Below are 42,292 nucleotides of genomic sequence, written 5' to 3'. Positions count from 1 at the left end.
GGCGCTTCAGGTACTGCGACCGACCTTCAGCACGTGGACGGTGATGGTGGAGTCGTCCGGTCGATACAGAATCCGCCAAGTGCCGACGTGCAGTCGGTAGTAGCCGGATGCGCCAAGCGCGCGGGCTGCTTCGGGACGCGGGTCGTCGGCGAGTGCGCGTACTGCTGCGGTTGTGGCCTTGGCCCCGATGGGGTCGAGGGCTCGAAGCCTTCGGAACTCGCTCATGGCGTGGTGTTCCCACACCAGTGCGTAGGTCACGAAGCGGCCTCCTGGCGATCTTCCGCCTCCAACTGGGCCATGAAATCGTCGTGAGACATGGACGGGCCGGACGGGTTCGCCTCACGTGCCTGCGCTTCGGCGATGTCCGCCTCGTCCCGCAGTCGCTGCAACTCTTCCAGTTCGCTTATCGGGATGAGCGCGGCGGCAGGCTTTCCGTACTCCGAGATCAGGATGTGTTCCTGACCGTGCCTGACCCGGCCGACCAGTTGGCCGAGTTGGTTGCGGGCTTCCACGAGCGGATACATCTCCATGAGAAAACTGTACACACCTGCGAGTGTGTACGGTGAATTCATTTGGCTGCTCTTTCGCGGGCAATGCCTGGAGCGGTCATAGACGTGGCCTTTCTCGTCGGTCGACCATCGCCGCGCGGGCTGCGGCGGCGTGGGCGTGGACTGCGGTGGACGTCAGAGGCATGGAGGGCTGGGGTGGGGCGGTCTCGCCTCGGCACGGGCCGCAAACGCCGCCCGGCAGAGCCTCCGGGCGGCCCGGGGCGCCGCACTTCGCGCACTCCAGTACGCGGAGGGGTGGGCGTGCGGCGGCCGGTGTGGGCTCCGGAGGGAGCTTGTTGGTCAGGCGGTTGCGGACGAGGGCGGCCGGGCTGTGGACCGGGGTCGGGAGACCTGCGGTCAGGGCCTGGAGTACGTGCTCGTCGGTGGCGCCCCTCGCGAGCCACTCGGTGAGGAGCGGGGCGAGGTCCGCGCAGGCCTTGGCCGACAGGGGCAGGGCCGGGGTCGCACGGCCGAGGGCCGCGAGGAGGATGTAGGCGCGGGAGCGGGTGGGGCCCCGCCGGTTCGCTGAAGGTTCCTGCTCCTGAGGTACGTCGCCCCGCGTGAACGCCGCCCACCAGTCGTCGTCCCGTGCCGTTCGCGAGAACCACGTTCGGGTGATCCAGCGCGGGCTTCCCGAGTCGGCCAGATGTTCGCGACCCCGGCGCAAGTGACCTGCCTGTTGGATGTTGTTGAGGGCCGTGCGGAGGGCGCACTGGCCGTACGGGAGCGTCTTGGCCAGCGTCTTTACGGAGATGTCTGCGCCGTTGGGGAGGCGGTCGATGTACGCGGCGATGGCGGCTTCGCGGGGCGGGAGGTGGGCGAAGTCGTGGGCGGTGCGGGGGAGTTGGTCCGGGGCGCTGAGTTTTCCGTAACCCGGATTGGCCATCGGGTGCGGGGACGCGTGCGCGGGCAGGAAGGTAGCACTAAGGTTGGCGTCAGCCATGGGATCGAGTCGCTTTCGATCTCGTAGGTCAGGCCCCCGCAGGTGTTCCAGCACATGGCGGGGGTTGTTCGTTATGCGGGCACGCTAAGCCCATGTGACTGTCCGTGGCAATTCGGTCGCGTCACGTCAACTCGCGGGGAGGGGGGGCGGGTTGAAGCCCGCCTCCCAATCCTCAGAAGCAGGGCTCGGAGCTCGGCGCTTGAGCTTCGGGCAGGCTGCGGGCCGGTGGCTCGATGAACCGGTGGGTGGGGGTGCCTTGGGTCGGGCGGTCGCTGCGGACGGCCCCGGCTCAGCTCTCGCCAGCCCGCACTCGTCTTGATCGCTTCGGAGTTGCACCGGTGTGTCCAGCCGCCCCGCGCCTCAGTACCGATCGCGGGAAAATGTGACACTCGACCCCGGAAGTGTCACATTTCTGCACCCCACCTACCCCGCCCACCGGCTGTCGGCCGCTGAGCCGACCTGTCGTGCGGGCGAGGCGTGACGCGTTCCGTCCACCGGTCGGCCCTCTGCTAGTCGTGCTTGAGGTTTGCGACGAAGGCTGTCCAGGCCTCGGCCCGGAACACGAGCTTCGGGCCGAGGGGATTTTTGGAGTCGCGGACGGGGGCTATGCCGGGGTGGTCGTCGGCGACCTCCAAGCAGTCGCCGCCGCTGCCGCCGCTATAGGTGGACTTTCGCCAGGTGGCGACTTCGAGGCAGTCGCCGCCCTGGCCGCCGCTGTGGCTGGACTTGTGCCAGATGGCCGCGCTCAGGTCGTACTCAGGGGTGTTGTTCTCCATGTTCGTAATCCTGCGCCACTGACTCGATCAAGGCCAGGGACTCCGTCGGGGAGAGGGCTGCAGCCTGAAGGAGGTTGAACATCAGGGTGTGTCGGGTGACGGTCGCCGGGTCGTCCAGCAACATCCCCATGCTGGGCCCCTCAATGAAGGACAGCGGGGGTGCGTCGTCGAACTCCATGAGTTTTAGGGGGCCTTCCATCGAGGCATGCGCCCCCGCACCGAACGGCAGTACCTGCACGATGATTCGGTGCTTGCGCGCGAGATGCGTAACGCGGCGCAGTGCCTCCGCCATCACCGCGTTGCCGCCGACCTCACGCCTGAGGACAGCCTCGTCCAGAATCGCCCACAACAACGGGGTTGTTGGATCGTCGAGGATGTGCGCGCGTTCGAGGCGTGCCGCCACCAGGTCTTCGATCACCTCGTCCGGCGCCGTCGGGTGGTAGGCGCGGAACACCGCTTCTGCGTAGGCCTTGGTCTGCAAGAGGCCCGGGATCAGCTGTGACGCGTACTGCCTGATCGCCGTCGCGATCCGCTCCGCCTCCGCCGCGTCCGCGAAGTGGTCCGGGTGCTTGGACTTGTTGGCGGCCTTGCAGTTGCGCTCGAAGAAGCCCTTCGTGTCGAGTATTTCGTCGAGCTTCCGGGCCATGTCCGGCTGAATCCGGCGCGTACCGGACTCCATTTGCCCGATGAACGAGCCGCTCACGAAGAGGGCCTGCCCGAGGGCGTCCTGGCTGAGGCCGGCCTTCTCGCGGGCGTGGCGGAGTTCGGCGCCGAGGAGGGCGCGGGGAGAGACGGACGGATCAAGGTCCTTCGGTCCTGGCATGGGCAACTCCCGGTCCTACACGAGGTGTTGTTGGGACGCCGGCTCTGTTCAGGCTAGCGAGGGATGGCCACTCTGGGTGGTGGAATCGGATACTCAGAGCGAGAGGTGCCAGGTCATGGCGTTGCAATCGGAGGAGTGGCTGTGGGAGGCCGAAGAGATGGTGGGCCGACTGCGGGAGGAACTCGGAGAGTTGGGCGTCGTGTTGCCGTCCCTCCGCGTGGACCCGGTGACGGCGGCGACCAGGGAGCCGTACCCGCTCGTCGAACTCGGCCGCTGCAACCTGAACACGGCGAAGCGACTGGCCGACGCGTTGCACGAGGCCCGCCAGTGAGCGCGGAGAACAGGAAGTACGCCATCGACGTACGGGACGGGCGGCTCGGCCAGGTGATGGGGCGCGAGGGCGGCTACGTACAGCTGCGGCCGGTGGGTGGCGGGCGGGAGTGGGACTGCCCGCCGGACGCCTTGGGGGAGGCGGATCCGGGGGAGGCGGATCCGGGGGAGGTGCTGCGGGCGCGGGTGCGGCGGATCAACTGGGAAGGGCGGTTGCCGTGAACGGGGCTGCGGGGGCGGGGCGTTGTCAGTGGTGGGTGGGACGGTAGGCGTATGGGACTGAGTATTCGGCGTACGTGGGACGAAGTGACCGGGCTGTGGACCGCGGTTGGTGGTGACGGGACCCGGTCGGTGACCATCACGGCTCAGACGTGTGACGAGGCGACTGCTCTCGTGCAGGAGGCCTTCGGGTTCAAGGCGTATCGGCCGCCTCCGCCGCTCCCGCCGGGGTGGCAGCGGTTCACGCTGATCCATGACCCGGTCGGGGAGTATCCGGGGTTCGACGATCCTCGCTACGACGCGCTCAAGGCCCGGCCGCCCGAGGGCTGCGAGGTGGAGCAGATGGACTCGTACTTCGGGCTGCGGTGTGTGCGGCCGGGGGACAGGCTGCTCGATGCCGTCGCCGAATTGTGTGCGGAGATCCGGGCGGAGCACGGGCTGCTCATGTCCGATCTCGGCATCGAGAAGCTGTACGAGTGGTCCGAGGACGGGACCGACGGGTGGGGTGCGGAGATCGTCGGGCAGTTGCTGCTGATGGCTGCCGTGCGTGGGCCACGGCTCGGGTACAGCGTGGATGATTTGGTGCGGTTCCTGCGGACTGCGGCGGGCGGTGGCTGATGTCGCGTACCACGATCGACCTCGATGACGCGCTGGTCGCGGAAGCTGCCGCGATCCTGGGCACCACCACCAAGCGGGCCACGGTGAACGGTGCCCTGGCGGAGTTCGTGGCGGCGGTGGAGCGGCAGCGGTTCGTGGCGATGCTGGAGGACGGGGTCCTGAGTGACCTCGGTGATCCTGAAGTGATGGCGAAGGCATGGCGGTAGGGCGGTACGGCGCTGACCTGTGACGGCGCCGGAGGTCTTGCCGGAGCGCTAGAGGTTGCCCATCGGTTCGATGTCGATCTTTCGGGGTTCGCCCCAGATGCGTAGGACCTCGTAGTCGGTGAATTCGTGGACCAGGCGGTAGGCCATGCCGGGGTGGGGGCTGCGGCGCTGGGCGGCGAGGAACAGCTCGGCTTCCTGTTTGTCGCGGCGGGGGGTGCCGCAGAGTTGCCAGACCTGGCCGGTCCACATCTCGGGGAGCCAGCGCTGCTGGGGCTGGGGGCGGTCGCCCCGTACGCCGTAACGGGACTTCGTGCGCTCGAGCGTCTCGTCCGGGGCGGTCGGACGGCCCTGGGTGAAGGAGTCGTTGACCTTCGAGCGGCGGGCGATGCGGCGGCGGGTCTCGCAGAGCAGGCACAGGTCGGGGGCGTCCTCGTCGACCGGGCCTGTGGGGTGCTCGGCGCAGCGCGTGGTGGGCTTCGCCGTGGTGACGGTCTCCTCGAGCAGGTCCAGGGCCCGCTTCAGGTCCGCCTTGACCTCGTGCAGCTTCGCGTCGGGTGTGTCCGTGCCCAGGGCCTCGCCGTGCTCGCCGAGAAGCCGCAGGGCGCGGCCCAGGGCGGTCAGCTGTGCGTGGTTCATGGTTGGTCGTCCCCTCCCGGGAGCGGAGTTGCTGCCGACGTCCCCAAGAATCACATGCGGCACTGACAATCAGCGGGGCGCCTGGGCGACAAGGCCCACCAGGCGCTGCTCAGCCGCTCGCGAGCGCCGCCTGAAGAGCCACCCGGAGGTGGCCGTTCGCCTCTGTGAGCAGGCGGGCGGCGGTCGCGGCGTCGATGTCGGCGAGGAGGACGAGGATCGCGTTCTTCGTCTCGCCGTCGGCCGCGCTCAGGGCCGCCTCGATCTGGTCGTCGGGCGCGCCTGTGGCCAGCGCGACGATACGGCGCGAACGGGCCCGGAGCTTGTCGTTCGAGGCGCGTACGTCGACCATCAGGTTCCCGTACGTCTTGCCCAGGCGGATCATCGTGATCGTCGACAGCATGTTGAGGACCAGCTTCTGGGCGGTGCCCGCCTTCAGGCGCGTCGAGCCGGTGAGCAGTTCGGGGCCCACGACGACCTCGATGCCGTGGTCGGCCGCCGCCGCGAGGGCGCTGTCCGCGTTGCAGGACAGGCCGATGGTCAGGGCGCCGAGTGCGCGGGCGTGTTCCACCGCGCCGATCGCGTACGGGGTCCGGCCGGAGGCCGAGACACCGACCACCGTGTCGTCGGCGGTGATGCCCAACGCACCCAGGTCCTCGGCCGCCAGCTCCTTGGAGTCCTCGGCGCCCTCGATGGAGTTGACCGTGGCGCTCGGGCCGCCCGCGATCAGGCCGACGACCTCGGAGGGGTCCGTGTTGAAGGTGGGCGGGCACTCGGACGCGTCGAGGACGCCGAGGCGGCCGGCGGTGCCCGCGCCCGCGTAGACCAGGCGTCCGCCGCGCGCCATACGGTCCGCGACGGCGTCGATCGCGGCGGCGATCCGCGGGAGCTGCGTGGCGACGGCGGTCGGTACGGTCGCGTCCTCGCCGTTCATGATCTTCGCGATCTCGAGGGTGGGCAACTGGTCGATCCGAGCGAGCTCGGGACGGAACGCCTCGGTGGTCAGGGTCTCCAACTCGTCCCGTACATCACGGAAGTCGGGGGTGGAGCTGGGGTGGCGTTCGAAGGAGGCGTCGGCGGGGGAGGTCATGTGGGGCAGCTCTTTCCGGGGGTGGTTCTCTGGTTCTCCGGGTTGGTGTAGCGCCCCTATCAGGGGCGCGGGGAACTGCGCGACCAGCCACGTACGGCCCGCAGAGTACAGACGGCCTGTGGTTCTACCGCGCCCCCCGCGGAGCGTGACGGTGCGCCAGCGCCTCGTAGGACGCGGCCAGCGCCGGCGCCGCCGTCTCGTACGTCCGCTGGGCCACGCCTATGAACAGGCAGTCCACCACCAGCAGTTGGCTCGTACGGGACGACATGGCGGCCGGCCGCAACTCGCTCTCGCGGGCCGTCGACGTGGTGAGCACGTGGTCGGCGTACTGCGAGACCGGGCCGTCCGGGCGGCCGGTGATCGCGACCGTCGTGGCGCCCCGCTCGAAGGCGACCCGTAGCGGCTCGATGACGTCGCCGGTCGAACCGGAGTGGGTGATCGCGATCGCCACGTCCTTGGCGCGCAGCTGCACGGCGTTGGTGACCGCGAGATGGGGGTCGCTGAACGCGTGCGCTATGAGGCCTATGCGCAGGAGCTTCTGGTGGAGGTCCTGGGCGACCAGGCCGGAGGCGCCGACTCCGTAGATGTCGATACGGCCGGCCGCCGCGAGCGCGGAGACGGCCGCGCCGAGCTGGACCGTGTCCAGGCCTGCCGCGGTGTCGGCGAGGGTCTGCTGCTCGTCGTACGCCAGTTTCGCCACGACGTCCGCGATCGGGTCGTCGACCGCTATGTCGGCCGTGACGGCGGGGGCGCGGCCCGACTGCTGGTGGGCGGCGAGGCCGGCGAGGGCCAGGCGCAGGTCGCGGTAGCCGGGGTAGCCGAGGAGGCGGGCGGTGCGGACGACTGTGGCCTCGCTGGTGCCGGTTCGCTCCGCGAGGCCGGTGACCGTGAGGGCCGCGCAGCCCGCGGGGTCGCCGGCCACGGTCTCGGCGACGCGCTGCATGGAGCGGGTCATCGACGGGGCGAGGGTGCGGACCTTGGCGGCGAGGGCCGCGGGGGCCGGCGGCGCTTCGCCCGCGAAAGTTTCCTTCACGTTGGGGGTCACGTGTGAAAGGTATTTTCGGCAGCGGGGAGGGGTCAAGGGGTGGCTCAGAGGGTTTTCAACTGCGGGCCCGGTGGGGGCTGGTCGCGCCCGCGCGGCGGAGCCGCATATCGATACAGCCCCGCGCCCCTTAGGGGCGCAGCCCTGACGGGCGCGCAGCCCACACGGAGCGCCGTCACTTGTGCCGTAGGCGCACAATGGGGCTATGGAACCTCCGCCCTCCCCACACCCCATCAGCCCCCTGGAACAGGCGCTGCACACGGCCCGTGCGCTCGTGATCGCCGATCTCGTCGCGGGCGACGTCGCCGAGGCCGATGTCGTCTCGCTCGTCGAGGCGTCGGTGGTGCAGCGGCGGTGGTGGGTGGAGCAGTGGCCGGAGGGCGTCGAGTACGTGGCGGGGCTGGTCGCCCAGGACGTACAGGACGCGCTGCTCGAGCGGTACGGGCGCTGGCCGCTGTGCCCCGTCTGCGGCGCCGGCGACCCGCACGCCCTCGACGTCGAACCGGAACTCGGGCCCGATCCGCACTGGGTGTGCCACAAGGCAGGCGTGAAGGTCTCGGCGGTGGGCTCGCTCGGCTCGGCGACGGGAGGGCCCGGCGGCGGCTCCGGCGGGACGCCCTCCTCGTGACGGTCTATATCGATCCGCCCGCCTGGCCGGGCCACGGCCGCATGTGGTCCCACCTGATCAGCGACGTCTCGTACGACGAACTGCACGCGTTCGCCGCGGAGTTGGGCGTCCCACCCCGGGCCTTCGAGCGGGACCACTACGACATCCCGTCGCATCGGTACGCGGACGTCGTGCGCGCCGGAGCGGTCGAGGTCAGCAGCCGTGAGGTGGTGCGACTGCTCTACGGGGCGGGGCTGCGCAGGCGCAAGAGCCGTACGCAATCCCTCTGAGCGAGTTGAGCGAGCGGTCTCAGCTTCTGCGGAGCTCGTACACGTACTGCTCCCCGTCCTCCCGCACCCACGTGTAGCCCGCACGCGACACCACGCCCTGGGAAGGGGCGTTGGCGTGGTCGATCTTCGCGCACAGCAGCTTCACGTCGTCGCGGGCCAGTGCCCATGTGGACAGCGCGCGCAGCGCCTCCGTGGCGTAGCCGTTGCCGCGGGCCGGTTCCTCCAGGTCGTAGCCGACCTCGGCGCGGCCCTCGTCGTCGGGTACGCCGTGGAAGCCCATGCCGCCGATGGCCCTGCCGTCCTCCGTGCGCACGAGGACGAACACGCCCCACTCCGGGCGGTGAACTCCGGTCTCGTACGCCTTGATGACTATCCCGGCGGAGAACCGCGTGTTCTCGCAAGGTCCGCCCTCGATCCACTCGAAGCCGCCCGTGCCGCCGGCCTGCAGATCGGCGGCGGCAGCGGGCGTGATCCCTTGCAGGGTGAGCCGCTCGGCGGGGATGACGAGGTTGTTGTTCCAGCGCCACTCGGTGACCGGCGCGCGGCCGGGCAGCTCGCCGCGGCCGGTCGCCCACAGGAGGGTGCGCCAGTGGTCGGGTCCCGGCTGGACGTGCGGGAAGATCCGGGTGAGTACGTCCTCGCAGAGCCGGGCCGAGGGCTCGTACGCGATGCCCAGCCCCTCGGCGATGTCATGCGTGTGCAGGAGCACCTCGGCGATGCCCATCGCGGCGAAGCCCTCGCGGTTCGCGCTGCGGAAGGGGTACGGGTGGAAGGCCCGCGCCTCGCGCGGCGTGGTGCGGACGGCCGCGGCGAGCAGGCTGCCGGTCGCCTCGATGACGTCCAGGACGTCGTCCGGGCTCTCGCACTCGCCGCAGTCGATGCGGAACGGTACGTACCGGTCGGTGGGGCGGCCCGCCAACTGCCCCGCGTACGAGATGAGATCCGACGCGATGTGCTCCGCCGTCCTGCGGCAACTCCACTCGAGACGGCCCGCCTTGACGCTCCAGTCCTGCTCCCCGGCCGCTGCCCGCAGCACCGCCACGGCATCCGCGACGGCTTCCTCTATCTGATCCCCGCCCATGTCTCGCATGGGGGCGACGATAGGTGGTCAGTTCGCGGAACGGGACTGAATAACCGCCTCATCGGTGCCGGCGGATGCGGCCCCGATGACGACTCGGGAAGCCGGACGCCGATGAAGCCGCAGTGAGACGGCGCTCGCCGCCCCCGCCGTGACCGTCATGGCCGCACCGGCCCACGCTGTCGAGGCGTACCCGAACCCCGCGTCGATGACCGCGCCGCCGAGCCAGGGACCGCCGGTGTTGCCGAGGTTGAAGGCGGCCGTGGTGGTGGCACCGGCGAGGGTCGGGGCGGCGCCCGCGACATTGAACATGCGGGCGTTCAGCGCGGGAGCCGTATAGAAGGCCGAGACGCCGAGGAGGAAGGAGAGGGCGACGGCGGCGAGCGCGTACCGGCCGAGGAGGGCCAGGGCGATGAGGAGAACGGTCGAGGCCGCGATGCCGGACAGCAGTACCCCGAAGAGGTGCGCGTCCGCGATCCGGCCGCCGATCGTCGTGCCGACGAGCGCGCCGATCCCGAAGAGTGCGAGGACGGTGGGTACCCAGCCTTCCGCCAGGCCCGCCACGTCCGTCAGCAGCGGGGCGAGATAGCTGAACGTGCAGAAGACGCCGCCCGCGGCGAGGGCGACGATCGAGATGGTGAGCCAGGTCTGGTGGTCCCGGTAGATCCGCAGCTCACGCTTGAGCCGGGGCTTCTCGGCCGGGAGGGGAATGGCCGGGATGAGGGTGACGACCCCGACGAGGGCGATCCCGGACGCGGCGGCGACCGCCCAGAAGGCGGAGCGCCAGCCGAGATGATCACCGAGGAAGGCACCCGCCGGGACGCCGAGAACGTTCGCGATCGACAGACCGCCGATCATCACGGCGAGCGCGCGGGCACGGGCGTTCGCCGGCACCATCGCGACGGCGACCGCGGCACCGACCGCCCAGAACCCGGCACACGCCAGCGCACTGATCACCCGGGACGCGAAGAGCACGGCGTAGTTCGGCGCGAGGGCACCCGCGATCTGGCCCAGGCCGAAGACCGTGATGAGGCTGATCAGGGTCGTGCGGCGGGGGAGGCGGATGGTTGCCACGGCGAGGAGGGGCGCCCCGACGACCATCCCGATCGCGAAGGCCGATATCAGCAGGCCCGCACGTGGAATCGACACGCTCATGTCGTCCGCGATGGCCGGCAGGAGGCCGGACAGCATGAACTCGCTGGTGCCCAGGGCGAAGACGGAGAGCCCGAGGATGTAGACGGCCAGGGGCATGCGGGCGGGAGCGCGGGCGACGGAGGGCATCTTCATGGACAACCAAGGGGGATGGAGCGGCATTCCCGGACGCGGTCACTGACCCGGACGCGGTCACCGAGCGGCGTCGAGCAGCTCCAGCTCGGCGCCGATGTTGTAGCGCGCCGTCGCCTCCCATTCCGCCGCCCCGTGCGGGGTGCGGAACAGGCGTGGCAGGGCGAGGAGTTGGCGCAGGACCGTGGCGCGGCCCTCGCGGAAGGCCTCGGAGGGGACGAAGGCGTACTCCTCGCGGACGGCGGCGGTGTAGAGGGCGTACGTCCTCGGGGGTGCGGCCAGGATCGCCAGGTCGGCGTCGCAGAGGACCTGGCCGTTGGGGTCGTCGGGGGACGGGTCGTGGGTGACCGTGAGGCGGACCAGGCGGGCGACCTCGGCCGTCTTCTCCGGCGGGACGCCGGCTTCGGGAAGGGCGCGTTCGGCCAGGCGGGCCGAGCGTTCCTCGTTCTCGGAGCGGTCGGGGAGGTAGACCGCGTCGTGGAACCACGCGGCGAGGCGAACCAGGTCCGGGTCGTCCGCGTACTTCTCCAGTACGTCGATGTGGTCCAGGACCGCCGTCAGGTGATCGAGCGTGTGGTAGCGGCGCTGGGGTTCCGACCAGCGGGCGAGGAGGTCGTCGGCGTACGGGGCGGGATCGGGGGCGGAGGTGGTGCGGGTCCGTTGCAGGGTGTGGAGCCAGCGGGTGTGCAGGGCTTCGGGGTCGGCCATGGGGTCATTGTTCCCCTTCGCCGCGTACCCTTGAATTGGACTAGACCTGTAGTCGCTCCAAGCCGTCCAAGCCGTCCAAGCCGCCAAGAGGAGAGGTCCTGATGAGCAAGCGTGCAGTCCTGGAGGTGATCGCCCTCGATGCCGAGGACGCGGTCGCCGCCCGGGCCGGGGGCGCGGATCGCCTCGAAGTCGTCTCCGACATGGCGGCCGACGGGCTCACCCCGTCGGTCGGGACCTTCGCCGAGATCCGGGCCGCCGTCGACATCTCGCTGCGCGTGATGCTGCGGCCGGGGGACGGGTTCGCCGCCGGAGACACCGGGGAACTGGTGCGTGTCGCACGGGAGTTGCGGAGTGCGGGGGCCGACGAGTTCGTGCTCGGGTTTCTGGACGAGGCCGGTGGTGTGGACGTGGCCGCGGTGGAGCGGATCGTCGCCGAACTGGACGGCTGCCGCTGGACGTTCCACCGCGCGATCGACCGGGCGGCGGACCGCGACGCCCTGCGCAAGCAGCTCGCGGATCTGCCCGGGCTCGACACCTACCTCTCGGCGGGCTCGGCGGCCGGTGTGGACGACGGCCTCCCCACGCTGCTGGCCGAGGCGGCGCGGCGCGGGGAGCCGGGCTATGAGCAGCGGCTCATGGTGGGCGGCGGGCTCCGTCTCGAGCACGTACCGCGGCTGCGGGCGGCTGGAGTGGACGCGTTCCATATCGGCGGGGCGGCGCGGTGGGGTGGGTGGGCGCAGCCCGTCTCGGCCGCCGCTGTACGCGAGTGGCGGGCGGCGCTTAGCGCTCCGCTGGGTGCGGTTTGAAACTGCGGGGGCCTTTGCTTCAGGGGCGCGGGGCTGTGACATATGCGGCTCCGCCGCGATGGGGGTCCCCCCGCTCGAGCGAATTCGAGAGTGGGGGAGCGACAAGCCACGACGCACCCGCAGTCGCCCACGCACCGAACCCACCCTCCCGGTGGCGCCCTTGGCCCCGCATGCCCCACGGCACCACATACCAAAGTGGCAGCGCCGTAGACCATCGGCTGATGACCGGAGGTCCGTCGCTCGCCACACTGAGGGCTGCGCAGCAAAACACGGGCGGAGGGCGCATGAGCGTGGATATGCAGAAGGAGCCGGACGCACGGGCGGGCCGAGAGGGCCGGCCCGACGAGCCGACCGTGCTCGCCGAGTCGACCTGGGGCGTCCTGGCCCTCTGCGTCGTGGCCGGGGCCGTGGTCGGTGAGCTGGTCAGGCTGCTCGCCGGCTGGCTCGTGACCCTGCGCTGGGCGCCGTTCAAGGGCCCGGCGAAGCTGCTGGACTCGGTCCCCGAGCCGTGGGTGACCATCGGCGCGGTGACCGTCGGCGCACTGCTGGGCCTCTTCGCGGCTCTTGTCCTGCTGCACGAGTCGCTGTCCGTCCGCGTCTCCGACCGCCGCGTGGTGCTCACCATCCGGGACGAGTCCGAGGAGTTCGCGCGGGACAAGATCCGCCTGGCCTTCCCGGACGGCAAACAGCTCGTACTGCTCGGCCACCACAGCGAGGAACTCGCCAGGGAAGACTGCGGCCTGGACAAGCGACGCCTCGCCGACGCCTTCACCGAGCACGGCTACACCTGGGCGGACGCGGACCCGCACCTGGCCGAGTTCCGGCGCTGGGTCCCGGACACCCCGGGCCTGCCCGCGGGTGCGAACGCCCTGCTCAAGGCCCGCGAGAAGGCACTCAAGAAGCAGGACGACGCCGAGGACGCCCGGGAACTGCGCAAGGAGCTGGCGAGACTCGGCGTCGTCGTGCGCGACGAGGACAAACGGCAGTACTGGCGGCTGCCGTCCCAGTGAACCGACCAGTGAACTGAACCGTGAACCGGCCTGCGGATCAGGCAAGTTGGGGCGGCAGCGATGCCGCGTGCGTCACGATCAGGCCCGAGACGGCTCGGGTCAGGGTGACGTACAGGCGGCGCAGGCCGGTCCGTTCGTCCGGTTCGCCGTCGACCACGGCCCGCGGCTCGTCCAGGACCACGTAGTCGTACTCGAGGCCCTTGGCGAGCGAGGCCGGGACCAGGGTCAGGCGGGTCTCGTACGTCGTCTCCTCGCCCGGTCCGATATACGTGATCCCCACCGCCGTCAGTGCCTCGGTCAACGCCGGGATGCGGGCGTCGGCCGCGATCAGGCCGACCGAGCCCTCGTGGCTCAGCAACTCCCGGCAGGCGTCCACCACTTCCGTGTCGCCGACAGTCGTCCGTACCTCGAAGAAACCCGGATTCTCACGGACCGACGCCACCGGAGTGAGCCCGGGCGCGATGTGCGGGAGGAGCCGGGACGCGTACGTGATGACGTCCGTCGGGACGCGGAAACCGGCCGTCAGTTCCTCCACGACGGCGTCACGCTTGCCCAGGTGCGCCAGCGCCTCGTCCCAACTGCGCGTCGCCCAGGGCGTGGTGCCCTGCGCCAGATCGCCGAGCACGGTCGCCGAACCCGTCGTGCAGCGCCGGCCCACCGCCCGGTACTGCATGGGGGAGAGGTCCTGCGCCTCGTCGAGCACCACATGCCCGAGCGAGTGCGTGCGCTGGACGAGATCGGTGGCCTCGTCGATCAACACGGCGTCCGCGGCGGACCACTTGGCGGACTTCGGCGACCGTACGGGCCTGGCCCACAGGATGGTCTTCTGCTCGTCCTCGGTGAGGATCCCGTCCGCGTGTACGGCGAGGAAGCCGGCGTCGGAGAGCAGACGCAGCACCAGCCGGGCGGGGTCGACCGGCGGCCAGATCGCCTTCACCGCCGCTTTCACGGCCGAGTTGCGGGCAACGGCGTCCTGCACGCGGTCGTCCGGGGCCTCGCCGGACCGCTCCATCTGTACGAGCACGGAGTGCGCGATGCGCTGCGGCAGGGCGTCGCGGGCGGCGCCGTAGCGGATGTCGCGGTCGAGCAACTCCTGGACGATCTCCTCCAGTTCGTACGCCGGGACGCGCCAGCGCCGCGAGCCGCGTACGACGACCACCGGCTCGGTCGGCATCGTGACGTGCGAGCGGACGGCGCGGCGCAGGACCTCGGCCATACGGGCGTCGCCCTTGACGATGGCGGCCGGTGCGTCGTCCCTGCCGCGTACCTCGACGTGGGCGACGAGGTCGTCGACCGTCGACTGCTTGACCTCCAACTCGCCCAAGGCGGGCAGGACTTGCTCGATGTAGTGGAGGAAGGAACGGTTCGGGCCGATGACGAGGGTGCCGGTGCGGGCGAGCCGGTCGCGGTGGGCGTAGAGGAGATACGCGACCCGGTGCAGGCCGACCGCCGTCTTTCCGGTGCCCGGACCTCCCTGCACACACAGGGTGCCGCCCAGTCCGCTGCGTACGATCTCGTCCTGCTCGGGCTGGATCGTCGCCACGATGTCGCGCATCGGGCCGACGCGCGGGCGCTCGATCTCCTGCTGGAGCAGCTTGCTGGTGACATCGGCCTCGGTGGGGTCGGTGAGGTGTTCGTCCTCGTACGCGGTGAGGTCGCCGCCCGTGTACCCGAAGCGGCGGCGCAGCGCGATGTCCAGCGGGTCCTTCTTGGACGCCCGGTAGAACGGCTGCGAGACCGGGGCGCGCCAGTCGATGACCATGGGGTCGCCGTCGGCGTCATGGACGTGACGGCGCCCGATATAGAAGCGCTCGCCCTCCGCGCCTTCCGCCTGCTCGACGCCCGGCTCGTGCAGGTAGTCGAGGCGACCGAAGAACAGCGGGGTGTGAGAGAGGTCCGCGAGGGCTTTGATGCGCTCCTCGATCTGGTGGGTGAGGGCTTCCGCGTTGACCCAGTTCGCGGTGACGTCCCGGATGTCGAGGGACTCGACGTCCTCGCGCATGGCACGTAGGGCGGCGCGGGAACGGGTGAGGTGGGCGCGCTCGCGGGAGAGCGGGTCGTGGGAGTCGAGGGGGTCGTCGGCGGGCGGGGTGGACACGGCGGTGCCTCCGGGCGTGGTCATGCAGCGTGGCGTCCTGCTGCCTGGGGTTCTGCTGCGTGGGTGTGCCTCGTCGCCGTACGTGTCGTACGGCGGGGCTGGTGCCGGCCGGTTTCCGTCCGGGCGGCAGCGCTCCACGAGGGGAGGCGGGCAAGAGCGGCGATTTTAGGCTAGGGGCCGATGGCGGGGCCAATGGTTTATTACGCGGCCCTGCTCCTGGTGCCAGACCCTGCTCCTGGCCTACCCCCTGGCGGCTACTCCCCCTAGTGGGTCCCTAGGGGGAGGGCTCAGCCCAGAGGCGTATGCGGAGGTCGCGGAGGTTCGGCCCAAAGGCCGATGTCACCCGAATGGCCGAAACGCATCATGGAAACATGAGTGCAGCGACCTTCACCCCAGCCTCCGGCCCCGCCCGGCACGGTCCGCCGCCCGGCGCGACCGCCTTCGACAACCGTCACCACCGCCACCTCCTCGGCGACGCCGTGCGCGCCGTCAAGGTCTTCGCAACCGCCGCGATCGATGTGATCGTGCTCGGGGAGTACGGCGAGGAGGCGGGCGTTCGCCGCCGGCGGTGAGCCGCCTTCCCCACTCAGCTGTCCGTCAACAACTCATCCGCATCCACGATCCGATACGCATACCCCTGCTCCGCCAGAAACCGCTGCCGATGAGCCGCGAAGTCCTGGTCAAGCGTGTCGCGGGCGACCACCGAGTAGAAGTGCGCCTGGTGACCGTCCGCCTTCGGACGCAGCACGCGGCCGAGGCGCTGTGCCTCCTCCTGGCGGGAGCCGAACGTCCCTGAGACCTGGATCGCGACCGTCGCCTCCGGCAGGTCGATCGAGAAGTTCGCGACCTTCGACACGACGAGCACGCTGATCTCACCCTGCCGGAACGCCTCGAAGAGCTTCTCCCGCTGCGCGTTGCTGGTCTCACCCTTGATGACCGGTGCGTCCAGATGCTCGCCGAGCTCGTCCAGCTGATCGATGTACTGGCCGATGACGAGCGTCTGCTGCCCCGCGAAGCGACGTACCAGCGCCTCCGTGACCTTCCGCTTGGTCTCGGTGGTCGCGCAGAAGCGGTACTTCTCCTCGGTCTCGGCCGTGGCGTACGCCAGCCGCTCGGAGTCCGTCAGATTCACCCGGACCTCGACGCAGTCCGCGGGCGCGATATAGCCCTGCGCCTCGATCTCCTTCCAGGGCGCGTCGAACCGCTTCGGGCCGATGAGCGAGAACACGTCCGACTCACGGCCGTCCTCCCGTACGAGCGTCGCCGTCAGGCCGAGCCGCCGGCGTGCCTGCAGATCCGCCGTGAACTTGAAGACGGGAGCCGGCAGCAGGTGCACCTCGTCGTAGATGATCAGGCCCCAGTCACGGGAGTCGAACAGCTCCAGGTGCGGATAGACGCCCTTCCGCCTCGTCGTCAGCACCTGGTACGTGGCGATGGTGACCGGCCGGATCTCCTTCCGCGTACCGCTGTACTCGCCGATCTCGTCCTCCGTCAGCGACGTACGCCGCACCAGCTCGTGCTTCCACTGCCGGGCGGAGACGGTGTTGGTGACGAGGATGAGGGTGGTGGCCTTGGCCTCGGCCATGGCCCCGGCGCCGACGAGGGTCTTTCCCGCACCGCAGGGGAGGACGACGACCCCGGACCCGCCGTGCCAGAAGTTCTGCACGGCCTGCTTCTGGTACGGCCGCAGTGCCCAGCCGTCCTCGGCCAGCTCGATCGCATGCGCCTCGCCGTCGACGTACCCGGCGAGGTCCTCGGCCGGCCAGCCCAGCTTCAGCAGCGTCTGCTTGATCTGCCCGCGCTCGGAGGGGTGCACGGCCACGGAGTCCGGGTCGATCCGGGTGCCCACGAGCGGCATGATCCGCTTCGAGCGCAGGATCTCCTCGAGTACGGGCCGGTCGGTGGTCGTCAGCACCAGCCCGTGGGCCGGGTGCTTGGACAGGGTCAGCCGTCCGTACCGGTCCATCGTCTCCGCGATGTCGACCAGCAGCGCATGCGGCACCGGATACCGGCTGAACTGCACCAACGCGTCCACGACCTGCTCGGCGTCATGCCCGGCGGCCCGCGCGTTCCACAGCCCCAGCGGCGTCAGCCGATACGTGTGGATGTGCTCGGGCGCCCGCTCCAGCTCCGCGAACGGCGCGATGGCCCGACGGCAGTCGTCCGCCTGCTCGTGATCGACCTCGAGCAGGAGAGTCTTGTCGCTCTGGACAATAAGTGGACCATTCACACGAGGCACCTCTCCGGTCGGCCAAACGTCCAGTGTGCCTGATCGTCGGCGCACCGGACACACGCCGCCCTTCGCTCACCTATCGCTTGAGACGGGCGAGGCGACTGCTGCTGAGCGGCTACTTCATCCTTAGCAGGTCACTCATCCTCGAACCCGTACGGCTCGAACTTCAGGGTCCGGGCGTTCTCCGTCACGACTCGGACCTTGTCCTCGGGATAGCCGTCGGGGCTGTGGGCCTCGACCTCCAGCCGGAGCCGCACCTCGGCACCGGGGACGGACCGCAGATGCGGCAGGATCTCCTCGATGAACTTGGTGAAGTCCTTGCCGATCCGTTCCGCGTCCATCGGATACGAACCGAAGAAGCGGGCATGCCGCGCCGGGGCAGGGCCTTCGGGGGCGAGGGAGGAGAGCGATGCCTGTGGCATCCCAGGACCGGCCGGGCGCGGACCGGCTCCGGTGCTGGGCACCCCCGCACCGGGTTCACTGGTGGTGAAGGCTTCCGTGCCGCTCACCGCTTCGGCGGCGGCACGCGCGGCCTCCTCGCGGGCTCGCGCCGCGGCGCGCTCCTGCTCGCGCTGAGCGATCGCACGCTCTGGAGCGACCAACAGGGTCTGATCGGTCACCTGCCCGAACGTGCCCTCCATGGGCAGTGCCAGACCGGTGTAAGCACCGCGTTCCTCGTCGTAACCCTCAGCGAGAGCGAAGCCCTCTACGTCCCAGGTGATGCCCTCGGTGAGAACACGCAGGACGGCATCCTCCAGCACTGAGCGGTCCCGCAGCCGTGTCAGGTACGGATGCCTGCGGTAGTACCCCCACAGTGCGCCGAAGGTGACGTGACCCCGCTCCCAGACCCGTCGCAGATCGGTGTCGAGGTCACGGCGAAGACTGGCAGTACCGAAGACGGGGGCGAACAACCCCGCGTCGACCAGCTTTTGCGAAGCCCGCACCGCGAGCCCGTCCTCGGATCCGTCGCACCTGATGGCCTTGAGGGTGTACTCCTTGTCGCCCTCCGGCTGATCCGGCACGGTCAGCCAGTTGTACGTCGCTGAGATCCGCAGATCGACCGCCTGGTCGGCGTGAGCCCGGCGGGTCTCCGCGAGCCTGACTTGCTGGGGGTTGAGGTTGAGTTCCTCCTCGCCCCGCTCCTCGTAGATACCCTTCCAGGCCAGGAAGTCCCGGACGGCGTCCTCCAGTTCCAGCAGCCGCTGCTCGTCCGGGGCCAGGAAGACCAGCTGGTTGACGTTGACGCGCTGGGCGGAGCCGCACTGCCGCAAACACTGTGCGGCGAATTCGAGCGCCGGGGACTCGTCCTTGTTCCTGCGGTGTGGATACCGCGGGTGGAGCAGCACAAGGCGGGCCTCTTCCCAGTCCCGTACCTCGCCTGTGCCCTCGGGGGCGGCGTGAACCTTGCGGAACTGGCCCGAGTGGGCCGCCTGGGTGCTGCGCAGCCGATCGGTGATCTCGCGCCAGACCTCCTCGGGCCGGTTTCGCAGTGCCTCCGCGCGATCTTGGACGGTGCGGGTTATGGAGGGCTGGGTGCTGTAGTAGTAGCGGCCAGTCTCCGGATAGAAGTACGTGGTCCGCTGGGCGAGCAGGTCGATCGCGGAGCCGAAGTTGCCGATGGTGTCACCGGGCACGGCCACGCCCAGCCAGACGTACTGCCGCTCGATCCCGCGATGCTCGCTGCGCAGCGTCGGGGCGGAGCCGAAGAACACCGTGCGGGCGAGCCGCCGGGTGATCCGCCGCTGGCCGAAGGTCTTGCGGTCGTTGTCGATGCGCACAGGCACCGAGGCATCCCCGTCGACGTCCGTGGAGATGATCACCTTCCACTCGTCATCGAGGTACTGGTTGAGCTCACTCACGACCTTCGCGTCCTGCAGCGGGATGGAACCGGGCATGATCAGCGGACCGGAGTCGTCGGCCTGCCATAGCGAGTGGACCACGCTGCTCATCATGCGCAGTACGCCACGGGTGCGCTGGAATCGGTCGAGCGTGGACCAGTCCTTGTAGAGCCGGTCGAACAGCTCGGGGTGTATCGGATAGCACGCCTTGATCCGGTCCTCGTACGTGCCCTCGTAGCACTCGCGCGGGAACTCCCCATGCTTAGAGCGGTAGAACTCGACGAAGTGCCGGGCCACCGCCGCGATCTCCGTCTTTGCCTCGGCGTCGGGCTCCTCGAAGAGCCTGCGACGAACGATCTCGAAGGACTCCTGCTGGGACGCGGGTGTCCAGTGCCAGGCGACCCGGCGTACCACGTGCTGCAGCCGCTTGAGGGCCTCCCGGCCGTTGAGTCCGCCGACCTCCAGGCCGACGCCGCTGGTCGCACTCTCACCGGCGTCGATCTCCTTGGACGCCGGGATGGAGACCACCAGCAGGGCGCCGGGCACGGCCTTGACGGCTTCGGTCAGCGTCTGGGCGAAGCTGAACTGGGTGTCGAACGTGCCGGCGGGAAGATCGTCCCGGCCGTACAGCTCACGCGCGTACGCGACCCACTCGTCGATCAGGATCACGCAGGGGCTGTGCGCGGCGATCAGGTCCTTCAGCCGCTGACCGGGATTGGTGCCGGCGTCGTCGTCCGCCGCGATCCGCTCGTACGCGGCCTTGCCGCCGAGCCGCATGGCGAGCTCGCCCCAGAGGGTGTTGACGTGCGTTCCCTCGTGGTCCGCGCCGGAAGTGGCGGAGAGCTTGTTGCCGACGAGAACGGCTGTGTTGACCTTGGCGAGCGAACCCCAGTCCACACCGGACTCGACGATCAGGTCGTGCAGTTCCTGCGGGAACTCGGTGAGGTGACGACCCGAGGCGAGATGGAAGAGCGCCAGCATCGAGTGCGTCTTGCCACCACCGAAGTTGGTCTGCAGATTGATGACCGGGTCGACGTTGCCGTCACCGGACAGCCTCTTGGCCGCCATGGTGACGAGGCCCCGCAGCCCTTCCGTGAGGTAGGTGCGCTCGAAGAAGCGCACCGGGTCGGCGTACTCCTCGCCCGCGTCGCCGTACGCCACCTCGTAGAGGTCGGCGGCGAACTCGGCGGCCACGTACTGGTTCGACCTTACGTCCGGATGCGGGGCCAGGACCTGGGTCCAGGGCTTGAGGGCTTGGCCCTGGATCATCCCCGGTACAGCGGCAGCGGCGCGGGTCGACTCCTTGACCGATTCCCGCGTCTGCCGCTCCTGTGCGAGCTGGAGCAGATTCCGCTTCTCCGTGTGCGCGGCGGCGGCCTGCCGGGGAGCGCCGACGGAGGTGAGCAGCCGCTCGATCAGGTCGAGGACGTACGCGGCGTCCTCTGGGCTGTACCTCTCGGTGTGGGGCCACTTGTTGCGCTCCTCCCGGAGGATGGACGCGATGGCCTGCTCACCGCGGGAGAGCCGGTCCTTGAACTCGGCCCGCTGCTCGTCGGCGATGACGTTCAGCTGCACGGCCAGGTCGGACTTCGAGTACGTCTCGCCGCCGTCCGCAGTGGCCGCCGATATGACCTCGTTGACGAAAGGTTCCAGTCCTTCCGCCAACAGCTCGAAGCCGCGCTGAACCCGGTCCCGGTTGCTGATCGCCATCGTCTGTGCTCGTCCCCTTCGGTGCTCGCGGCTGGCCGGCCCCTGCCAATGAGCCGCGTAGCCCCGCCGGCACGGACAGCCACAAGCCTATGCCCCTCGGGACACGGCTCACTCCTCGTTGAAGGGAAGGGTGTCCTCCACAGTGCTGGGCACGGCGATAGACGGGTTCCGCGAGGCGACGGTCAGGTCGGACCAGGACTGGCCGAGCCCGTTGAAGAGGATCGCGTCCTGCGCGAGACGCCGATTCTCACAGATCGAGAACAGCAGATACGCCAGCTCCTGCGCGGCGTCCATGTCCACCCGGTCCCGCGCGGCCGCCATCAGCCGTGCGGCGGGCTCCACGCCTTCGTCTTCCAGGGTTTTGGCGAGGCGCAGGACGACGGACCAGAGGCTGATCCGGTCCTCGGTCAGCGGATGCCAGTCGTCCGACAGCTCGGAGAAGGGCAACAGCCGTGCCTTGCCCGCGACGGCCCGGAAGACGCCGCCGTGCTGTACGCCGTCCACGGACGTGTTGCGCTGCCGGGCAAGGTTGTCGGCGTCGCCGAAGATTCCCTCGCTCCAGCCGAAGTTCCTGAACCACTGCACGCAGAACCGGGTGTCCGGGTCGAAGTCGCCCTCCTGCTCGGAGAGAACCTCGTCCAGCGTCCGGTTGATCTCCGTGAGTGCGGTGCGCACGGTCATGGCCCGCCCGTCCGGCTCCAGTACGCGCGTGTAGCGGGAGAACACCGCCATGCCGGGGCCGATGGCGGCCTGACCGAGGTCCACGGGCGCGATGGCGCCCTGCTGCAGCTCGTTGAGCTTCGTCGGCATCTCGGCCTTGAGTGCGGACAGGAAGGCGCGGCGGCTGACGGTCTCCGCGTCGTCGGGGCGCGGGCGGCAGGCGAGGACGATGGAGGAGGCCAGGGCGTTGCTGGCGTTGTTGCGGGTCCGGCTGGTGCGCTCCGTACGCATCGGCCATGTGCCTGTGACCGTCCAGCCTTCTCTGAGTAGGCCGGTCAGCAGTGTCTCCCACCCTGTTGACGCTTGCCCGTCCACATCGGTTTCGGATTGCTTGAAGGCATAGAAGATGGTCATCGGGTAGCTCGCGTCCGCATTCTCGCGAATGCGATGGAATACGCGCCTGAAGCCATCCTCGAAGAACCTTTCGGATTCTTCTTTTCCGCCTCGACGGAAAGGATCCGCGACCAGTTCCTCATCCTTCGGAGTCAACATGGTTCCGAGAAGGTCGGGCCAGTTGCCGCGCAGTGAAGAACGCAGCCATACGTAGAAGAAATCCGAGAGGTCTGCGTATGGGACGTTGTCGTAATACGGCGGATCGGTCGCCACGACGAAATTCCCGTACGAGCGAGTGGCGGCGTCCTGCTGCTCGGCGAACCCGGCTGCTGATGCCGGTAGCGTCTCGATAACCCGGGCGATCGCCGCTACTGCCCTATTGATGTCTCCGGTCGCACCCACGAACGGGTTGACCTCGGCGAAATCCCAGACCATGGACAATGCCTGTCGTGCGAAAGTCGAGCGAGTGGCACCTGTGCCGTGTGACGGGCTCCAGGAAACCAAGGAAGTGAGATCGTCTGAAACGGCGCTCACCAGGAATCCGAGATAAGTCTCAACTGCTCGGCGGTACCCATGCGGAGTCGTGCCCATATCTGTGCCGTCCATTGCTTTCCCAATGAGGCGGCAGAATTCGGACATCGCCGTGAGCTGGCGGTTGGTGAAGAGGTCGGCGTGGTGGGTCATGCCGTAGTTGGGCGTCGTAAGATACCGCGGATTGTAAGGGAGCTCCGATTCAGGGACATCGTCCGGACGCGGCACCCGCGCGGCCTGTTCGTGCTCGTCGTTCGGCGGGAGGTAAATCCGCTGCCGCTTTCCTTCCGCCGCGATGGCCAAGAGCTGCTGGCCGATACGCCCCGCCTTGCCTTCGGTCCGGACGTACGACAAGGGGGCCACGTCGTGGCAGCCCACGCATACCGCGCCGGTCCTCCGGACCGTGCCGTCGTCGGCCGCCTTCGGGGCCTGCTTCAAGTCATGCCCGATGGTGAAAACGACGCGGCCGTCCTCCACGCTCGGGACGACATACGCCTCCTTGCCCTTCTTTTTCCCGAGCCACCAGGACTTGACCAGAGGCATGCGGATGCCGCATGCCGGGTTGGGGCACTCCACGGTGCGGGCCCAGATCCAGGCGATGACGTTGAGCTCGCGGACCCTGCCTTCCTCGTCCTCGAACTTGGCCCTCGGGTAGAGGTGGCCGATCCGCCTCTCGGCCTCGTTCCGCATCCACTTGCCGTAACGGCGAACGTCCTCGGCCAGACCCGTGGCCTTGGGCCACCAGCCCTCGGTCGCGCCGTCCGCACCCAGTCCTTCGTCGGCCGCTCCCGGGAAAACCGGCGGCTGCCCGGCCCACTTCGGGGGAATCTCGATCAGTGCTTTGTTGATCAGCACCGGCACCGGATTGAGGTCGGACGCATGAGCTTCCAGGCCCAGCCGCTGCGCTTCCAGGGGGATGGAGCCACCGCCGGCGAAGGGGTCCAGGACCGGCGGAGGGTTGCCATCCGTGGACTTGAGGATCTCCTCATGCGCCTCCCGCAGCAGCGCCTCATCCGAGGTGTTCTCCCACTCCACCAGCTGCTCGATGATGCGGAAGAGCCGCTTTCGCTCCAGCGCGATGGCCTCGTCATCCGGGAATCGGTCCGGGTGGGACGTCGGGTCGTCGACGAGCTGAGCGAACAGCACCGCTCGGCACGCGGCGAGCGGGCGGCGAGCCCACCACAGGTGGAGGGTGGAGGGATGCCCTTGCCGGATCGACTTCTCCCGCGCGGATTCACGGTTGATCACTTCGAGCGGCAGCGCAACCTCGATCAGCTTGCGCTTGGGCGTGGTCGTCATGCGGGCTCTTCTCTCCGGGCAGGGGTGGGACGGTGCCGCCCGGTTTTCCCGACAGGGAGGGCCGACACCCGCCCCAGTATGGCTCGTATGACTGACAGCCCCGTACGAGCCCGTTCCGGGGGCGCGCCCCACGCGACTACTCAAGCCCGTCGTCCTCTTCCTCGCGGCCTGGGTCAGGGAGCCGGGCCCCGCGGCTGTCGGCGATGCGGAGTACGTCACCCAGCGCCCCGGCGGTCCGCCGCAGCGTCACCCGCAGGGTGAGCGGTCCCGCCATAGGGTCGTCCAGAACGGCCTCGGCGTCCGTCAGGGCATCTGTGCCGAGATTCATCTGCGCCTCCTCCACGTCGTCGGCGAGGCGCGAGACCAGACCCCCGCCGTTATCGGCGGGGCGCAGGAAGCAGGGCTTGCCCTCCGGGCTCTCCCACGGCAGCAGCCGAAGGTCGGGCGCGGGGGCGGCGAACAGGCGGCGATCACGGCGGTATGTCACCGGGCCATCTCCTTTCGTGATGAACGGCCTTCAGCCTCCCGTCTCTTCACCTATCGTGAACAGGTAGTAACTGTCGGTTTATTGGGTGCTGGTGTCGGCGTATCAGGGCCCGCTGATCAACGACGGAGAGGTGTTCGGTGCCGCCGCGGAAACCGACCTCAGGACACGGGCAGCAGTCACCGCGTATGGTTCTGGCCGCCGAGTTGGCCCGGCTGCGCAGCGAATTCCGCTGGTCCCTGCGGGAGTTGGCCGACAAGGTCGGATGGGACCGCACGCACCTGCACAACATGGAGCAGGGCAAGAGCCTCGGCGGCCCCGAGCTCATCGAGGCACTGGACACGGTCTACGGAACGACTCCCTTGCTGATGCGGCTATGGGAGCTCGCCAAGCAGGGGGCCGTGTTCCGCGAGAAGTACGTGCGGTACATGGAGCTTGAGGCGGAGGCGGTGGTCATTGAGCACTACGCCGGGGCGTTCTTGCCGGGGGTGTTCCAGACCGAGGCGTACGCCCGTGCTCTGCTGTGGTCCACGCCGCATCGGCCCTGCGATGTCGCGGAGTTGGAGGAGCAGCTCGAGGCCCGCATGGGGAGAAAGGAGATGCTGCATCGGGACTCTGCTCCGTATCTGCGGGCGATCCTGGACGAGCCCGTGCTCAGACGGCCCTTGCGGGATGTTCAGGAGTGGCGAGAGCAGCTTGCGCATCTCGTTGAGCTGGCGGCCCTGCCACACGTGGACGTGCAGGTGCTGCCCTTCTCTGCCGGGTTGCATGATCTTTTGGACGGTGCGTTGACCTTGCTACGGCGTCCTGACGGCTGTACCGCTGCCTGGCTGGAGACCAGCAAGAGTGGTGAACTGTTCGAGGAGACTGAGACCGTCACTCGGTTCAGGTTGTCCTACGATGCACTCCGGGGCTTGGCCCTTTCGCCTCGGGAATCCGTAGCGTTCATTGAGCAAGTGATGGAGGACAGCGCACCATGCGATCCGCCAGCATAGACCTGAGCACCGCGGTGTGGCGCAAGTCCAGTTACAGCGACGGGGGGCAGGGCAACTGCGTCGAAGTAGCCGACAACATCCCCGCCGCCGTCCCCGTCCGCGACAGCAAGACCCCCCACGGCCCGACGCTGCTCTTCCCGGCCAACGGCTGGGCCGAGTTCGTCGCCGCGGTCAAGGGCGGCGTGTTCGAAGGCTGAGCCTATCTCACGTATCCAGGTGATCGACGAAGATCCCGACCAGGATGCGTCCGCCCAGCCGTTGCTCGGGCAGCGTGAAGTGCACGCGGTTCCGTGCCGGGTGCTGTTTCGCGTGCCACTCGCAGCGGTACGTCTCCCCGTCGTGGTCCACGTCCCGCTGCCGCATCACTCTCTCCTTGGCCCGGGTGTTCGGGCTCTCGGGTGACAGGTCGATGCCGAAGCGGCCCAGTTCAGCCTGGATCTGATCGGGCAGTCCGGCGTGCCGCTCCAGCGCGTCGGCGAAGTGATCGTCCAGCACTCCCAGGACCTTCACCACCCAAGAGCGCAGCTCCCGGTAGGTGCCGTCGAACTTGCGGAAGGACAGGGAGCCGGCGAGGACGAGACTTGGGAAGGCGTCCGCGGCCAGGTTGGGGAAGAGGCGTTCCGGGACGTTCTCGCGCTCGTACAGGCCACGCCAGAAGGCGGTGAGTCCAGGGGCGGAACGCAGGAAGTACAGCTCGGACTCGGCGCCGTCCGTCGGCGAGGCGACCGGTTGCCATCCGCCGGCGATGACGCTGTCGGCCGGGAAGACCAGGCACGCCATCGTGTGCCCCTTCAGCGTGCGGCGCAGTGCGTGGCCCAGGGTCCAGGCGAGCTCCCGCGGCTGGCCCGCAACGCTCACCGTGTCCGGGACAGCAGCGTCCTCGTCGATGTCCCAGGTGCGGCAGCGGTCCATCAGGACGGCCGTGCGGCGGCGCACGTCCGGCGAGACCTCGTCTCCCGGCCCGCCCCGGACGTAGAGGAAGTCGGCCAGCTCGCAGCCGTCCAGGCAGCTGTGCTCGAGCCACCACTCCGCCGTGGCCACCGGGCGCTCGCGGAGGACGTCCCCGAGCGCGTCGTTGAAGTCGTCCAGTAAGTGGGTCAGCCGGTCCGGCTCCAGCTCACGGAAGTCAAAGCTGGTCTCGTCGACGACCAGGCGGTACGACGTGTCCCGGCACGGTTCACCGTCGGCGTCGAGCACGTGCCAGCCTCCCCAGGTCGTCCTCGATCTGGTCGAAGAACCCGCTGGGCCAGTTGGTCAGTTCGCCCCGGTCGGTCAGCTCGATCGGGACGGAGCCTTCCCGGCCGAAGTAGTGCACGATCGCCTCGTGCGATGACAGCGGACCTTCTTCCGCGACACCGAGCCGGGCACCGTTGAGCACATGGTCGCTGTGGGTCTCCACGATCACCTGGGCCCCGCTGCCCGCCACCTGTGCCAGAAAGCGGCCCAGACGGGACTGCCCGGCGGGATGGAGATGCGCTTCGGGGTTCTCCACGATCAGGACGTCGCCGGGTTCGGTCATCAGCCCCGCGACGATGATCGGCAGGGCGTAGGAGAAGCCGAAGCCGGTATTGGCCGGGCGGATGACCTCACCGTACGGGCCTGCCTCCTTGAACCGGATGGTGCTGGCGGCGATCCCCGGTGCCCACTGGGCCGTGATCTGGATGGGGCGGATGATGTGCGAGGCCCACGCTTCGGCCTGGTTGCGCAGAAGCGGCACATCGGAGTCCGGATGCCGTAGTGGTTCACGGACCGTCAGTCGGCGCGTGGTCAGCCGTTCCTGGCGCAGGGCCAGGACCTGGGCCGTGTGTTCGCCTCGCACGCCGACCCCGAGGTCATCGGGCGGCTCCCCGGACACGGACAGCAGATCGCGGGGGCCGAGCCGTTCCGCGCAGAGGTAGGTGAAGCCGCTCTCCGGCTGGGTCCAGGCCAGGTGGAACAGAGCCTCCTGGTAGGGCTCCTCCTCGACCGTGAGGTGCAGGGCGCGCTCGCTGGGGACGCCGAAGCGGTAGCTCCAGTCGGTGTCCGAGCTGTCGGATCGGAGCCGTACGCCGATCTCGGGCTGCCGGGCCGCCGGGTGCAGCAGTTCCTGCGCCTCGCCCAGGGCCAGGCCGTACGGGCCGTTGAGCTGGATCATCGAGCTGCCGGGTTGCCGGGCCGCCTGGCGGGCCAGCAGCAGGGCCTGGATGACGGTGCTCTTGCCTGATCCGTTGAGTCCGGTGAGCACGGTGAGCGGGCGCAGATCGAACTCGGCGTCCGAGAAGCATTTGAGGTTCTGGATGCCCAGTGCGGTGATCACGCGCCCGCCTTGGCATCCTCGGCCGCGGCGCGGAAGCGGTAATCGACACGGCGCCGGTCGCTGGTGGAGGAGGTGATGGCGTCGAGATAGTCGATGTCACGGGACATGCGGCGCCGGGCCGCCGCCACGATGGCCGTCCGGCGGCCTTCCAGGTCTGCCGGATCGTAGGGGGCCAGGGCGATCGACCAGGTTTCGAAGAGCGCCCGGTTGATCGGGTTGCGCCAGGTGACGCCTTCCGGCCACTTGCGGAAGGTGTACTCGCCGAAGAGGAGATGGGCGTTGGACATGGCCGCACGGAACGCCTCGTACAGCTCGATCACCCGCTCATCGGGCACTTCCTTCTCGTTGTCCAGCAGCCGCGTCGCGCGCTCCAGGAAGGAGTCCATCGCCGGCCGCTCCATGTAGGCGTCCATGCCGAGCAGCCAGAAGGCGGCGAAGCGGAGCGCCATCTCCCGGTCGTTCATACGGATGTGACCGCCCATGCCGTTGGTCGCCGTGTTGAACTCGACCATAGACGTCATGATCTTGAGAATGTCGCGGCTCCGTTTCCGGCTCATGCAGTGCCGGATCTCCTGCGCGTTCAGCGGGGTGCCGCCGGTGTTGATGCGCTTGAAGATGTCGTACATGACGTCCGGCGGCGTCGTGGGATCGATGACGTTCACGACGAGTTGGGTGTTGAAGATGCGGCGCTGCCACTGGACGGGCAGGTCCGCGAAGCCCTTGTCGTTCTCGCGGAGGTACTCCAGTCCCTTCAGCCGGAATCCCTGCTCGCCTCCCCGTACGAAGGCGTGCAGCGTTGACAGCCGCTGCAACCCGTCGACGACCCGGAACGCCCCGTCACTGTCCTCCGCGAAGTAGAACGCCGGCAACGGGATCTGCAGCAGCACGGACTCGACGAGGCGGGACTTCTGGTCGATCTTCCACACCTGGCCACGCTGGAAGTCGGGGGCCAGCTCCAGCGAGCCCTCGTCGATCATGTCCAAGATGTTCCGGAGCGAGAACTGGTTGGTGGTCACCCGGATCGACGCGGGATCCCATGGCCTCACGATCGCCGCATCCGCCCCGCCGTCACCCTCGACCTCGACACCGGTTGCCAGGCCGTCGAAGACGTCCTCGACCACCCCAGGTGCTTCCTGTTCATGCGCCGTCGTCATGCTTGTGATCCTATCGGCGAGGTATCCCGCGGGTTCCGGGCATGACGGATCAGTGCGGTGGCTCCCCCTGCTGCCACATGCGCTGCCAGTGGAAGACGAACTTCGTCACATTGAAGTCGGCCGTGCTGGTGCCCTGGAAGGGGGTGGTGAGGTAGCGCACCTCGTCGTGGCCGGGGCCTTCGGGCGAGACGGACACCAGAGCGAGGCGGTAGCGGTCGCCGAGATTCTTGGCGTGCAGCACCTCGTTGCGGGTGACGACGAAGTCTTCGGCTCCGGTGATCCGGCCCTTGACCTCCAGGTGCAACAGGCCCTCACCATCGGCGGTCCAGGACCGCAGGTCGAATCCCTTGTTGTTCGGGGGCATCTCCTCAGGGCTCCGGCCGAGTCGCTGCTCGGCGGCCATCACCGCCGCCACAGCTCGGCGCTCGACTTCGGCCGTATGGCGTGGAGCCGCCGCGCGGGTGCTGGTTCCCGCTGCCGTCTGGCGGCCCAGCAGCTGGTCGATCAGCCCCTGAGGGAGGATCAGAGCGCCGCCGGCCATCCGGGGCAGGCGCGGTAGCAGCCGTTCGTCGAGATCCAGCTCACGCCGCCGCTGCTCCAGTCGCTCCTCCAGCTCTCGGGCGCGACGCCGTGCCGTTTCCGGCCGCAGCCGCAGCCTGCGGCCCTGTGCCTCGTCGTCTCGGAGTTCCACATAGCGGCCGTACCAGAAGTTGATCTCCTGGGTGAGACGGTCCTGTACCTGGCCGCGGATACGCCGCACTTCCGGCGCGATCCGGTCCCGCACGGCCCGCAGATGCTCCCCGACCGCGTGCTGTGCGGCCCAGGTGACCGCCGTCTCGTCCATGCCGCTCGCCAGCCACGCCTGGGAGGCGATACGGGCGGCTTCGCCTCGTACCGTGTCCTTCTCGTCGTCCGTCGGCGGGTCGTAGTCGAGATAGGGAGCGGGCCCGGCGGTGACTGCCCGGCCGTCGGGGGTGAGCTCCACGAACTCGAAGCGTTTGCTCACTGTTCTGGCGCGAGGACGGCCGTCGGTGATCTCGTGCGTGAGCGCGGCTAGCAGCCGTGGGGTGGTGCCAGGATCCGCCCGGTCGATCAGGACGCTTCCGGCCGTCATGACGGCCGCGTGCCGCTCGATGACCGCGTCCACCGCCGCGTCCAGCAGCGGATGCCCTGGGGCGAGGAGTGCGGCGTCCGGGCGGCCCGGCACATGGATCAGCTCGCGGCTGAAGGTGACTCGCGCGTAGCGACGCAGGACCGGAGCATCGGTGCCGCCTCGCGAAGTACGGCCCTGCACGGTGGCTGGTACATACGTGATCTCGTACCGTCCTGCCTCGCGCCGGGCGAGGCGGCCACCGAGTTCGGCGAAGGCGGCCTGGAAGAACGCCTCCACATAGTGGGGCTGCAGTCTGCGGGCGCGCGCTTCCTCGAGGCGCACCAGCGTCTCGGTCACGTCGTGCTCCCGGAGCACGTCTCGATACAGGGCCCGCTGGGCGAGAAGCTCGTCGAGTCCTTCCCCGACGGTGTGGTCGATGATCTGGTTGAGCCGGTCACGCGTCTCAGGACGGTCGCCGTAGCGGATGGCCTCCATCAGCAGCTGGTGCAGCGGCTGCTCTTCGAAGGCCTCGCCCAGCACGTCGAAGATCCGGCCCTGGTAGGCGCGCCGCTGATGCCCGATTTTGTCGAGGAGCCGCTGGAACACGGCACCCTCGCGGGTGTCGGCGGCGACGAGGTTCCACAGGTGGCACACCTCGGCCTGCCCGATGCGGTGAACACGGCCGAACCGCTGCTCGATGCGGTTCGGGTTCCACGGCAGGTCGTAATTGATCATCAGGTGGGCGCACTGCAAGTTGAGACCCTCGCCGGCCGCGTCCGTCGCGACGAGGACCCGGACGCCGGGATCCTGGGTGAACAACTCCTGGACGCGACGGCGCTCCGTCCTGCGCACACCCCCGTGGATCATCTGCACGGCCTCCGCGCTCCCGAGCAGCGTCCGGAGGCGTTCCACGAGGTAGTTGAGGGTGTCCCGGTGCTCGGTGAAGATGATGAGCTTGCGCGGCCGACCATCGCGGTCACGGATCTCCTCCCGGTCCTCGAGCAGTCCGCGCAGCTCGGCCCACTTACGGTCGGTTCCGGAGCGCCGGACATGGGTGGCGAGTGAGATCAGATCGCCGAGAAGATCGGTTTCCGCACGGAGTTCGGCGGCGGTACGGGCGGCGGTGGCCGCGTCCACGACCTCTTCCTCCAAGTCCTCCTGTTCGGATCCGTCCAGGTCGTCGAGGAGCTGTGGCCAGTCCTCGCTGTTGCCCAGGGCGGAGATACGGCGGCCGATCTGGGGGTCCTCAGCGGAAACCACCCCTGGTACCGACGCGAGCAGCTCCTGGTGCCGTCGCAGCAGGCGCTCGCGGCGCCGTTCGAGCGAGCGGAGGATCGCCTCGGGGCTGGAGGCCAGGCGGCGTTGCAGCACGGTGAGGGCGAACCCGACGGTGTTGCCGCGTCGTCCTTCGCCAGCGGCCCGCAGCCGGTCCGCTCTGTCCATGCCGTCCCGTACGTACTGCGTGACGGCTTCGTACAGCTCGAGTTCACCATCTGAGAGCCGGTAGGGGACGGTGTAGGCGCGGCGCTCGGGGAACAGCGGCTTGCCCTCGAAGGTGAGCAGCTCCTCCTTGACCATGCGGCGCATCAGCCCGCCGGTGTCGATGGTGTGGACGCCCTCGCGGTACCGTCCCTCGAAGCGGTCCGCGTCCAGCAGGGCGAGGAAGAGCTGGAAGTCCTCCTCCTTTCCTGCATGTGGGGTGGCGGTCATCAGCAGGAGGTGCCGGGCGAGAGGGCCCAAGCGCTGTCCGAGCTGGTAGCGGCGGGTGGTCTTGAGTTCGTTGCCGAACCAGCGGGCGGACATCCGGTGTGCCTCGTCGATGACGACGAGGTCCCAGTCGCTGTCGTCGAGAAGGGCGAGGAGCTCATCCGAACGGGAAAGCTGGTCCATTCTGGCGATCAGCCGCGGGTGCTGCTGGAAGACGCCTCCCCTGTCGGGTGATGAGTCGCCCAGGAACCTGGTGAGGATCTCGAAGTGGAGATCGAACTTTTGGTGCAACTCGTCCTGCCACTGCTCGACCAGAGCCCCGGGAGCCACGATCAGACAACGCTCCAGGTCCCCTCGAAGCAGCAGTTCCTTCACGTAGAGACCAGCCATGACGGTCTTCCCGGCGCCAGGGTCGTCAGCGAGCAGGAAGCGCAGGGGTGTACGGGGCAGAAGCTCGTCGTACACGGCACGGATCTGATGCGGCAACGGTTCGAGGTCCGACGTCGTCACGGCCAGCATGGGATCAAAGAGGCCAGCCATGCGCAGGCGCAGTGCCTCCGCCGCGAGCCGGAAGGCGGCGGGGTCACCGCGGAAGCTGTTCCACTCGGCGTTCTCGTACAGCAGGAGGCCCGCCTCGTGTTCCCGGTAGAGCAGAACGCTGTCGTGGGCTCCCGATGCCGCCCGGTATACGACCTCCATGGCACCGCTGCCGCGCCAGACCGTACGGATCACGGTGGCTATACCGTCGGCGGTCAGACCGCCGACCCGGACACCGGGTGACAGTTCCTCGAGCCGCGTCCCCATCGGGTGGACGCCTGGGGCCGTAGGAACGGTTCGGCCGTCACCGGTCTTGCTCATCCGCCTGCCGCCTCCTCGCCCTGGTCATACGCGGCTACGGTAGTGGGAACGCTGCGCGGCCGGAGTGGGGTGGCAGGCTGAGCTGCGTCAGTCCCGGATCTCCTCGACGGTGCTGCTCTGCACACGGACCAGGTGCCAGCGGTTCCCGATGCGCTCCAGGTCGCCTTGGACCACGACTTCTTGTCCGTCGAGATGAGCTCGTCCCAGCCTGTCGTAATCCGCCGCGGACACTTCGATATACACCCTCATCGCCCGACTGGCGGGCTGGTCGTCAGGGCGTCCGAGCAGGATCACCCTGCCAGGTCCGGTAGTGGTGTCCCGCTCCATTTTGGTGATGATGCCGCGTAGGGAAACCCCTTGACGTCCGAAGTGCTCGCGCAGGTAGTCGGCTCCACGCTGCAGCTGCGTGATCAGCTCGGGCCGGAATTCGAGCAGCCCGGCAGGCCGGTCCAAGGGCAACGCGCTGGCCCACTCGGTCTGCAGCACGAACGGGATCTTGCCGTTGGAGGAGAGTCCGGCGAGCGCTTCGCAGACGTTCGCGGACAGTCCTTCTCCTGCCTGGTCGGCGAAGGCTGACAGATCCCCGTCGTGAACACTCGCGTGCTGAGCCGCAGTGTGCGCCGCCGCGGCACCTTCGTAGAAAGCCTCCGAGACCCGCCGAGCGAGCGGAATCCCGCCGTAGCGACCCTGTGCGTCGATCGATAGCTGTTCGGGGGCCCTCGCATTCAGTGGGATTTCGGCGGTCAGGATGTAACTGCCTGGTCGCGTGAGGCCCAGCAGCACTCGGCGGCTGAGGAAGTCGTACACCTGATTGGACTTGCGTCCTGGCTCCACCGGACGCGGCTGCTGATGTGCCAGCCAGGTGGTGGCCCGGTAGGTGGCGCTGATGAAGAGATCCCGCAGGCTGGCGACGGCGCGGCTGCCCTCGGCGAGCCACACGGTCCCGGATGGGAGGCCTTCGGGCTGCAGACGTACGGAGTGCACATCGGTTTGCGCGGCCCCGATAGCGTGCAGCACGGACGCTGGCTCACGGTCCTCGACGACTGCCACCGTGTCGAAGAGATCACGCAACCGTCGTACAAAGTCGACAAGCCGTGAGTCTTTGGGAAGGAGAACTTCCATCCGGCCGTCGGGCAGGTCTGTCGCCCATACCTCGGCGCGCGGTTGTTCCTGTACCAGAAACCAGCCCTGCGCTGTCAGATAGCGGCGGAGCAGCTCAGGGCGGATTTCGAGCAGGGCCTGCTCCGGCAGTTGTTTCTGGTTCACTGGACCGGCACCCCCTGTCCTTGAAACCGCAGCTCGTCCGCAAGATCAAACATGTCCCGCAGGGCCTCGGCGGTCAACAGGTTCGCACGAGGCACTGACAGCGTGACCTTTGTATCCGGATGGAGATCCTGCCGCTGCCGCTGTCCGTGCAGGCAGGTCCAGTAGGCGGCATCCTTGAGCACCAGTTGGTCGGCCGATACTTCCATCCAGTCATCCGGGTCCTTGGGGACCAGGACGACCACGAGAAACGTGGGACTTGCCCACTCATGGGCAGGTCGTGCGAGCTCGTTGTAGTACTTGCTCTTCAGCTTGTATCTGACGTCGTTCTGCGTCAGCCTTGCGTTCCGGCTGCTCTTCACCTGAACGCCGATCTTGGGATAGCGGAGCCTGCCGAGTGGGCCGGGGTGCCCCACATCGAAGTCCGTGAGATAGAGATCGGCTTCGGCCTGCTTCTGAGCGGTGAACCCCGCCGCAGCCACGGTGGCCTGGAAGAAGGCCTCGCCGTAGAAACCCTGCCGGTTGTCCTGGTTCAGCGACATCCGTCAGTCCGCCCCGCCCACCGTGATCGTCTGTGCCCCAACGTATCCCAGCGATCACATTCGTTCTGACAGTGATCGTGGTCAAGGCGTGCGCTTCAGAAAGTCTGAAACTGCTCGACCTGAGCGGTCACGGAGGCTTGCGAAGCCCCATACACCATGCTCGGGTGCTGGGTTCCTCCGTCCGGCGAGGAGGCTCAGGACAAGATCCGGCGGCGCGTCCTGTTCCCGCGTGAACTGGAGCGCCATGCGTCGGGCGCAGGCTTTGAGGTCATGGACATGCTCAACGAGCCGGAGGTCGTGCACACCGCCCTCATCGCGTGTGCGGTCGTGGACCGGGTGGGAGCCCCTCCCTGACCGCGTCCCGTCCTATTGGATGTCTTTTCATTCCAATGAGTGGCGGCAATTCTGATTTGCGGCTTCGGTTCCGAAGAATGGCGGACCGTGCAGGTAACTCGCAGGCAGCCCTTGAAGCCCACCGCATCCACGCCCACCACGACGCTCGGCTACGCCCTGTTCGCCACGAGATGGCTTCAAGCGCCGTTGTACTTCGGCCTGGTGGCCGCCCAGGCCGTGTACGTCTACAAGTTCTTCAACGAGCTGTGGAGCTTAATCCTCCGGATCGTGAGCGGGCACGCGACCGAGACGTACGTCATGCTCGCCGTGCTCAAGCTCGTCGACGTCGTGATGATCGCCAACCTGCTGATCATGGTGATCGTCGGCGGCTACGAGACCTTCGTCTCGCGTATCGGACTCGAGGGCCACCGCGACCAGCCCGAGTGGCTCTCGCACGTCAACGCCAACGTGCTGAAGGTGAAGCTCGCCACCGCCATCGTGGGCATCTCCTCCGTCCATCTGCTCCAGATGTTCGTGGACGTGCACCACACCCCCCGTCACTCGCTGATGTGGGGAACGGTGATCCACATGGCGTTCATCCTCTCGGCGGCGATCCTCTGGTACATGTCAGGGGCGAGAGCGGCCAGTTCGATGCCGGTGCACTCGGATCACGATGCGCCCAAGGACCCCGCTGCCCAGGACCCCGCTCACCAGGAGCCTGAGCCGAAGCCCTCGCCCGTCTCGATCCCTTCCGTCTCGATCTCGTCCGCCCCGGCTCCGTCCGTCTCGGTTCCGCCCGGGGCGATTCCGGCCCAGTCGGCCGCCCGGTCGGCAGTCCACTCGGCGGTCCCCTCCACCGCCGAGCCCACCGCGCCGTACAAACCCCGTGGAACCGAGGCCCGTATCCGGGACGCGGGCTTCCCCTCCCGGAAGCTGCTCGAGGAGTTCGACGACAGCCACCCGCGGTCCTTCGACCGGGAGACCGTCGCCCGCCTCGGCAAGCTGGACTTCGTTGCCGCCCGCGGGAACGCGGTGTTCGTCGGGCCCCCCGGCACCGGCAAGACGCATCTCGCCGTCGGGCTCGGTGTGCGGGCCTGCCAGGCGGGGCACGGGGTGCTGTTCGCGACCGCCGCCCAGTGGGCGTACCGGCTGACCGAGGCGCGGGACGGCGGCCGACTCTCCGAGGAGCTGGCCTCGCTCGACGCGTACCCGCTGCTGATCATCGACGAGGTCGGCTACGCCCCCTTCGACGCGGCCACCGCGCACCTGCTCTTCCAGCTCGTCGCCCACCGCTATGAGCGGGCCTCACTGATCGTGACCAGCGACCGCCCCCTCGGGCGCTGGGAGGAGATCTTCGGCGGCGCCGCCCCCGCACTGGTCGACCGTCTCGCGCACCACGCGGAGATCGTCCGGCTCGACGGGGACAGCTACCGCATGCGGCGGGCTATTTCGTCATGGGCAGATTGAGGTTGTTGACCAGCGGCCCCTCGATGGTGACGCCCTCCGTGACGAGGGACTCGGCCCCGGCGGGCGGGAGGGGCAGCGGCAGCGCGGGCGCGGCCTGGGCCTGAGAGGCGAGTACGCCGACGAGGGCGACCGCGGCGAACAGGGCGGTGGTGGCGACAGCACGAGAACGCATGACTGTTTTCGGGCCTTTCGGAAACACGGTTGGAAGTTCAGTCGGGTGACCCAGGCGGGGACGGGCCGGACTCGGTGCGCCGAGTCCGGCCCGCGGGGTGTGAGGGGCGGTCAGAGGGTCACGCCGCCGCCCAGATCGATGCCGATCGCCGCGGCCTGGGAGGCGAGTGCGCCAAGCAGCGCGGCGGTTCCGATCAGGACGGTGGCGACACGACGAGTGGTACGCATGGGACAACCTCTTTCTCGCGCTTGCCTGTTGACCAGGCATTGATCAGGACGTCGGGTGGCTGCCCGGCCGCTCGCACCGCGATGCGAGAGGCCGCCGGATGTCCCTCAAGGGAGCGAAGTCCCCGGCGGGCGTGCATGATCCAGTGCGTACGCCCGTACGGGTGACGGGAGATGGCACGCTGAGCGGCCCTGGTGAAGTCCGGTGCGGTACCGCGCCCGCTTGAGGGACCGCAGGCCCCGATAGGGGCGCGGGGCTGTATCGATATGCGGCTCCGCCGCGTGGGCGCGACCAGCCCCCACCGGCCCGCAGGTGGATTACTGCGCTTCCAGCGGAGCGTCTTCGTCGGCCAGCTCCGCGACGCCCGTGATGCGGTGCAGCGGGTACGTGCGGACTTCGTCCGCCGTGTGGTCGTACGCCGTCACGAAGCCGCCCTCGACGCGGATCGGGGCGATGACGCGCTGGCTGGCGGAGCCCTCGGCGTTGACGTAGCCGATCCACAGGGGCTCGCCGGTGAGGACGGCGGCCTGCACGGTGGCGAGGGTCTCGGCGGAGGTGGTGCGGGGGAGGGAGCCGTTCGGGGCCGCGGTGGCGGTGGCCTTGCGGGGAGCCGTGGAAGCCAGGTCGCCGGCGCGGATGGCGCGGATCGCGGCGTTCAGCAGGGTGGCGTCGGGGACCGGCGGGCCTCCGGGTACGGGCTCGGGGGCGGTGCGCGGCGGGGTGCGGTGCGCGTGGGCACGCGCGATCAGTACGTCGCCCTCCGCCGACTCGGCGGCGGGCGCGAAACCCATCGCGCGCAGGCCCTCGAGAAGCGTGGTCGGGTCGGTCTGCGCGGCCAGCACGGTGGGGGCGAGTCGGCGCAGCCGCAGGTCGGCGGAGCGCTTGTCGGCGAGGATCTCGTTCAGCAGGGCGTCGTCGTCGCAGCGGACGTACGCCGACGCGGCGCCGATCCGCAGATGGCCGTGCCTGCGGGCGACGTCGTCGATCAGGTACGTGAGGGGCTGCGGCACCGGCGTACTCGAGTGCGCGGCGAGGAAAGCATGCAGGTCGGAGGCCGAACGGCCCGCGTCAAGGGCCCGCCGTACGGACCCCGGCGTGAACCGGTACACCGTCGCCCCGCCCTTCGACTCCACATCCGCGAGCACCCCGAGCATGTCCGCCAGCGGGCGTTCCAGCGGGCCCGGCGCGACGGCGGTGAGGTCGGCCTGGAGCAGGACGTGGTCGAGGGGTGTGGGCAGGTGGGGGGTGAGGAGGTGGCCGGCGCGGGAGGCGGCCGCGGCGAGTTCGGCTCCCGTGAGGGGTGCGTCGGGCGGCGTCGCGAGCAGGGCCCGGCCGTGTGTGGACAGTGCTCCCCGGCCGGTGATCCCGAGCAACTCCGCCTCGGACAGGGCCCACCGGGCGAGCCGGATGCGTAGATCGTCCGTACGGGTCTGGGTCTGGGCCTGGGACTGGGGGGTGCGCAGGGGGCGTTCCCAGTGGAGGCGGGCGATCAGGGAGTCCGCGGAGGCCGAGGCGCCCTCGGGGAGCGCGGCGAGCAGGGCCAGGACGCGGTGGCGGACCTCGGGCGCGGCGGAGCGGTCGAGGCCCGGGCCCAGCGCCGAGAGCGTACGGTCCTTGGCGTCCCGGCCGCCGACCAGGCCCGGCGTGCGGGTCGCGGTCAGCCAGGCGGTGGCGAGCCGCGTCCAGCGCTCGGCCGCGGGCAGCTCCCGCCACTCGTCGTACGCGGGGGTCGCCGCGTACTGCTCGTCGGCCTCGCCGTCCGAGGCCAACAGGCCCGCCGCGTAGGCGAGTTCGACCCAGAAGGCCGCGATCGGCTCCGGTACGTCCAGGGCCACGGCGGTGCGTTTGAGATCCCGTACGCTCAGGCCGCCCGCGCGCAGCACGGACGGGCCGCCCTCGTCCCAGTCCCCCAGCAGCTCCTCGACGGTCGCGAGCGCGGTGTACGCCTGGCCTGCCGCCGCCGCGTCCACAACCTGTGGACGATGCGTGACGGCGGGTTCGACCTCCGGGGGCAAGGGTTCGACTGCGCGGTGCGCGCGGCCCGCCCTCATGTGCAGGGCGACCTCACGGGGGAGTACGACCGTGCCGGGCGCCGTCGGCAGCAGCAGCCCGCGGTCGATGAGCCAGCGCAGACGGGCGGCCGGGTCGGCCGTGACCTGCCCGTACGGCGGGCCCCAGACCAGCCGCGACAGCACCTCCAGGGAGTCGGCCGGGGCCTCGTCGAGCATGGCCCGCATCCGGGTGCGGTCGGTGAACAGCTCCGTCAGCGACGCCACCGCCGACACCGCGTCATGCGTCGTGGACAGCCCGGCCGTCGCGAGGATCTCCTGGATACGCCCCGGCGACATGCCCGCCGTCGCCTCCGCGACCGTGGGGCCGAGCCCTGTCGGGGACGGGTGCTGCGGCGAGGGCGCGAGCAGTTCGCGGGCCGTACGCACCAGCCGCAGCCGGTCGTCCGCCCCCCACACCAGCGCCTGCTCGCGCAGCGTCGCGAGCGCGTGGGGGAGGGCGCCGGTGACCTCCGGGTCGCCCTCGTCTCCGGCCAGCAGCGCCAGGAGCGTGTCGTACGTCGCCGGGTCCGGGGCCACGGCCAGGGCCTCCGCCGTCTGCAGGGCGAAACGGTCCAGGTGCTCCAGGGCGCGGACCACGGAGGCGCGGGTCCCCGCGCGGGTGGCGAGCTGGGTGAGGTCGGTGGGGACGGGGGTGATGAGGTCGGGGCGGGCCTGGAGGAGAGCGGCGAGGGAGGCGTCGTCGCGGGCGCGTAGTTGCTCCGCGAGCGAGCGGGGCGGTGCCGCTGCCGCGGGGTTCGCGGGTTCCTCGGGGGGCCGGTGGTTGACGCTCATCCTGTCCACGGTAGCGGGTTGCCTCCGGCGGTTGGGCGGCTGCGGGTTGTGTGTGGCTGGTCGCGCCGTTCCCCGCGCCCCTGGGTGGGTGGGGGGTGCGGGGTCGTGGGCCGGTGCGTCAGCCCGTCGCAGGGCGGGCATACGGCCCTTAGCTGGTACAAGGCCCTGGTCCTCCGAGACAGAACCTAAGCGACGGGCATACGACGCACCGGCCCACGCCCCCTCCCGCCGGAGGGCAAGTGACGGGTCCGTCGTGGCTGGGGTACGGGCTTGCTCCGGGCGCGGGGAGCCGCAGGCTTTTCAGGGGCGCGGGGAACTGCGCGACCAGCCACGACGCACCCGCAGTCGAGACACGAACCCCAACCGTCCACCCACCCTGGTCGCTTGACCTGGGGACCGGGGTACGGTCGGTTGTGTCGGGGCCTGAGGACCACGCCAACACTGCCGCCCCCGGAGGGACTTCGTGGGGATTGAGAGCGATCAGCTCGTGTTCGACTACCTGAGCCGGGTCGGTGACCTGGCCCAGAGCCGACAGTTGCCGTCCGGGACGCGTATGCGGCTCGTGACGGAGTTGCGCGGGGAGATCGACCGGCGCCGGGCCAAGGCGAGCGCCGACAGCCCGGCCTCCGTACGCCGGATCCTCGCGCGCCTCGGCAGCCCGGAGGAGGTGGTCGCGGCGGCGGGCTCCGGCGGCGAGGGAAGTGGTGGCGGGGAACAGGAGCCCAGGGCCGCCGCGCCCGTCCAGCCCGCGGAGGCGGCCGAGGAGCGGCCCAAGGGGCTGCGGCGAGTCGTCCCGCGGCCCCGGTCCGCGGAGCCGTCCGCGGCCGGTGACGTACCGATGGTTTCCGGTGACGTGCCCTCTCCGCCGCACCTTGCGAGTACGGAGGAACTCGGGTCCGGGCAGACCGACTGGTGGCGGGTGGACAGCAGTCCGTTCGGGACGACGGACGGCGTGCCGGGGTTTGTGGGAGGAGTGGAGATCCCGGAGCTGCTCAAGCCGCCGCCCTCGGACGCCGACGAAGACGCGCCGAAGAAGCCCGCGCCGCTCGCCGAGCCCAAGAAGCTGGTCAAGGAGCCGGTACCGGTCGAGGCGGCCGAGCCGACGGCGGCCGGTACGGCGCAGAAGCGGCGCCGTTTCCTCCCCTCGGCCCGCCCCCGCCCCGATACCGGAGGAGGCCTCCCCAGCCCCCTCCTTCTGCTCGCCGCCACCCTCCTCGTCGCCGGTGCCGTCATCGGCAACCTCGTCGTCCTCGCCCTCGGCTGGCTCATCGCCTACCTTTCGCGGCGCCTGACTCCCGCCGAGTCGAAGTGGGCGGTCCTGGGGATGCCCGGTCTGGTCGCCGTCGCGGGGATCACCTGGTTGTGGGGGCGGACGGAGGGGCGTTGGGGCGATCCCATCGCCAGGGACCAGATGAGCGACGCGATCGCCGAGACCTGGCCCTGGGTCCTCAAGGGCGCGGCCGTCGCCTCGGCGCTGTACCTGGTGTGGAGGGCTCAGCGTCAACGGCCGTAGGGGCAAGGGCGGTTGGCAGGGCTTTGCCGCTGAGTGCAGGGGGCGGCTATGAGGGCCCAGTGGTCGGGCGCATGGCCCGTACGACCCCCTGGGCACAATGGCCCATATGACTTCTCCGGTGCTGACCGTCGGCTTCGACCTCGACATGACCCTCATCGACTCCCGCCCCGGCATCCACGCCTGCTACCTGGCGCTCTCCGAGCGGACGGGGACGTACATCGACGCCGATCTGGCCATCACGCGGCTCGGTCCGCCGCTGGAGGAGGAGCTGGTCAACTGGTTCCCGGGCGATCAGGTCGCCGCCATGGCCGACGTCTACCGTGAGATGTACCCCACACACGCCATAACCGGGACGCTCGCGATGGCCGGCGCCCGCGAGGCGATCGCGGCCGTGCAGGCGGCGGGCGGGCGCGCGGTCGTCGTCACCGCCAAGTACGAGCCGAATGCCAAGCTGCACCTCAAGCACCTCGGCATCGCCGCCGACGCCGTCATCGGCGGCCTGTGGGCCGAGCGCAAGGCGGAGGCGCTGCGCGAGTACGGGGCGGGTGTCTACGTCGGCGACCACACCGGTGACGTACGCGGTGCGCGTATCGCCGAGGCGCTGTCCGTCGCGGTGTCCACCGGGCCGTGCGACGCGGAGGAACTGCGGGCGGCCGGTGCGGACGTCGTGCTCGCGGACCTGACGGAGTTCCCGGCCTGGCTGGACCGGTACCGGTCCTAGACCCCTTACTGCACGGAGCGCGCCCGGCGGCGCTGTGCCGCCGCCGTTCGCAGGACACCCGCTCCCGCGATCAGGAAGCCCACGCCCATCAGCATGCTCAGTCCGAACATGTACGTCGGGAAGGGCGACTTGTCGAGCAGTAGCGGGGCCACGGTGACCAAAGTGGCCACGGCTCCCACAAAGAAGACGATGCCGCCGGTTCGGACCAGTCGGTCACCGGGTTCGGCGGAATTCGCTTGGGTTTTGTCACGCACTCGACCAGGGTAGTTCCCTGCGCGAAGGAACAGTCCGGGGACGTCTTGTCAGCCGCCACCGGACCATTAGCCTTGGTACCGGCGGGTCGGGCACGACCCGCTGCAGTGCTATCCAGAGCAGTTTTCCCGAATCGTTCATCATTCAGCCAGAGCACCAACCGACGACTACGAGGACGAGGACAGACGTGCCTACCGGCAAGGTCAAGTGGTTCAATTCTGAGAAGGGCTTCGGCTTTCTCTCCCGCGACGACGGCGGCGACGTCTTCGTTCATTCCTCGGTCCTGCCCGCCGGAGTCGATGCTCTCAAGCCGGGGCAGCGAGTGGAGTTCGGCGTGGTCGCCGGACAGCGCGGTGACCAGGCGCTTTCGGTGACGATCCTGGACCCGACCCCCTCCGTCGCGGCAGCCCAGCGCCGTAAGCCGGACGAACTCGCGTCGATCGTCCAGGATCTGACCACTCTGCTCGAGAACATCACGCCCATGCTCGAAAAGGGCCGCTACCCGGACAAGGCCTCCGGCAAGAAGATCGCGGGCCTGCTGCGGGCGGTGGCGGACCAGCTGGACGTGTAGAGACCTCTACGAAAATGCCAGTGCGTCGGC

Annotated in this window: 41 protein-coding genes; 16 read left to right on the top strand and 25 right to left on the bottom strand. The window is 69.3% G+C overall.

The features are described from left to right. Positions 1–6 precede the first annotated feature (6 nt). The 5 genes from IEZ21_RS18905 to IEZ21_RS18885 all read right to left on the bottom strand — a co-directional run bounded on the left by IEZ21_RS18905 (position 7) and on the right by IEZ21_RS18885 (position 3,090). Positions 7–258, bottom strand: coding sequence for a type II toxin-antitoxin system RelE family toxin (locus IEZ21_RS18905; RefSeq protein WP_189323085.1), 252 nt, complete (start codon positions 256–258; stop codon positions 7–9). After that, the gene (locus IEZ21_RS18900; protein ID WP_189323084.1) at positions 255–530 is read right to left on the bottom strand and encodes a type II toxin-antitoxin system prevent-host-death family antitoxin; all 276 of its coding nucleotides are present in this window, start codon (positions 528–530) and stop codon (positions 255–257) included. Before IEZ21_RS18900 ends, IEZ21_RS18905 begins: the two co-directional genes overlap by 4 nt. Positions 531–606: 76 nt before the next feature. Beyond that, positions 607–1,491: a hypothetical protein gene (locus IEZ21_RS18895; RefSeq protein ID WP_373302243.1), complete on the bottom strand. Its 885-nt coding sequence runs from the start codon at positions 1,489–1,491 to the stop codon at positions 607–609. A gap of 509 nt (positions 1,492–2,000) precedes the next feature. Beyond that, positions 2,001–2,267 carry a DUF397 domain-containing protein gene (locus tag IEZ21_RS18890; protein ID WP_189323083.1) on the bottom strand — a complete coding sequence of 89 codons (267 nt, stop codon included), beginning with the start codon at positions 2,265–2,267 and terminating at the stop codon, positions 2,001–2,003. Continuing rightward, positions 2,248–3,090, bottom strand: a complete 843-nt coding sequence (locus tag IEZ21_RS18885) for a helix-turn-helix domain-containing protein (RefSeq protein WP_189323082.1) — start codon at positions 3,088–3,090, stop codon at positions 2,248–2,250. Before IEZ21_RS18885 ends, IEZ21_RS18890 begins: the two co-directional genes overlap by 20 nt. Before the next feature lie 115 nt (positions 3,091–3,205). Here IEZ21_RS18885 and IEZ21_RS18880 point away from each other — a divergent pair, with 115 nt between their 5' ends. Genes IEZ21_RS18880 through IEZ21_RS18865 form a run of 4 tightly spaced genes read left to right on the top strand, consistent with a single transcriptional unit; the run spans position 3,206 to position 4,463 of the window. Further along, positions 3,206–3,421, top strand: coding sequence for a hypothetical protein (locus IEZ21_RS18880; protein ID WP_189323081.1), 216 nt, complete (start codon positions 3,206–3,208; stop codon positions 3,419–3,421). After that, positions 3,418–3,642: a hypothetical protein gene (locus IEZ21_RS18875; protein ID WP_189323080.1), complete on the top strand. Its 225-nt coding sequence runs from the start codon at positions 3,418–3,420 to the stop codon at positions 3,640–3,642. Before IEZ21_RS18880 ends, IEZ21_RS18875 begins: the two co-directional genes overlap by 4 nt. Before the next feature lie 51 nt (positions 3,643–3,693). Further along, complete coding sequence (locus IEZ21_RS18870) at positions 3,694–4,257, top strand: hypothetical protein (RefSeq protein WP_246567880.1); 564 nt, start codon at positions 3,694–3,696, stop codon at positions 4,255–4,257. Beyond that, on the top strand, positions 4,257–4,463 hold the full coding sequence (locus tag IEZ21_RS18865; RefSeq protein ID WP_189323079.1) for a type II toxin-antitoxin system VapB family antitoxin: 207 nt from the start codon (positions 4,257–4,259) through the stop codon (positions 4,461–4,463). Before IEZ21_RS18870 ends, IEZ21_RS18865 begins: the two co-directional genes overlap by 1 nt. 48 nt (positions 4,464–4,511) lie before the next feature. Here IEZ21_RS18865 and IEZ21_RS18860 read toward each other — a convergent pair whose 3' ends face one another. The 3 genes from IEZ21_RS18860 to IEZ21_RS18850 form a co-directional block, all read right to left on the bottom strand. After that, on the bottom strand, positions 4,512–5,099 hold the full coding sequence (locus IEZ21_RS18860) for a hypothetical protein (RefSeq protein WP_189323078.1): 588 nt from the start codon (positions 5,097–5,099) through the stop codon (positions 4,512–4,514). A gap of 109 nt (positions 5,100–5,208) precedes the next feature. Next, on the bottom strand, positions 5,209–6,186 hold the full coding sequence (murQ, locus tag IEZ21_RS18855) for an N-acetylmuramic acid 6-phosphate etherase (protein WP_189323077.1): 978 nt from the start codon (positions 6,184–6,186) through the stop codon (positions 5,209–5,211). 124 nt (positions 6,187–6,310) lie between these two features. After that, on the bottom strand, positions 6,311–7,231 hold the full coding sequence (locus tag IEZ21_RS18850; protein WP_189323076.1) for a MurR/RpiR family transcriptional regulator: 921 nt from the start codon (positions 7,229–7,231) through the stop codon (positions 6,311–6,313). 202 nt (positions 7,232–7,433) lie between these two features. On the opposite strand from IEZ21_RS18850, the gene IEZ21_RS18845 reads away from it, so the two are divergent. Then, positions 7,434–7,856: a DUF8819 family protein gene (locus IEZ21_RS18845; RefSeq protein WP_189323075.1), complete on the top strand. Its 423-nt coding sequence runs from the start codon at positions 7,434–7,436 to the stop codon at positions 7,854–7,856. Continuing rightward, positions 7,853–8,125, top strand: coding sequence for a DUF4031 domain-containing protein (locus tag IEZ21_RS18840; RefSeq protein WP_189323074.1), 273 nt, complete (start codon positions 7,853–7,855; stop codon positions 8,123–8,125). The genes IEZ21_RS18845 and IEZ21_RS18840 overlap by 4 nt, the downstream gene beginning before the upstream one ends. Before the next feature lie 19 nt (positions 8,126–8,144). Here the strand turns inward: IEZ21_RS18840 and IEZ21_RS18835 are convergent, their stop codons facing one another. The 3 genes from IEZ21_RS18835 to IEZ21_RS18825 form a co-directional block, all read right to left on the bottom strand. Next, positions 8,145–9,215, bottom strand: coding sequence for a GNAT family N-acetyltransferase (locus IEZ21_RS18835; protein ID WP_189323073.1), 1,071 nt, complete (start codon positions 9,213–9,215; stop codon positions 8,145–8,147). Positions 9,216–9,233: 18 nt separating this feature from the next. After that, the gene (locus tag IEZ21_RS18830; protein WP_189323199.1) at positions 9,234–10,454 is read right to left on the bottom strand and encodes a Cmx/CmrA family chloramphenicol efflux MFS transporter; all 1,221 of its coding nucleotides are present in this window, start codon (positions 10,452–10,454) and stop codon (positions 9,234–9,236) included. Positions 10,455–10,547: 93 nt separating this feature from the next. Beyond that, positions 10,548–11,195, bottom strand: coding sequence for an HD domain-containing protein (locus IEZ21_RS18825; RefSeq protein ID WP_189323072.1), 648 nt, complete (start codon positions 11,193–11,195; stop codon positions 10,548–10,550). A gap of 101 nt (positions 11,196–11,296) precedes the next feature. Between IEZ21_RS18825 and IEZ21_RS18820 the strand changes: the two genes are divergently transcribed. After that, positions 11,297–12,001, top strand: coding sequence for a copper homeostasis protein CutC (locus tag IEZ21_RS18820; protein ID WP_189323071.1), 705 nt, complete (start codon positions 11,297–11,299; stop codon positions 11,999–12,001). Positions 12,002–12,285: 284 nt separating this feature from the next. Continuing rightward, the gene (locus tag IEZ21_RS18815; RefSeq protein WP_246567878.1) at positions 12,286–13,011 is read left to right on the top strand and encodes a YqeB family protein; all 726 of its coding nucleotides are present in this window, start codon (positions 12,286–12,288) and stop codon (positions 13,009–13,011) included. Between the two features lie 37 nt (positions 13,012–13,048). Here the strand turns inward: IEZ21_RS18815 and IEZ21_RS18810 are convergent, their stop codons facing one another. Next, positions 13,049–15,133 (bottom strand): HelD family protein, encoded by a 2,085-nt coding sequence (locus tag IEZ21_RS18810; protein ID WP_189323070.1) that lies wholly within the window; start codon positions 15,131–15,133, stop codon positions 13,049–13,051. Positions 15,134–15,480: 347 nt separating this feature from the next. Between IEZ21_RS18810 and IEZ21_RS18805 the strand changes: the two genes are divergently transcribed. Further along, entirely contained in the window at positions 15,481–15,681 is a 201-nt protein-coding gene (locus IEZ21_RS18805; protein WP_189323069.1) for a hypothetical protein, read from the top strand. 14 nt (positions 15,682–15,695) lie between these two features. Here the strand turns inward: IEZ21_RS18805 and IEZ21_RS18800 are convergent, their stop codons facing one another. The 4 genes from IEZ21_RS18800 to IEZ21_RS18785 all read right to left on the bottom strand — a co-directional run bounded on the left by IEZ21_RS18800 (position 15,696) and on the right by IEZ21_RS18785 (position 24,260). Continuing rightward, positions 15,696–17,339: a DNA repair helicase XPB gene (locus tag IEZ21_RS18800; RefSeq protein ID WP_189323068.1), complete on the bottom strand. Its 1,644-nt coding sequence runs from the start codon at positions 17,337–17,339 to the stop codon at positions 15,696–15,698. 137 nt (positions 17,340–17,476) lie between these two features. After that, positions 17,477–20,890: a DUF499 family protein gene (locus tag IEZ21_RS18795; RefSeq protein WP_189323067.1), complete on the bottom strand. Its 3,414-nt coding sequence runs from the start codon at positions 20,888–20,890 to the stop codon at positions 17,477–17,479. 108 nt (positions 20,891–20,998) lie between these two features. Continuing rightward, a complete protein-coding gene (locus IEZ21_RS18790; RefSeq protein WP_189323066.1) occupies positions 20,999–23,773 on the bottom strand; it encodes a DUF1156 domain-containing protein in 2,775 nt (924 codons plus the stop codon). Positions 23,774–23,909: 136 nt separating this feature from the next. Continuing rightward, positions 23,910–24,260 (bottom strand): hypothetical protein, encoded by a 351-nt coding sequence (locus tag IEZ21_RS18785; protein WP_246567876.1) that lies wholly within the window; start codon positions 24,258–24,260, stop codon positions 23,910–23,912. Between the two features lie 185 nt (positions 24,261–24,445). Between IEZ21_RS18785 and IEZ21_RS18780 the strand changes: the two genes are divergently transcribed. Next, on the top strand, positions 24,446–25,252 hold the full coding sequence (locus tag IEZ21_RS18780) for a helix-turn-helix domain-containing protein (RefSeq protein ID WP_189323065.1): 807 nt from the start codon (positions 24,446–24,448) through the stop codon (positions 25,250–25,252). Further along, complete coding sequence (locus IEZ21_RS18775) at positions 25,234–25,449, top strand: DUF397 domain-containing protein (RefSeq protein ID WP_189323064.1); 216 nt, start codon at positions 25,234–25,236, stop codon at positions 25,447–25,449. The genes IEZ21_RS18780 and IEZ21_RS18775 overlap by 19 nt, the downstream gene beginning before the upstream one ends. 7 nt (positions 25,450–25,456) lie before the next feature. Here the strand turns inward: IEZ21_RS18775 and IEZ21_RS18770 are convergent, their stop codons facing one another. The 6 genes from IEZ21_RS18770 to IEZ21_RS18745 all read right to left on the bottom strand — a co-directional run bounded on the left by IEZ21_RS18770 (position 25,457) and on the right by IEZ21_RS18745 (position 34,165). Further along, complete coding sequence (locus IEZ21_RS18770) at positions 25,457–26,449, bottom strand: hypothetical protein (RefSeq protein ID WP_189323063.1); 993 nt, start codon at positions 26,447–26,449, stop codon at positions 25,457–25,459. Then, entirely contained in the window at positions 26,430–27,548 is a 1,119-nt protein-coding gene (locus IEZ21_RS18765) for an AAA family ATPase (RefSeq protein WP_189323062.1), read from the bottom strand. Before IEZ21_RS18765 ends, IEZ21_RS18770 begins: the two co-directional genes overlap by 20 nt. Next, entirely contained in the window at positions 27,545–28,702 is a 1,158-nt protein-coding gene (locus tag IEZ21_RS18760) for a DUF262 domain-containing protein (RefSeq protein ID WP_189323061.1), read from the bottom strand. Before IEZ21_RS18760 ends, IEZ21_RS18765 begins: the two co-directional genes overlap by 4 nt. Positions 28,703–28,751: 49 nt before the next feature. Continuing rightward, complete coding sequence (locus tag IEZ21_RS18755) at positions 28,752–32,360, bottom strand: helicase-related protein (RefSeq protein ID WP_246567874.1); 3,609 nt, start codon at positions 32,358–32,360, stop codon at positions 28,752–28,754. 87 nt (positions 32,361–32,447) lie between these two features. Beyond that, positions 32,448–33,626 (bottom strand): hypothetical protein, encoded by a 1,179-nt coding sequence (locus IEZ21_RS18750; RefSeq protein ID WP_189323060.1) that lies wholly within the window; start codon positions 33,624–33,626, stop codon positions 32,448–32,450. Next, positions 33,623–34,165, bottom strand: coding sequence for a DUF4365 domain-containing protein (locus tag IEZ21_RS18745; protein WP_189323059.1), 543 nt, complete (start codon positions 34,163–34,165; stop codon positions 33,623–33,625). Before IEZ21_RS18745 ends, IEZ21_RS18750 begins: the two co-directional genes overlap by 4 nt. Before the next feature lie 156 nt (positions 34,166–34,321). Between IEZ21_RS18745 and IEZ21_RS47665 the strand changes: the two genes are divergently transcribed. After that, positions 34,322–34,519, top strand: a complete 198-nt coding sequence (locus IEZ21_RS47665; protein WP_246567872.1) for a hypothetical protein — start codon at positions 34,322–34,324, stop codon at positions 34,517–34,519. A gap of 111 nt (positions 34,520–34,630) precedes the next feature. Continuing rightward, positions 34,631–35,965 carry an IS21-like element helper ATPase IstB gene (gene istB, locus IEZ21_RS48440; RefSeq protein ID WP_189323058.1) on the top strand — a complete coding sequence of 445 codons (1,335 nt, stop codon included), beginning with the start codon at positions 34,631–34,633 and terminating at the stop codon, positions 35,963–35,965. Here istB and IEZ21_RS18730 read toward each other — a convergent pair. Beyond that, positions 35,943–36,137, bottom strand: a complete 195-nt coding sequence (locus IEZ21_RS18730; RefSeq protein ID WP_189323057.1) for a hypothetical protein — start codon at positions 36,135–36,137, stop codon at positions 35,943–35,945. The two genes, istB and IEZ21_RS18730, sit on opposite strands and share 23 nt — an antisense overlap. A 542-nt stretch (positions 36,138–36,679) precedes the next feature. After that, the gene (locus IEZ21_RS18725) at positions 36,680–39,205 is read right to left on the bottom strand and encodes a helicase C-terminal domain-containing protein (RefSeq protein ID WP_189323056.1); all 2,526 of its coding nucleotides are present in this window, start codon (positions 39,203–39,205) and stop codon (positions 36,680–36,682) included. Positions 39,206–39,668: 463 nt separating this feature from the next. Here IEZ21_RS18725 and IEZ21_RS18720 point away from each other — a divergent pair, with 463 nt between their 5' ends. After that, positions 39,669–40,718 (top strand): HAAS signaling domain-containing protein, encoded by a 1,050-nt coding sequence (locus tag IEZ21_RS18720; RefSeq protein ID WP_189323055.1) that lies wholly within the window; start codon positions 39,669–39,671, stop codon positions 40,716–40,718. A 97-nt stretch (positions 40,719–40,815) separates the two neighbouring features. Further along, on the top strand, positions 40,816–41,439 hold the full coding sequence (locus tag IEZ21_RS18715) for an HAD family hydrolase (protein ID WP_189323054.1): 624 nt from the start codon (positions 40,816–40,818) through the stop codon (positions 41,437–41,439). A 5-nt stretch (positions 41,440–41,444) separates the two neighbouring features. Here IEZ21_RS18715 and IEZ21_RS18710 read toward each other — a convergent pair whose 3' ends face one another. Next, a complete protein-coding gene (locus IEZ21_RS18710) occupies positions 41,445–41,693 on the bottom strand; it encodes a hypothetical protein (RefSeq protein ID WP_033329495.1) in 249 nt (82 codons plus the stop codon). A gap of 185 nt (positions 41,694–41,878) precedes the next feature. Here IEZ21_RS18710 and IEZ21_RS48435 point away from each other — a divergent pair, with 185 nt between their 5' ends. Then, positions 41,879–42,262: a cold-shock protein gene (locus tag IEZ21_RS48435; protein WP_033329496.1), complete on the top strand. Its 384-nt coding sequence runs from the start codon at positions 41,879–41,881 to the stop codon at positions 42,260–42,262. Positions 42,263–42,292 lie beyond the last annotated feature (30 nt).

It is taken from the genome of Streptomyces flaveus (assembly GCF_014647675.1).
Taxonomy (GTDB): Bacteria; Actinomycetota; Actinomycetes; order Streptomycetales; family Streptomycetaceae; genus Streptomyces; species Streptomyces flaveus.
This window is presented reverse-complemented; position numbering and strand designations above follow the sequence as displayed.

Excerpts from the sequence above, each read along its gene's own strand:
- IEZ21_RS18760 (WP_189323061.1), bottom strand. The coding sequence starts at position 28,702 with ATGACGACGGCGCATGAACAGGAAGCACCTGGGGTGGTCGAGGACGTC.
- IEZ21_RS18890 (WP_189323083.1), bottom strand. The coding sequence starts at position 2,267 with ATGGAGAACAACACCCCTGAGTACGACCTGAGCGCGGCCATCTGGCAC.
- IEZ21_RS18835 (WP_189323073.1), bottom strand. The coding sequence starts at position 9,215 with ATGCGAGACATGGGCGGGGATCAGATAGAGGAAGCCGTCGCGGATGCC.
- IEZ21_RS18810 (WP_189323070.1), bottom strand. The coding sequence starts at position 15,133 with ATGACCACGCCCGGAGGCACCGCCGTGTCCACCCCGCCCGCCGACGAC.
- IEZ21_RS18725 (WP_189323056.1), bottom strand. The coding sequence starts at position 39,205 with ATGAGCGTCAACCACCGGCCCCCCGAGGAACCCGCGAACCCCGCGGCA.
- IEZ21_RS18895 (WP_373302243.1), bottom strand. The coding sequence starts at position 1,491 with ATGGCTGACGCCAACCTTAGTGCTACCTTCCTGCCCGCGCACGCGTCC.
- IEZ21_RS18775 (WP_189323064.1), top strand. The coding sequence starts at position 25,234 with ATGCGATCCGCCAGCATAGACCTGAGCACCGCGGTGTGGCGCAAGTCC.
- IEZ21_RS18780 (WP_189323065.1), top strand. The coding sequence starts at position 24,446 with ATGGTTCTGGCCGCCGAGTTGGCCCGGCTGCGCAGCGAATTCCGCTGG.
- IEZ21_RS18900 (WP_189323084.1), bottom strand. The coding sequence starts at position 530 with ATGGAGATGTATCCGCTCGTGGAAGCCCGCAACCAACTCGGCCAACTG.
- IEZ21_RS18865 (WP_189323079.1), top strand. The coding sequence starts at position 4,257 with ATGTCGCGTACCACGATCGACCTCGATGACGCGCTGGTCGCGGAAGCT.
- IEZ21_RS18790 (WP_189323066.1), bottom strand. The coding sequence starts at position 23,773 with ATGACGACCACGCCCAAGCGCAAGCTGATCGAGGTTGCGCTGCCGCTC.
- IEZ21_RS18755 (WP_246567874.1), bottom strand. The coding sequence starts at position 32,360 with ATGAGCAAGACCGGTGACGGCCGAACCGTTCCTACGGCCCCAGGCGTC.
- IEZ21_RS47665 (WP_246567872.1), top strand. The coding sequence starts at position 34,322 with ATGCTCGGGTGCTGGGTTCCTCCGTCCGGCGAGGAGGCTCAGGACAAG.
- IEZ21_RS18830 (WP_189323199.1), bottom strand. The coding sequence starts at position 10,454 with ATGCCCCTGGCCGTCTACATCCTCGGGCTCTCCGTCTTCGCCCTGGGC.
- IEZ21_RS18795 (WP_189323067.1), bottom strand. The coding sequence starts at position 20,890 with ATGGCGATCAGCAACCGGGACCGGGTTCAGCGCGGCTTCGAGCTGTTG.
- IEZ21_RS18880 (WP_189323081.1), top strand. The coding sequence starts at position 3,206 with ATGGCGTTGCAATCGGAGGAGTGGCTGTGGGAGGCCGAAGAGATGGTG.
- IEZ21_RS18715 (WP_189323054.1), top strand. The coding sequence starts at position 40,816 with ATGGCCCATATGACTTCTCCGGTGCTGACCGTCGGCTTCGACCTCGAC.
- IEZ21_RS18815 (WP_246567878.1), top strand. The coding sequence starts at position 12,286 with ATGAGCGTGGATATGCAGAAGGAGCCGGACGCACGGGCGGGCCGAGAG.
- murQ (WP_189323077.1), bottom strand. The coding sequence starts at position 6,186 with ATGACCTCCCCCGCCGACGCCTCCTTCGAACGCCACCCCAGCTCCACC.
- IEZ21_RS18820 (WP_189323071.1), top strand. The coding sequence starts at position 11,297 with ATGAGCAAGCGTGCAGTCCTGGAGGTGATCGCCCTCGATGCCGAGGAC.
- IEZ21_RS18860 (WP_189323078.1), bottom strand. The coding sequence starts at position 5,099 with ATGAACCACGCACAGCTGACCGCCCTGGGCCGCGCCCTGCGGCTTCTC.
- IEZ21_RS18870 (WP_246567880.1), top strand. The coding sequence starts at position 3,694 with ATGGGACTGAGTATTCGGCGTACGTGGGACGAAGTGACCGGGCTGTGG.
- IEZ21_RS18825 (WP_189323072.1), bottom strand. The coding sequence starts at position 11,195 with ATGGCCGACCCCGAAGCCCTGCACACCCGCTGGCTCCACACCCTGCAA.
- IEZ21_RS18730 (WP_189323057.1), bottom strand. The coding sequence starts at position 36,137 with ATGCGTTCTCGTGCTGTCGCCACCACCGCCCTGTTCGCCGCGGTCGCC.
- IEZ21_RS18745 (WP_189323059.1), bottom strand. The coding sequence starts at position 34,165 with ATGTCGCTGAACCAGGACAACCGGCAGGGTTTCTACGGCGAGGCCTTC.
- IEZ21_RS18885 (WP_189323082.1), bottom strand. The coding sequence starts at position 3,090 with ATGCCAGGACCGAAGGACCTTGATCCGTCCGTCTCTCCCCGCGCCCTC.
- IEZ21_RS18805 (WP_189323069.1), top strand. The coding sequence starts at position 15,481 with ATGAGTGCAGCGACCTTCACCCCAGCCTCCGGCCCCGCCCGGCACGGT.
- IEZ21_RS18845 (WP_189323075.1), top strand. The coding sequence starts at position 7,434 with ATGGAACCTCCGCCCTCCCCACACCCCATCAGCCCCCTGGAACAGGCG.